Origin of the sequence: Microcystis sp. M31BS1, assembly GCF_020245285.1 — a bacterium.
GTDB lineage: Bacteria > Cyanobacteriota > Cyanobacteriia > Cyanobacteriales > Microcystaceae > Microcystis > Microcystis panniformis.
In genome coordinates, this window is record NZ_JADBVE010000108.1 from 1 (window position 1) to 41,252 (window position 41,252).

General features: G+C 42.0%; 23 protein-coding genes, 1 tRNA gene and 1 pseudogene. 3 read left to right on the forward strand and 22 right to left on the reverse strand.

Going from position 1 to position 41,252, the window contains the following annotated elements; genetic code table 11:
- Window positions 1-345: 345 nt before the first annotated feature.
- The 5 genes and pseudogenes from IM509_RS06110 to IM509_RS06130 all read right to left on the reverse strand — a co-directional run bounded on the left by IM509_RS06110 (window position 346) and on the right by IM509_RS06130 (window position 4,475).
- Complete coding sequence (locus IM509_RS06110) at window positions 346-1,299, reverse strand: RpnC/YadD family protein (RefSeq protein WP_052277760.1); 954 nt, start codon at window positions 1,297-1,299, stop codon at window positions 346-348.
- A 129-nt stretch (window positions 1,300-1,428) separates the two neighbouring features.
- Window positions 1,429-1,893, reverse strand: a pseudogene (locus tag IM509_RS06115) (DUF4351 domain-containing protein); the annotation flags it as partial.
- Between the two features lie 136 nt (window positions 1,894-2,029).
- Window positions 2,030-3,520, reverse strand: a complete 1,491-nt coding sequence (locus tag IM509_RS06120) for an MFS transporter (protein WP_072923475.1) — start codon at window positions 3,518-3,520, stop codon at window positions 2,030-2,032.
- Window positions 3,521-3,542: 22 nt separating this feature from the next.
- Window positions 3,543-4,325 carry a DNA repair protein RecO gene (gene recO, locus IM509_RS06125; protein WP_052277758.1) on the reverse strand — a complete coding sequence of 261 codons (783 nt, stop codon included), beginning with the start codon at window positions 4,323-4,325 and terminating at the stop codon, window positions 3,543-3,545.
- A 77-nt stretch (window positions 4,326-4,402) separates the two neighbouring features.
- A tRNA-Ala gene (locus IM509_RS06130) sits at window positions 4,403-4,475 on the reverse strand.
- A gap of 77 nt (window positions 4,476-4,552) precedes the next feature.
- On the opposite strand from IM509_RS06130, the gene trhO reads away from it, so the two are divergent.
- Window positions 4,553-5,365, forward strand: coding sequence for an oxygen-dependent tRNA uridine(34) hydroxylase TrhO (gene trhO / locus IM509_RS06135; protein WP_052277757.1), 813 nt, complete (start codon window positions 4,553-4,555; stop codon window positions 5,363-5,365).
- Between the two features lie 48 nt (window positions 5,366-5,413).
- Here trhO and IM509_RS06140 read toward each other — a convergent pair whose 3' ends face one another.
- The 3 genes from IM509_RS06140 to IM509_RS06150 are packed head-to-tail and all read right to left on the reverse strand — an operon-like array spanning window position 5,414 to window position 8,025.
- The gene (locus tag IM509_RS06140) at window positions 5,414-6,970 is read right to left on the reverse strand and encodes a protein kinase domain-containing protein (RefSeq protein WP_052277756.1); all 1,557 of its coding nucleotides are present in this window, start codon (window positions 6,968-6,970) and stop codon (window positions 5,414-5,416) included.
- A gap of 57 nt (window positions 6,971-7,027) precedes the next feature.
- The gene (locus tag IM509_RS06145) at window positions 7,028-7,471 is read right to left on the reverse strand and encodes a polyhedral envelope domain-containing protein (protein WP_052277755.1); all 444 of its coding nucleotides are present in this window, start codon (window positions 7,469-7,471) and stop codon (window positions 7,028-7,030) included.
- A 44-nt stretch (window positions 7,472-7,515) separates the two neighbouring features.
- Window positions 7,516-8,025 (reverse strand): coiled-coil domain-containing protein, encoded by a 510-nt coding sequence (locus IM509_RS06150; RefSeq protein ID WP_052277753.1) that lies wholly within the window; start codon window positions 8,023-8,025, stop codon window positions 7,516-7,518.
- Window positions 8,026-8,399: 374 nt separating this feature from the next.
- Between IM509_RS06150 and IM509_RS06155 the strand changes: the two genes are divergently transcribed.
- Window positions 8,400-8,927, forward strand: coding sequence for a hypothetical protein (locus IM509_RS06155; RefSeq protein WP_052277752.1), 528 nt, complete (start codon window positions 8,400-8,402; stop codon window positions 8,925-8,927).
- Window positions 8,928-8,968: 41 nt separating this feature from the next.
- Here the strand turns inward: IM509_RS06155 and IM509_RS06160 are convergent, their stop codons facing one another.
- The 13 genes from IM509_RS06160 to IM509_RS06220 all read right to left on the reverse strand — a co-directional run bounded on the left by IM509_RS06160 (window position 8,969) and on the right by IM509_RS06220 (window position 36,154).
- Entirely contained in the window at window positions 8,969-9,748 is a 780-nt protein-coding gene (locus IM509_RS06160; RefSeq protein WP_052277751.1) for a pentapeptide repeat-containing protein, read from the reverse strand.
- Window positions 9,749-10,185: 437 nt separating this feature from the next.
- The gene (locus tag IM509_RS06165; RefSeq protein ID WP_185237853.1) at window positions 10,186-13,284 is read right to left on the reverse strand and encodes an efflux RND transporter permease subunit; all 3,099 of its coding nucleotides are present in this window, start codon (window positions 13,282-13,284) and stop codon (window positions 10,186-10,188) included.
- Window positions 13,285-13,326: 42 nt separating this feature from the next.
- Window positions 13,327-14,682, reverse strand: a complete 1,356-nt coding sequence (locus tag IM509_RS06170; RefSeq protein ID WP_104397158.1) for an efflux RND transporter periplasmic adaptor subunit — start codon at window positions 14,680-14,682, stop codon at window positions 13,327-13,329.
- Window positions 14,683-14,742: 60 nt separating this feature from the next.
- Complete coding sequence (locus IM509_RS06175; protein WP_185237854.1) at window positions 14,743-16,044, reverse strand: MFS transporter; 1,302 nt, start codon at window positions 16,042-16,044, stop codon at window positions 14,743-14,745.
- Between the two features lie 48 nt (window positions 16,045-16,092).
- Window positions 16,093-17,724 (reverse strand): FAD-binding oxidoreductase, encoded by a 1,632-nt coding sequence (locus tag IM509_RS06180; protein ID WP_072923472.1) that lies wholly within the window; start codon window positions 17,722-17,724, stop codon window positions 16,093-16,095.
- An 80-nt stretch (window positions 17,725-17,804) separates the two neighbouring features.
- A complete protein-coding gene (locus IM509_RS06185) occupies window positions 17,805-18,410 on the reverse strand; it encodes an isoprenylcysteine carboxyl methyltransferase family protein (RefSeq protein WP_185237855.1) in 606 nt (201 codons plus the stop codon).
- Window positions 18,411-18,422: 12 nt separating this feature from the next.
- The gene (locus tag IM509_RS06190) at window positions 18,423-19,598 is read right to left on the reverse strand and encodes a type III polyketide synthase (protein WP_052277747.1); all 1,176 of its coding nucleotides are present in this window, start codon (window positions 19,596-19,598) and stop codon (window positions 18,423-18,425) included.
- A 47-nt stretch (window positions 19,599-19,645) separates the two neighbouring features.
- The gene (locus IM509_RS06195) at window positions 19,646-20,965 is read right to left on the reverse strand and encodes a flavin-containing monooxygenase (protein ID WP_185237856.1); all 1,320 of its coding nucleotides are present in this window, start codon (window positions 20,963-20,965) and stop codon (window positions 19,646-19,648) included.
- A gap of 28 nt (window positions 20,966-20,993) precedes the next feature.
- Window positions 20,994-24,926, reverse strand: a complete 3,933-nt coding sequence (locus IM509_RS06200) for a beta-ketoacyl synthase N-terminal-like domain-containing protein (RefSeq protein WP_287716710.1) — start codon at window positions 24,924-24,926, stop codon at window positions 20,994-20,996.
- Window positions 24,927-24,996: 70 nt separating this feature from the next.
- Window positions 24,997-30,438 (reverse strand): type I polyketide synthase, encoded by a 5,442-nt coding sequence (locus tag IM509_RS06205; protein WP_287716711.1) that lies wholly within the window; start codon window positions 30,436-30,438, stop codon window positions 24,997-24,999.
- Between the two features lie 195 nt (window positions 30,439-30,633).
- Window positions 30,634-34,443 (reverse strand): AMP-binding protein, encoded by a 3,810-nt coding sequence (locus IM509_RS06210; RefSeq protein ID WP_287716712.1) that lies wholly within the window; start codon window positions 34,441-34,443, stop codon window positions 30,634-30,636.
- 87 nt (window positions 34,444-34,530) lie between these two features.
- Window positions 34,531-35,190, reverse strand: a complete 660-nt coding sequence (locus tag IM509_RS06215) for a nitroreductase family protein (protein WP_249264800.1) — start codon at window positions 35,188-35,190, stop codon at window positions 34,531-34,533.
- Between the two features lie 34 nt (window positions 35,191-35,224).
- A complete protein-coding gene (locus IM509_RS06220) occupies window positions 35,225-36,154 on the reverse strand; it encodes a VOC family protein (protein WP_002741315.1) in 930 nt (309 codons plus the stop codon).
- Window positions 36,155-36,495: 341 nt separating this feature from the next.
- Here IM509_RS06220 and IM509_RS06225 point away from each other — a divergent pair, with 341 nt between their 5' ends.
- Complete coding sequence (locus IM509_RS06225) at window positions 36,496-37,938, forward strand: AAA-like domain-containing protein (RefSeq protein ID WP_185237860.1); 1,443 nt, start codon at window positions 36,496-36,498, stop codon at window positions 37,936-37,938.
- Here IM509_RS06225 and IM509_RS06230 read toward each other — a convergent pair.
- Window positions 37,935-40,652 (reverse strand): AAA-like domain-containing protein, encoded by a 2,718-nt coding sequence (locus IM509_RS06230; RefSeq protein ID WP_185237861.1) that lies wholly within the window; start codon window positions 40,650-40,652, stop codon window positions 37,935-37,937. The two genes, IM509_RS06225 and IM509_RS06230, sit on opposite strands and share 4 nt — an antisense overlap.
- Window positions 40,653-41,252 lie beyond the last annotated feature (600 nt).

Genomic DNA, 41,252 nt, shown 5'->3' on the forward strand with positions numbered 1-41,252 from the left:
CCCTTATATAGAAAGGCATTTAGCGATTTTTGTTAATTGTTTTTTTCTAGAGCGAACTAATCAATTAAGTCTCTTGCCAGATAAGGATTTAGTCGATTTATGCCCCCCTATCGAACCATACCAAGTAACGAAGAACCACAAGACTTACGGTAAAAGTGGACATTAAATCAATAAAAGTGGACAAAAGTGGAGCGGGTTAGCTCACTCTTAGGGTGTGTTAGCATTAGCGTAACGCACCGTATAAGTCTGTATAATACGCTACAAATTTTTTCCAACAGGCGATCATCAGAAATCCAGAAAACGGGTTTCTCAAAGAAACCCGTTTTCTTGGGCGACAAACCAGAATTATTCAGGTTTGATTAACTGATTTAAATAGCCTTGAAAATCTGAGATTGAGTCAAGAGTAATCGCTTGTCTGTGGAGATTTTTTAGAAGAGAAGTGTCTTTAACTTGGCTAATCTCATCAACCAGTTCAGAAGGCACATTCTCAAAGCGAATCTCAAGGGCATCAATGACAGATTCTCGAGCTTTTTGAATCATCCCCTTTTCCATTCCCATTCTTTCAACACTGGTAATATAAGGCATTCTTTTTTCCTCCTCGTACTGATTTAATTCCTGTTGAAACTCTTGTTCTAATTCAGTGGGTAAGCTCATCAGCCAATCGATAAACTTAAAGAGGTTGATAATATCCTCTCGTTGATAACCCTGTTCGTACAACCGTTTAGTTAATGCTAATTTCGCTTCTTTGCGCTTTTTTCGGTTTTGCCGAGTTTCTAAAGCTTGGAGATGCGCCATCACGACTGTAGCAAAAGGATTGCGGCTGGCTGCTAAAGCTGACCACTGCTGCTTGAATTCTAGCAACTTGACGACCGGAAAGCGAAAACTCACTTGACAATCAAATAACTCACGCTCAAATTGATTGGGTCGCCAAGAAGCATTATCATCACCTAAAACTGCCAAACTCGCTACTGAACGCCTGTAACGATCATAAATGCGGTAGTAATAGACAAACATCCGTTCAGCAAAGTCAATTTCTCGCTGACCCTGGATTTCTATGTGGATTAAAACCCAGGTCTCTTCTCCCGCAAGACGATAAATTTTCACCAACTTATCGACGAGACGTTTGCCTAACTCAGCATCCCGCACCACTTGTTGAAGTTCTTTGTCGAGAAATTCAAAGCCTTGATTCCAATCAATACCCGCGTGAGCTTGAGGAAAAAAGAAGGAAACAAAGTCTTCAAAGTAGATTTCTAAGACATCTTTCCAAGGAGTATCAAAATCAGTATTTGGGTTAGTCATTTCAGTTATCAGTTATCAGTTCTCTTGAACCACCGAAGCAATTTTTGTGATATACTGTACTTACAATCGCAGAAAACGGGTTTCTTAAAGAAACCCGTTTTCTCCAAAAGGCGAACGCTAATGTCAAAGCTAGGCAGTTAAAGTATTTAACCAATTGATTAAATCTTCAACCGCAGAGAAGTCGAATAAAGCTTCTCCTAATGCTTCGACATCATCAATACTTAACTCCATAATTTTAGTTTCTAATGCAGGATTAATCTCCCCTAACTTGCGTTTAAGTTGACGAAGAATCAATGTCTTTTCACGTTCGATACCGCGTTCAATACCGCGTTCAATACCTTGTTCGATACCTTGTTCGATACCTTGTTCGATACCTTGACGCATCCAACTGGTGGTAATTTGCATAACTCCCTCCTGTACGGGTTAACTAAATGTGCTAATCTCTTCTTGAAATTGTATCTCTTCGACCGGATTTAGATTGAGATAAGTATCAATAAATCCAGAAATTAATTCCATTTTCGCCGCATCTAACCTTAAAGTGATTAACAAGCGCAGACATTCCGCCTTAACCTTAGCTCGCTCTTTGTCTGCAATAGGGTGATCCAGAAAACGGGTTTCTTCAAGAAACCCGTTTTCTATTCAATCTCCTGACTCCTAACTCCTGACTCCTAACTCCTAACTCCTAACTACTGATTACTGTTTACTGATAACTGATAACTGAAAAGTTCCGCTAATCTTTAGATAAATTGCGAGAAACATACCAAGTAAAACCGCCGCCGATAACTGCCATAACTGCTAAAGCTAATAATACCGGTCGGAGTCCGAATTGAGTTTCGGCGATACCCGCGACAGCTAAGGGTAAAGAGAGGGCAATATTAACGGCATTATTTTCTAAACCAAAGACTTTACCGCGCATTTCGGGGGGTGTATCTGCCTGTAGGGTAGTTTGCATGGGAACCCCGACTAAAGCGGCAAAAATCCCTAATAAAGCCGTCATAGCGAAGGCTAAAATTAAACTCTTTGTTGCTAGGGATAAACCGATTAAAGCTGCCGCCATACCCAGGGAACCCCAGAGACTTAATCGGGTGTGGGAGAATTTTTGACCCCAATAACCCAAAGTAATGGCACTAACTGCCATTCCCGCACCACAGGAGGCTAATAAAAAGCCAAATTGAGAGGCTTTTAACCCGGGTAGTTTTTCGGCCATACTGACAGCTAATACTGATAGAGCAGCAAAAATACAGAATAAGATGACTAATTGAATTAGAGCGTTACGAACTTTATGATTTTTGTTGAGGTAACGAATGCCGTCGCGGATATCTTCCCAAACATGGGGCTGTTCTGCGGTAGGAATAATATATTTTTCGCTAGTTCGCAGGATAATTAGAATTAAACCGGCAATTATATAAAAACCACCGACAATCATCACTTTTCCTAAGTCAAATTGTCCGGCTCTAGTGCCGAAAATGCTATCAGCAAAAGCTAATAGAGGTTCACCGATGGCAAAACCGATAATTAATACCGCCATGGTGGTTAAAGTGCTGAGGGAATTAGCGGGTAGAAGATGACGACGTTTTACTACTAATGCCAGGGTAGATTGTTCGGCAGGGGCAAAAAATTGGGTTAAGGTGGAGACAAGAAAAGTAATGACTAACAACAGGAAAAAACCGAAGGGTAAGTTAAATTCTCCCTGTAACCGGTAATGCCAATTTCTTAAACCGTCAGGCAACCAACCGAGGGGAACGGCTAAAGTTTGCTCGCGCACTAACCACAATAATAGGGGAATAACGAGGACAAAAGCCCCGCGTAAAAGGTTAGAAATAACTAAAACTTGTTTTTTTAACCATCTATCAACATATACACCCGCCACCGAACCCACTAACACCGCCGGAATTGTATTAGCAATCATTATCGCCGATACCCAGCCACTAATCGACTGATCGGCTTTTTGGTAATGGGTGGCAATTAGGGATATCATCAGGACTAAATAGAATTTATCCGCTAATTGGGAAAAAATTCCCCCCGCCCAGAGAATGAGAAAGCGCGGGTTTTTTAGCACTGGGGCAAAACCCTGACTGGGATTGGATTTGGGCGCACGTTTAGGCAAGCGGTTCATGGTTTCTGCGTCGGATTGCCTCGGTGAGGAATCGGAAGAATTAAAAACAGGAGTGGAGGAGGCGCTAGACGTAGCGTCGTCAGTTTCTGAGTCAAACAGTTGCATTATGATGATTTTTGCTATCTGTTTAAAATTCTAAGGGAGATAAACCCTCAACTAATGCCGAGGAGCGAAAAGTTTTTCCCAGATGATATTGAGTATAGCTGCGCAGCAGGCGATCGAGGTTAATCCAAGCTAGTTCTGAGGTAAGGTTTTCTTCTGGGGGAAAATCTGTTTTTCCTAGGCATTGCAGTAATTGCAGTTCTTGCAACGTCAGTTTACTATCGATTTTGGGCGGGTTGATTGTTTCTGTTAGGGCAGCTAGATCTATTATTCCCCCTGCCTCGAAACTAAATCCTAGGCAATTGTTCCCAATTAAAGCTTTTCCCGTCAACAGGCAGTTATGGACTTGCGGCACTAAGCCGGCAATTATTAAGAAATGAAAAATTGCTTGACAAAGGTAGGGAAGTATGTATTCATTCTCGTCGAGGACTTCAATTCTGGCCAGATGGCTGCAGATTAACTCGTATAATTCCCTCTGGGGTTGTTCGCTCAGTGCGATCGCCAAAACCAGTTCGCAGAGGTATTGACTAACGGTGAGTTTGGCGAGATTTTGACTTAATTTGGGATAAGATTCGATAGTTTCAGCTTGAACGACCTTATCTAGGGATTTTCCTGCGACTATTAACAGATTATTGACCACAAATAGTTCACTTCTACCCCGCAGGGAAGATTTATACTTGCGCGCACCGGGAGCGATGGCTCTAATTAAACCATATTCGGCGGTCAAAATAGTTAAGAGGCGATCGGCTTCTCCGAAGGCCATTCCTTGTAGATTGATTCCAGTAGCTTGATAGGTACGAGACATCATTTAATAATTAACTAGCTAATTGTCTCCCCAAGAAGACTTGAGCTAATCACCAAGCGCAGGGGAATCAGTCAGGACTATGGAGGTTAGCGGACTCGAACCGCTGACATCCTGCTTGCAAAGCAGGCGCTCTACCAACTGAGCTAAACCCCCGATCTGGTTTTTAGGACACTTTCGTTATCATAACCTATAGTGAAAAATATTACAAGTTAATTTTTCCCTTACTTGCCATGTCTTATCTAGTCGCCACTTTTTACCAGTTTGTGGCTTTGTCAGATTATCGTCAAAAACAGCCAGAAATACAAAAATACTGCCAAGAAAGAGGAATTAAAGGAACTATTCTGCTGGCAGCCGAGGGGATTAACGCAACGATCGCAGGGAACCGTCAAGCGATCGCCGAGGTGATTAGTTGGTTAAAAACCGATACTCGTTTAGCTAATCTAGAAGTGAAAGAGTCTGTTTGTGATTATTTGCCCTTTCAACGCTTAAAAATTCGCTTAAAAAAGGAAATTGTGACTTTTGGTCAAGCCAAGGCTAATCCTCTCGAAAAAACAGGAATTCATCTCAAAACTGAAGAGTGGAACCAATTGCTGAAAGAGCCGAACGTGGTAGTTATCGATACTCGTAATAATTATGAAGTGGCGATCGGTACTTTTGCGGGAGCGCTTAACCCAGAAATCCAGCATTTTCGCCAATTTCCTGAGTATATTCAGGAAAATTTTGATAGTATTAATGATAAAAAAATAGCTCTTTTTTGTACGGGAGGAATTCGCTGTGAAAAGGCGGCAGCTTTTTTATTAAATCAAGGCTTTTCTCAAGTTTATCAGCTAGAGGGAGGTATTTTGAAATACTTAGAAGAAGTTAGTGCCGATCAGAGTCTTTGGCAAGGAGAATGTTTTGTTTTTGATCAAAGAGTAGCACTAACAGCTAATCTAGAGGTAGGACATTATGAAATGTGTCCCGCTTGCGGTCATCCCATCGATGAACAAGATAAACAGTCCCCCAATTACCGAGCAGGAATATCTTGTCCCTATTGTAGTTAATCTTATCCTATCGTCCCGCTCTCATCTCCCTACTTTTCTAGTATCTGGTTACTTTTTCTTGCGGATTTGTGTACCAGAAATCATGTCATGAAGGGCGCGTTTTTTCTTTGTCCAGGCTGCCAGTAAAAAGCCCAAATATAAGGGAGCAGTGGAGAGATATTTTAGTAAGTAGCGGCGATTTGCTCTTGCAAAAGATATGCGTCTTCCTTCCCTATCGGTGACGGATAAATCAAAAAACATTTTACCAATAGTTGCTTTAAAAAGATATTCTAATAAAACATAATATAACCATTTAATAACTATTCCTAAACCAAGAGCAGTCAGGATAGCAATATGTTCGTGAGTAAAGTTAATTTTGGCTTGAATATTATAAACAATTGCCGCTACAAATAAAGCAAACCCGATAATTGTTGTTCCAGCTGCACTTAATCCCGCTGCATAGTAAACCCACATTTCTTTGGGAATATCAAAATCAAGATTTAAGTCTTGAAAAGTTGACCATTGTTGTAAGCGAAAACAGATATAACCACCTAATAAAGCGGCGATAATAAGAACGATAAAAGAATCAATTAAAGAGGCTTTGAAACGGAGCCAAAACCCAGCATAACTGGGAGAAATTGCAGCGATTAAAGAAATAAGTGCCGGATTGGGAATAGGAATAATTTTAGGTTTTTCAGGAGAAGAATTTTTAGTTTTTTTAGTTTTTTTAGTTTGATGGGGATTGGCTTTAATATCAGTAATAATTTTTAGCAAAGTTTTGGTATTTTTCGGTCGTTCAATAGGTTTTTCTGCCATTAAATTATCGATAAAATCTGCTAATCGAGAAGGGATATTTGGTGCATATTTACGCCAGTTAAATTCATTGGTATTAATGTTATAAATTTTTGGATCACTGGGTTCTTTACCGGTTAACAAAAAGACGAAAGTTTTGCCCAAAGCATAAAAGTCTGATTGGGGGACAGAGTGACCAAGAGATTGTTCAGGAGGAGCATATCCGGGGGTATAAATTCCTGTATTTTTACCTCCTGCTAGGACGGTTTTAGTCACCTGTCGCGCTGCCCCAAAATCAATTAAAACTAATTGACCATCGGGTTTTAAGATAATATTAGAAGGTTTGATATCACGATGATAGAATTTATGTTTATGAACTTCGTGAAGAATATTGGCTAACTGAGTTAACCAATCCAAAGCGAGATTATAATCAATCGGTTTAAATCCTCTTTGTTTTTGATATTCTTCTAAGTCAATACCAGCAATTTTCTCCATAACTAAACAGTGTAAAGCAGTTTGACTCTCCCGGGGATGATAAATAAAATAGTTTTCTCCTTTGGGAATACCGGGGTGATTTAATTGTTTTAAAAGATTGGCTTCCTGTTGAAATAAATCAATAGCTTTGCTAGAATCGTAGGTAAGAACTTTTAATACTTTGGGTATTTTACGTTCATCTATCACTTCATAGGTATTACCAAATCCACCTTTGGCACTCAATAAATTTGTGACTCGATATTTACCATTTAAAAGCAAGTCGGAACCACAGGATTGACAGTAACGACTCTCCGTGATACTTTTCGGTTTGGGACAATGAGGATTAATACAAAAACTCATGGATTTTATTGGTAGATTACAAAATAAACTTGATGATTAAAATATTCACCGATATATTTAAGGTTTATTGCCAAGAAAAAAGCCGCGCAATCCCAAAGTTACCACGGCACTTAAAAAAGCCACAACCATGGGGATAATCAGGGATTTAAACCCTTTCAAGTCAGCAATATCTTTAACTAAGATTGCATAATTATCTTCAACTTTTTCTAGTCGTTTATCCATTGTTTCGACTTTCTGATCAAGAGTTTTAATATCTCCTTTGATTTCTGTGACTTCCACCTTTAAATCATTAACATCTTTTTGGAGACTGTCAAATTTTTGATCCATATCTCTTTGGAGATTGTCGATTTTCTGATCCACATCTCTTTGCAGGGTGTCAAATTTTTGATTAACATCTCTTTGGAGAAAGTCAATTTTTTGATTAACCTCTTTAATGCTATCTTTAATTTCTTTCAGGACAGATTCAAGGGAATAGGTAACGGTTTCGCTAGTTTGTGTCATAATTAAAACCCTCTTACAGATAACTATTTTATTGAAATAAAAAATTAAGGTTTGTTGCCAAGAAAAAAGCCGCGCAATCCCAAAGTTACCACGGCACTTAAAAAAGCCACAACCATGGGGATAATCAGGGATTTAAACCCTTTCAAGTCAGCAATATCTTTAACTAGGATCGCATAACTATCTTCGACTTTTTCCAGTCGTTTATCCATTGTTTCGACTTTCTGATCAAGAGTTTTAATATCTCCTTTGATTTCTGTGACTTCCACCTTTAAATCATTAACATCTTTTTGGAGACTGTCAAATTTGTGATTAACATCTTTTTGGAGACTGTCAAATTTTTGATCCATATCTCTTTGGAGATTGTCGATTTTCTGATCCACATCTCTTTGCAGGGTGTCAAATTTTTGATCCACATCTCTCTGAAAGTAATCTATTTTCTGACCCATATCTCTTTGGAGAGAGTCAATTTTCTGATTAACCTCTTTAATACTATCTTTAATTTCTTTCAGGACAGATTCAAGGGAATAGGTAACGGTTTCGCTAGTTTGTGTCATAATTAACAACCTCTGGTCGATAGGGACAAATACAATTAGGTTATACTGAAAAAGTTTTTCGTTGGTGTGGGGTGTGGGGTTTTACCCATTTTCAGGGAAAAAGTCCCGGAATTTTCCCTCTGATCACTCCAATGGCTGGTACTTTTTGATTTGAAAAAAGCCTAAAGATATTATCCAACAAAGTTTTTAGATTTATTCAGCCAGCCCTAATTATTCCCCTATTGCCTATTGCTAGGGACTAAGGACGATTTCGCTACTGGAAAATTTCCATTGTGGCCAGAGAGCGGTTATGGTAATTTAAGAAAGCGATCGGGGAACTCTCACAGGGAAGATCCCGACCCTAGCCAGGGAGTGCCTGTTTAACCGTCTGTCCTATGTACAAGTCTATTACTGTTTTAACGCTGCTGACGGGAATTATCGCCGTTGATGTGGTTTTAGCTCAATCCACTGTTAATCTTCCTATTGCAGTTCAACAGGGAGAATCCTACGAGGGATTATTGACTAGAGCATCGCAATTAGCGGAGAAAACTATCATCAGTCGTTTTAATCAACAACAGGGTCTTAATAAAATTGATTTATTAATAACGGCCGAAAAATCAGGAGCGATCGCACCTTTGCTCTCGGTGAAGGTGTCCCGTCAAGATTGGTTTGGCCATCCCAATATTCAACGCTGGGGGAATGTTTTTCCCTTTGGCAAAGATCTCCTCGGTTTTAGCTCTCCCGCACCCGTCGTCACCCCGAAAAGTCCCCCCGCTGCCGTTAATCCCACACCATCTCCAGCACCATCTCCCGGCGCTACCACTCCTCCTCCTCCCCCTGCTTTACCCTTCGAGGATGAGCCGAATAATGCTCCCCCAATCCCCATTCCTAACCAAAGATTAACCACTCCAGCTAATCGTTAATCGATAGGAAAAGGAGGGGATTTCGGCCGATATATTGACTTTTAAGTGGCAAAACGAGGCTGAAACCAGTCTAGGGGAAAAATATCATCTTCTTGGACGATTTCTGTCCAACCGGTGACGCTCTCAAAACAAGTCCCCGTCAAGTTAGCACCCCTCAAGTCCGCTCCCTGTAGATTTACCTCTTGTAACCGCGCTCCCGCTAGATTAGCACCCCCTAAATTGGCCCCGCGTAAATCACTACCCGTCAGACGTGCCTCGCTAAAATTAGCCCTTTCTAAATTAGCCCCCTGAAAGTCCACCTCTTTAACAAAAGAGCCGCTAAAATTGGCTTCCCTTGCGGAAATCTGACGACATTTAGCCCCACTTAACCGCGCTTCCTGCAAATTGGCCCAATTGAGATTGACTTTATCTAGGGTTGCCTCCAAGAGATTAACTAAGTATAAATTCGCCCCGCATAAATTCGCCCCGCATAAATTCGCTCCCCGGAGATTAGCATGGGAAAGATCCGCCCCACTTAATCGCGCGTTACGCAGGTTTGCCTGTACCATAAAGGCCCCGGTGAGATTAGCTTTGGTTAAGTCCGCTTCCACTAATTGCGCTTGACTTAATTTGGCATAGGTTAAATTCGCCCAATTTAAACTCGCTCCCCGCAGATTTGATTTAGTCAGAAAAGAGCGACTCAAATTAGTTCCGCGCAAATTGGCCGCAGCAAAATTGACAGCGATTAGAGTCACTTGTTGTAGATCTAGACTCATCAAGTCAATGGCTAAAAAATCCCGCTCTCCTTGTTCGTAGAGTCTTAGTAACTGATTAACTTTCATCTCCCTTCTTCTACTTATAAGATGGTGGTTAAGAAGTAATCAACAAAAGCACCTAAAAACTTTGTCCGATAACTAACTCAGCTTTTAGATGAGAAATTTATCAGGCTCTCTTTTGAGTTTATGTAAAGTTTTTTGTCGATTTTTTAAGAGAAGATAACGCGAACAGCAAGTTAATTTTCATCATAGTTAAGTAGCTTGGCTAAAACAGTTGCACTGGTTTTTCCAATTCTACCCCAGTCCATCGGGTAATTAGTATCTAACACTACTCTTGTTAAAAAACTTATCTATTGTTTAAACTCGATTATATTTAACCCAGCCAATTATCCCTATTTTCTCGGATCAGGGCAGTGGAGCCGAGAGGACTTTCAGGGTATTTTTACTCAAATCAATAGAGACGTTGCCCAGCAACGTCTCTACAAAAGTGGTATTTAATCAAGCTACTCAGAAACAGACAGAGGGGAAACCTTTTGGGCTTGAGCGAGATAGTACCATCCCGACGGGACAAATACCAGTGCGCTTAAGGTGGTTCCGATCACCCCGATGGAAATACAGATAGCGAGGGGTTCCCAAAAAGCGCCGCCGTAGAGGAATAATGGCACAAATCCCGTCACGGTGGTTAAGGTAGTGGTAAGAATGTGACGGGTGGAAGCAATGACCACTTCCCGGATTGCCTTGCGTTGGCGTTGAAGATGGGGGGGTAAAGCTTGTAAAGCCGCTACCACGACAATAGAATCATTAACGGAAACCCCAACTAAGCCGATAGTGCCTAAAATGGACATGAATCCCAAGGGATATTCAAATAACCAGAGGGAAAATAAGGCTAGTCCAATTGAACTAATACCGACGACAGTAACTAGGGCAGCAAGACGGAAGGAGTTAAAAGAAAGAACAAGGGTTGATAGCATTAGAATCGCCAAGACTCCCACACTAGCAATTAGATTAGCCACAGCTGTATCTCTTTCTTCTTCCTCTCCGCCAAATTCGAGCCGATACCCTGCCGGAAGGGAAAATTTGCCCGATTCTAAGTTTTGGCGAAATTCGTCTAAAACCGTTGCAGCGATCGCATCAGCTTGAACATAGGCCTTCACCGTATTAATTCGCTTGCCATTTCGTCGAGGAATCGTGGCTAATTCGGGGAGAAAATCAAATTCTGCCACGGAGGAAAGGGAAATATTCGCCCGTTCAGCAGTGGCGGAATTACCGAGAATATTTAAAGAGGCAATTTGTGGCAGTTGCTCGCGATCGCGATTAGCGACTCGGACTCGTACGGGTAATTCTTCCGTTGCTTCTAAAATCGAGCCACCCACAGAACCTTCTAAAAGGTTATCCAATTGACTTGCGATCGCCGCATTATCCAAACCAATCAGTCGAGCTTTTTCTTCATTAATTTTTAAGGCTAACTTAGCTTGAATTTCACTTAAATCAGCAACAGAATAGGTTATTTCAGGTATTTTTGCCAGTTCTTCCCGTAAGGACTCGCCAATTTTCCTTAACATCTCCAATTCTGAGCCATAAACCCTAATTTCGATCGGGGCGCCCACCGGTGGACCCTGTTCTAGGGGGCTAACTAATACCCTTGCCATCGGTAGAGCTTGACTTAATTGTTTTTGTAAGGTTTCGATCAATTGGGGTTCATCAGAAACTTGCCGAAGTTGAATCAATGCTTGGGCAAAATTAGGAGAGTCTTTGATGCCATCGGAGAGATTATAGTAGAAGGGGGGAGCATTACGCCCTAAAAACCAGTGAACTTCCCCAATTTCTCGATGATCTAGCAGTATTTTTGCAGCTTGAGCCACTTTTACCTGAGTTACTTCTAGGTTTGTGGTGGGGGCTAGTTCGATTTCTAAGGTTAACTGATCTCGTTCTGCTGGGGGAAAGAATTCTTCTGGGAGAGTGCCAGCGACAACAAAGCCAGTAATTGGGATAATCAAGCCAATAACCAGACCTAATACGGGAAAATAGAGAATTAACTTCAAAATTTGGCGATACCAACCCGTTAGGAGCGGTAAATTAATTCCCGTATCCCACCAATGGGTTTTTGTCTGGTGCGAGCGATGAGTCAGTTGATATAAACGTAAACTGAGGACAGGAATAATCGTTAGGGACAAAATTAGAGAACTAACCAAGGCTAAGATCACTGTTTGGGCGATAGTACGCACGAATTCGCCAGTGCCTCCTTGCAAAAGAGCGATCGGCATAAAAGACAAAATCGTGGTTAGGGTAGAAGCTAAGAGGGGAATCCCTAACTGTTTAACGGTTTCAGCAACAATATGTTCGTGAGCTATTCCCGTCCGTAGTCCTTTTTGCAGTTCATCGACAATCACAATAGCGTTATCGATCAAAAGTCCCAAAGCAATAACAATTCCTGTCACCGACATTTGATGTAGGGGGATTTGCCAGAGATTCATACCGGCAAAGACCATCAGGATCGATAAAGGCAAGGATACACTCACCACCAAGGCGGACTGCCATCCCATCATCACAAAAGCTGTCCCCATGACACAGAGTAACCCTAGGATCATGTTGCTGAATAATCCATCGAGTCGGTTAGCCACATAACGATTTTGGGCAAAAATTATCTTGAGGCTCACACCTTGGGGGAGAGAAGGGCGAAACAGGTCTAACTTGGCCTGGGCTGCCGCTGTCCATTCGTCTATGCGTTGCCCCGATTCCATCATAGCGGCCACCACAATAGCCGGTTTACCGTTAATAATGGTTAGTTCTGGTGGTGGTTCTTGAATTCCCTTGGTAACTAGAGCGATATCTCCTAAACGGGTAAATTGTCCATCATTACTGTAACGAATCGGAATTGCTCGAATCCGAGAGAGTGATTCTAAACTGGTATCGACCTCCAATAATAAATTATTGCGATTACTGCGAAGTTGTCCGGCGGCGACCTTGGCATCACTGGTTTGAATTTGTTGGGCAACTTCGACGGCGGTTAGGCCCAGAGAGGATAATTTCACCGGATCGATTTCGACTAAAATTTCCTCGGCCGGAACCCCGACTAACTCGACCCTTTCGGTTCCCCAAAGGGCTTCTAATTCATCGAACAGTTCTTGGCCAAGTCGGCGTAAAATAGCGTAATTAGGAGCGGTATCTAGATCCCAAAGGATGGCAGTCAATAAACTAAAGGCTTTACTATATCCTTCTTCGTATAAGGGTCTTTGGGCTTCTGGGGGTAGTTGCGGGATGACATCGGTAATCCGATCGCGAATGCGTGACCAGACGGGATCCACATCAGTCACTTCATCTTTAAGTTCAATATTGACCGTGGAACGCCCTAATTCTGAGGAGGACTCAATCAGGCTAATTTCTTTGATGCTAGAGAGAGATTGTTCAATTTTTTCGGTCACTAGGGATTCGACCCGATAAGGACTGGCACCGGGTAAATTGGTGGTAATGGTGGCACCTCGATTAATTGTTTCGGGATCTTCCATGCGCGGCAAAATTTGAAAGGAAGACAATCCCCAGACAATAATCAGAATTAAGGTAAGAATTAGTAATCTAGGTTTACGTTCAAATAAGTTATTCATTGGAGATTATTAGGGATAATAAAGCTGATTAATGACCGCTGACTACCAAATTTCCACCATTTGCCCGGGTACAATGCGGTGAACCCCTTCGACGATCACCCGATCACCGGAGGTGAGCGTCCCGCGCACCAACAAGCGATCGCCTTGAATCGCTAGAACTTCTAAATCTTGGCGTTTGACGGTAAATTGTCGAGGATTATCGGGATTAGCTTCTCCTAGAACATAGGAAGACCATAATCCTCTCGTGCCTTGTACTAAAGCTTCTGTGGGCAACCAATAGCCCGATTGTGGAACTGATTGAGATAATTCTAGGCTGACCACTTGCCCCGGAATCAGGCCCTGAGTCTGATTTAAACTTAAAATAACCGTGGCGGTACGGGTAGTCGGATCAATTTGGGGCAAGGTTGAAGTGACTTGTCCTGTTACTATTTTGTTACCAATTTTTAAACGATGTTTACTCCCAATTGGTAAGTTTTCGGACTGGTCAATGGGAACCCCTATACGCGCTTCCAGTTTATTACTTTCCACTAAACGAACGATCGGATTACTTGCAGAAACAACAGTGCCAATATTGACGTGAAGGAGGGCAATAGTGCCATCGTAGGGGGCTTGAAGTTGGCTTTTTTCAATCTCTAATTTAATATTCTTCAGTTGGGCATCAAATTGGTCAATAACGGCTTTTTGCAGAGAAATCAATTCGGGACGAGTACCAGCTTTGAGTTCATCTAATTGACTTTGGGCTTCATCAATTCTCGCTTGTTGTGCATTAACATCTGTTTGCACTTCTTCGAGTTGTTCTCTAGTAATTGCCCCTTCTTGATACAATCCTAGCCGTCTTTGGTATTTAGATTGGGCTAAAGCTAATTGTTCCCTGAGATCTCGGACTTTTGCTTGGGCTGCAGCGATACTTTCTTTCCTGGAACCAGCTTGTAATTCTTGCAGTTTAGCCGTGGCTTGCGATCGCTGGGCGATGAGTTCTTGTTTTTGTGCTTCTAAATTGCGTGTATCTAGAGTAGCAATTAAAGTACCTCGGCGTACCTCTTGACCCTCTTGAACCAATAAACTAATTAATTGTCCCGAACGCTCAAATCCTAGTTCACTTGTCCGTTTAGCCACAATATTACCGGTATAACGGCGCGGTTCTTGGTGATGGGTGACAGGACTTAAAGTTAAGGTTCGCACCGGTAAGGCTGCCGTCTTGCTCTTATCAATTGCTAACGAAGCGGTTTCTTCTGAGGTGGTGGATTCAGAGGTGTCTTCTAAGAGGACATTACGCAGGGTAGGATAGGCAAAAACCGAGGTGGCCGCTAGGATACCAGTAATAATTAATCGCCAAGGCAATCGCAGTTTTTTGATGGCAGTTTCTTGCTGTTTAGTGACAGGATTGGGGGAAGTCATAATCTAGTTCCAAATGAGTAGGGTTTTGTCAAGAGTAATAACAGATTAGCGAGGAAAGAACTATTTTTTGATGGCATAAGGCCGTAGGACAAAAGCCGCTGCTAGGGATAATATACCGGCGGACAAAAAGGCAATTTGTACCCCCCAGGGGTTATCAGGAGTTTTCCCGAAAGAAAGGATTAATCCTGTTAGAAAAGACCCCGCACCTTGGCTAAATTGAATTAGGAGACCCCTAGTTCCAAAAAATATTGCTTCTCGTCCCATTCCCTGTTGCTCCGCATCTTGATCGATAATGTCCGATAACATGGCATTCGGCAGACTAAAAAAGCTGGCTAGGGCTAAATTAGCGATGATCGAAAGGATTAACCAGGGAATCAAAGAATCTTGCCACCAAAAGCGACCACAGGCCATGGCAATCATACCCAGGCCAACCCAGATTAAAGAACCTTGAAAAACCAGTTTTTTGCCATATTTTTGCGCTAAGGGTAGAACTAGGGTAAATCCAGCCAAGGCACTACCGACGATAATAGTATTAATCACGGCGGCAAAACTTACCTCTCGTTTGAGGAGAGCAATTACTAAAAAAGTCGGAATCACCGAGATAATACTAATCACCATCCACGCCAAGATCATGGTGATCATATAGATACAAAAAGTCCGATTGGTAAAAGCCGCCGTTAAGGTGGTTTTAAAGTTAGGATATTTCCCCTTAGAAGGACTATATTCTTCTTTTTCTAGCAAGGGCATAGCTAGAGTAATTAGCCCAATAAGACTAATAGCAATACCCATTCCCTGAAAGCCATAGCTATCAGTTAACCAAGGGGCAATAATCCCACCAATGGTGGCACCAACTAAACCAAAAATTCCGATTTGAGTTGATAATTTAACCCTTCCTTCTGGGCTTTTAGCGAGAGTGGGCAACCAGGCTAAATAGGGAACATGATAGGATGCCATACCCACATAAAACACCCAAAGCATGGTGACTAAATAAATGAAGTAAGTGGTTTGATTTAAGTTATTAGGGGGATTAAACAACAGGATAAAACCACCAATTAAAGGGACTAAACTGGCTAGTATAAATGGTCTTCTTTTGCCCCAAGGACTCCAAAAGCGATCGGAAAAATAACCGATCACTGGCTGCACAAAAGCTCCAGCAATACGGCTAATCATTATCGCTATTCCCACTAAAGCAGAGGGCAATAAAATGGATAAGTTATAGTCATTGGGAATGCCCGGGTCGTAGCGATAAATTAGCATGGTTAGAAGGGCATTATTAACGATAAAGTTACCAAACCAACCAGTGATATACGGAAGATAATCTATTCGGAGATGTTGCCATTTGCTAGAAGTGCTAGAAGTCATTAGAATTGGGGGAGAGATGGGCAGTTAGCAGTAGATTGTTAGGCTTATTTAAAGAAATTCGTAGCGACCGGGTGAGAGAATGTGATTGGGATCCAAGCTGTCTTTAATTTTCTGGATTAAGCAACTATAATCGTCTTGGGCTGCGGGTAAACTATTCATAGAGTGGGTACTAAGACGGTAGGGATAATAACCTTGATTGATCAATTCTGCCAACATTTCATCGTGACAATTTAAGGCTTTTTGGTCTTCGCCTTCTAGCAATCGATCATAAAAAATGGCAGCATTGATGTTAATATTGCGCTCGGTAACACAGTTAATGCCGATATTGGGTTCATAACCATATTTTTGAGCGATGCTGCTGATAATATTGAGAGCATTTCTGAGATGATTTCCCAGAAAAGGAACAGCGGGAACACACCAAATCATGCCACAGGCATCCAGGTCTAAATTCAACCTATCGGTGGGGGGCGTTTTTTTGCGCCAATAGGCCATCTTCAGCACTTTTTCGGTAATCATTCCTCGTTGGGGATTTTTGTGATAAATTAAATCCACCTTATCCTTAATTTCCACCCCTGTAAATACTTTAAAAATGGGACTCATTTTACTGGCCATTTTAAACTTATTTTCATCAAAAAACATAAGTTTATTGACAATTCCTTTCAAGGCTTTTTCAATTAGTTTTCTTTCAACTTTTCCCTGTTCTGGTGAAGCCGAATATAAAGCGCCTTCTCCTATCCAAACACCGCCACCCCATTGATGACTTAATTGTTCTAATAAATCGGGGGGTAAAGGAGTTTTTTCTTGGCATTCCTGCCAGGGATATTGTTGTTGAATAGACAACATTCGGTAGTTATTATTGATGTGGAAGGTGGTTTTAATTACCCCTGCCATTTTCAGTTGACGTAGTTTGTCGATCAATAACTCTAATTTATTTTCTTGATCGATGCTATAGAAAAAAGCCTGAAAATATTCAGGATAGGGGGTTAACCAAAAAGTCATTTTGGTGACGATTCCCAGGTTAGATTGGGTAAAAATTCCATCAAAATAAGGACCGACTCCCCAACGATTGACCGCCCCTATTTGGGAGTTTTCAAAGCGATTAAATCCCGTATGAACACATTCACCGGTGGGCAAAACTACTTCCATTCCACAGACATGATTAAAGCGATCGCCCAAAGGTCCTTTGGCTTCACCTCGTTCGAGAATATTGCCAATAATACTAGAATCAGGAGTCGAACCAGTGACACTCATTAATAATTTATTGCCATTTTTCTGCAAAAAATCGTAGAGTTGTCGCTGAGTAACACCCGCTTCAATAGTTACATAAGCTAGGGTTTCATTATAATCCAAAATCTGATTTAATCGACTCAAATCAATTAAAACCGAACCAGTGCGGCTAGGAACTCGCGAACCATAACCCCAATTTTTACCCGTACTAATAGGATAGACAGGGGTTTGATAGCGATTAGCAATTTTTAGAGATTCTTGGACTTCTTGACGATTACCTGGGCGAATAATTGCCGGGATTTTAGCATGGGTTTCGTAGGTAGCGGTCTCGGCTTCTAGGCGTTTTTTGTTATCGGTGCTGACATATTCGGAGCCTAATAAATTTTCCCATTCTTGTAGAGCGTTAGTTAAATTGTCGCTAATAATATTTTCGGAAACAATTAGAGAGTCCATAGTATTTTTTTTCTCCTTGAAATTCAGGTATGAGGGGTAATTAAAGGGCCGTAGGGAACCGGCCCTGCTATCCGTGGCAATTAACTTTTAAGCGGTTGCTGTTTGCGAGAGAAAATTGCGCTAAAACTAGGAATAAAACGGGGAGTATTGGCGAAAACTGCTTTATAATTGGTGTCTTGACTCAAAGCTTCTTCTTCAGCCGGAATGCGTTGGATTAATAACCAAGCATTCAGGAGACTAAAGACTATAGATGTCAGATAAGCGGTATGAAACAAGGGAACCACCGCTAATTCCGTGATCATGGCCCACCAGTTAGGATGACGGATATATTGATAAATGCCATTGTCGATCACGGGTGTCTGAGGAACCGTGACCACCTGATGAATCCAGCGATCGCCCAAGGCTTCAATGGAGGCATAGCGGAGCTTTTGAGCTAAAAAAGTAGTAATTAGGGAAAATAAAGCCAATGCTGGAATAAAAGGTCGATCGAGCAGATAAACTTCCCCGATCATGCAAAGCATCCAGCTAGATTGGAAAATCTTGACGAATCCCACATAATTAGAACTATGCAGTTTGCCACCTTCCGCTAAGACTTTGGCCATATTCTGTTTACTCAGACGAGTAACGCGCACTCGTTGGACAATAATGTAACTAATCAGGGCAATGAAAACTATTTGGCTTAACATCCTTAAATATCCTTAGAATTGAACTAAAATGGCTTCTTGAGCAAATCCAGGCCCCATGGAAATTATTAATCCGTAGGAACCCGTGGGAGGATGGGGACGGGAGAGGGTTTCATCGAGAATGCAGAGGATAGTAGCAGAGGCAATATTGCCAATTTCTGCCAAAATATCCCAACTAACCTGTAAAACATCCGGTTCTAACTGAAATTCTTCAACTATTGCATCGAGAATCTTTGGACCCCCCGGATGCACCATCCAACAGACAATTTCCTCGAGGGAAACTCCTGTTTTTTCCAGTAAAGATGTCACCGCTTTTCTCACCCCACCCTTGACGTAATCAGAGACTTCTGGGCGAAGAATTTGGCGAAAACCGTAGTCTGTTAAAGGTAATGCCATTAAATGCTCTGTGTGGGGCATTAACAGCGATTGAGTGCCGATAATCTTCAGTTTTGCTTTACCTTGCTTGACTAAGGGATGTTCATCTCCCGCTAAGAGAACCGTGCCGACTCCATCGCCAAATAAAGCCGCTACCACAAGGGTCATAATGATATTGCTATATTGAGACGGATCTTCGGGTAATTGTCCCAATAATCCCGTTAAATCGCCATGAATTGACCCTTGCCAAAGGCCAGAGGAGGGATCGGTGGTAAACAAAATCGCTGCTTCGGTGGGATGTCCTTGCAGATAATCGTTTACTCTGGCTAATCCTTGGGCGCCTCCCAAACAGCCGACACCCGATAACGCTTGCCGCTTGATATCGAGGGAAAAATCTAGACGATTGAGGAGTAAACTTTCTAGGGAAGGAACGGAAGGAAGAACAGTAACGGAGGTAACTAGGGAGATTTCTTTGGGAGAAAGAGCGGCTTTTTTGAGCAAATTAGTTACTGTCGATGTTACTAAATCCATAGTTAGATCGACCATTTGACGAACGGTTTGGGCGAGTCCGGGAGGATTATCGGCATCGAATTCATCTAGGGGAATAGTGAAGTATCGCCCTTGAATTTTGACATTACTGAAAAAACGATGAATTTGTTCTAAATCAAAAAAGGTTTGTTCCTGGAAGTCGAGTTGATTTTCTCGGCAATAATCTTGAAGAAGATTAGCACAATGATTTCTGATATTGACTTCTAGAACTTCTTGGGGATAGTAATGTTCTGGAAAACCAGTAGCTGTCTCAATAATGTAGGGCATTGGAGTTAAGATAGAGGGATTTCAGGGGGTTAATTATGGTGGGAGATTTAAGCCAGTAATCGGCGAGCTAATCCTTGGGCTTGGCGTATATAACCCAATTTGTCAATCACTAAGGAGTGAGTACCGCTATGGTGTTTATTGTCGGCGCTTAAATTGGAACTAATTTGACGTTTTAGCTTTTCAAATTTATAGACAAACCGGGATTTTTTATCCTGAGCTTGTAGATAAGCGGCCACTAAATTACTTTGTTCTTCAAATACTCGCCAGTGGGTGCCAGTGGGATGAACCATTCCGATGACAAACAGGTTATTTTCCTCTGGGTGAAAAACATTCATATAGAGGTTAGGCTGGGTGGTTCCTTCTTGCCAATTTAAATCAGATTTGTCAATAAAAGAAAATTCAATTTTGTAACCAGTGGCGTAGATAATCAGATCAATTTCTTCTGTACTGCCATCGGCAAAAATAACTTTCTTTCCGTCTAATTGTTGAATATTAGGCTTATGGGTGACATCTCCATGCACATAATAACGATAGATTTGTTGGTCACTGTTGGGAATAATTAGACCGTTACTTTTACAGTCTGTAGGAATATTGAGTTTTTTGAGATTAACTCCTTGTAAGAATAGAGCTATTGGTGATAATAAAGCCATCATTTTCATGTGTTCTTGGGCTGGAATTAGATTCATGATTGGCGTGTTAATCATCACCCATTCTGGGGGCAAACCGAACAAAAATTTCGGCATACAGAGAAAGCCACGACGGGTACTATGGAAAGTTTTACTGCCATTGATAGCCGCTTCGACGACTAAATCCATGGCTGATTGTCCCGCTCCAACTACTAGGACTTTTTTAGCATTTAGTTGAGCGGGATTATCATAATCTTTTGAATGGATAATTTCCCCGTCAAAATGCCCAGAAAATTGAGGAATATTCGGTTTACTATGATAACCACTAGCGATTAAAACTCCTCGGTATCGTCTGGTTTCTTGGTTGCTAAGGGTGACATCCCAAAAGTTACCCACCTTTTTTACTTTCTCCACGCTGAGATTAAATTCCATGAAATCATAGAGATTGAAATGAGCGGCATAATTGCGAAGATATTCATAGACTAACCGATGATTGGGATAATCTGGGTAATCTTTTGGCATGGGAAAATCGGAAAAAGGTTGTGTGGTTTTATGACCAATCAGATGTGTATTTTTATACATTGGACTATCGGGACGATCATAAATCCAAATACCCCCAACATCCTGGGCAGATTCGATAACATTAAAGGGAATTTTGGCTTTGCTTAAGGCTCTAGCCGCCGCTAATCCTGCGGCACCAGCCCCAATAATACAGTATTGCTCTTTGTAATCTAAAGTCATGATTTTTCTCCCTTGAATAGTTGGTTGATTAGGCAGTCATTTGTTCAGGAAACTCTCGTAAACTTTGGCCAATTATTTTCATAATTTTCTCCGTATGTTGATTGATAAAGAAATGTCCTCCCGGTAAGGTATGCAGGACAAAATCTTGATTGGTTTGCAGTTGCCATTGTTGTAATTGATCGGCAGAAACCTTGGCATCGTTGTGGCCTCCAAAAACGGTAATAGGACAATTTAAGGGTTGACCTTGTTGATAAGAATAGGTCTCTAGGAGTTTGAAATCTGCTCGTAAAATTGGCAAAAAAGCCGCCATTAAATCGGGATTTTTGAGGAGAGTTTCTGGGGTTCCTTGAAAATGACCTAAAGCTGTTAAAAATTGCTCATCTCCCAGACGATGAATGGGTAAATCAGGATTGACAATTTGAGGCGCTCGAAATCCAGACATAAATAAATGTTGGGGTAGATTTTGCCGAGTTTTAGCCAATTCTCTGGTTAATTCAAAACTGATTAAAGAACCCATGCTATGACCAAAAAAAGCATAAGGTTGGTCTAAATAGGGAGTCAGAATCGGAATGAGACGATTAATCAGGGATTTTAGCGATGTAATCGCAGTTTCCTGAAGACGCGTTTCGCGTCCGGGTAGTTGAATCGCCCACAATTCCACTTGCTTGGGGCAGTAATTCAGCCAATTTTGGAATAGGGAGGCACCCCCACCGGCGTAGGGAAAACAAAATAGACGAATGTGGGCGTTAGGATTAGCTTGTTTGCGAATTAGCCAAAGTTTCGGATCATTAGAGATATTTTCGGCTTTAGTCGTCTTGATTGGTTTTTTCTGTTTTGAGGGGAGAGGAGTTTTGTGGCTAGTTGCAGGTTGGGAATTTTGGGTGATTAAGTTGAATATTTGCGGTAAAAACTGCTCAATACTCAATCCCGCTAGGTATTCCACGGGAACAATAATTTTTAAATCCTCCTCTAGTTGACGTCGTAATTGACTGGACATGAGAGAATCTAAGCCTAAACTAGAGAGCGGTTGCTTGGTATGTAGCTTGACCACGGATAAACCAGTAATCTGTTCTAAAACACCGATAATGTAGGTTTCTAGTTGTTTAAGCTGTTTCTCTGCGGGTGTGGCCAACAAAGAGTCAAGGGTAATTAGATGACCAGAAGATGATGCAGTGGTGGTTTTGACAACTTCTGGCGGTTGCGGCGGTGTTTCTAGGAGATATTTCGACAATTTAGGCAATAATTGCGCTTCTTCTGGGGTCAAGTCGCCTGTTTTTAGCCAATAACTACTTCTTTCAAAGGTGTAGGTCGGTAAGATACAGGGTTTACTGTCTTGATTGGCCGTTATCTCTTGCCAATTCAGGGCGAATCCCCGCAGATAAAGCTGACTGACACTCTCGAGGATCTGTTGTCGGTCAGAGGTTTGACGACGCAAACTGGGCAACCAAAGACAAGAATAATTTTTATCCAGTAGGCTGCCCATGCCCGATAAAACGGGATGGGAGCCGCATTCGACAAATAGCTCATAACCGTTGTCCAGTAAGGTTTTTATCCCATCGGCAAAGCGAACAGAAGACCGGAGATGACGACACCAATAATCGGGAGTAGTGACCTCAAAATTGACTAACTTGCCATTAAGGTTAGAAATTAAGGCTCGTTGGGGGGGATGATAGGTGATAGTTTCAGCAATTTGTCGGAACTCGTCTAAAATCTCCTCCATCAGAGGGGAATGAAAGGCTTGAGAGACATTTAACCGGGTAATTTTCAGATTTTTGACCTGAAGCTGTTTTACCAGGGTTTCTATGGTCTCTGCAGCACCGGACAGGACAATATTATCCTGACCATTAATAGCGGCAATAGCGACCTGAGATTGATAGGGGGCAATTAAGGGAATAATTTCAGCTTCACTAGCCGAGATAACGACCATTGAACCACTTTTTCCCACAGAATCCATCAATTTAGCCCGATAGAAGACTAATTTTAAGGCATCTTCTAAACTAAAGACTCCAGCAACACAGGCGGCCACATATTCCCCTAAACTATGACCCATAACCCCATGGGGGGCAATTCCCCAGGATTCCCAGAGTTTAAAAAGGGCGTATTCGAGAGCAAATAGGGCAGGTTGGCTGTAAAAAGTTTGATTGAGATGATTTTCTTGGTCAATAATCTCCGTTAGGCAATAGTCGCCATATTGACGGAGAATCTGATCACAGCGATCGAGTGTTTGACGAAATAGAGGATAGGATTGGTATAGTTCCCTTCCCATACCGGGGTATTGAGAACCCTGTCCTGGAAATAGAAAGGCAATTTTTGCCCGATTTTTGCCACTAAATTCACTTTTTTGGCGAAAAGAACTCGGTTCACCCTGAACAAAAGCGGTTAATTTTTCTTGAAGTTGGCAGTGACTAGAGACAACACAGGTGAAACGATGGGGTAATTGGGAGCGACTGCGATTGCTAGTAGCACAAATGGAGCTTAAAGCAATATTTTTCGCATTTTCTAGGTAATTTGCGTATTTTTGGGCTAGTTTGATTAAAGCCGATTCGGTCTTGGCTGAGAGGGTGAACAGATAGGGCGATGAATCAGGTGCCGCAGTCGTTTGAGGTTCGTAAGGGTATTCTTCGAGAATAATATGGGCATTAGTGCCATTTAAGCCAAAAGAACTAACTCCAGCTAAACGAGCAGAATTTTCACTAACCCATTCACGGTTTTTAGTCGGAACTTTCAGCGGCTGATTTTCCCAGTCTAGATGGGGTGTCGGTTGCTGGAAGTGGAGATGGGGGGCAATTTGTCGATGTTGCAAGCATAAAATCACTTTCATCAGTCCGGCAATACCAGCGGCCGCTTCTAGATGGCCGATATTGGTTTTGACGGAACCAACCCAAACCGGTTGGGGATTTTTAGCAAAAACTGTCGATAATGCACCTAATTCAATGGGATCGCCCAAAGAAGTGCCAGTTCCATGGGCTTCAATATAGCTAATATCCTCTGGCTTGACCTGAGCATTTTTTAAAGCTTGACGAATCAATTGTTCTTGACTAAGTTGATTGGGAACTGTTAAACCGCTACTCGTACCGCCATGGTTAACGGCCGAACCTTTAATTAGTCCTAAAATCAAGTTATTATCCCGAATAGCCGCAGATAAAGACTTTAAAACTATAATACCGCCGCCTTCTCCCCGCACATAGCCATTTGCTGTTCTATCAAAGGTTTTACAACGACCGTCAGGAGACAACATCTGGGCGCGGGATTCCATGATAGTAACGAAGGGGGTTAACATTAGGTTGACTCCCCCGGCTAGGGCAACTTCACACTCGTTATTGCGTAAACTTTGGCAAGCTAAATGAACAGCGACTAAAGAGGAGGCACAAGCAGTATCAACCGTTAAAGTTGGGCCATGAAATCCAAAAAGATAGGATAAACGTCCCGAAGCTACACTTTTAGCATTTCCCGTTCCCGTATAGGCATCAATCAGAGCGGGATGATGGCTAAAATGGGAGTAATCTTGAGTCATCATGCCGATAAATACCCCTGTTTGACTTCCTCGCCGATTTAAGGGTGATATTCCCGCATTTTCCAGAGCTTCCCAGGCTAGTTCCAGCAGTAATCGCTGTTGCGGATCCATTTGTGCCACCTCCCGGGGAGAAAGACCAAAAAAATCAGCGTCAAATTGATCTATCGGTTGATTTAAGAAGCCACCGTGACGGGTATAGACTTTTCCCCTTGCATCGGGCTTAGGATCGTAATAATTGTCAATATTCCAGCGTTGCGGCGGAATTTCGCTGATGGCATCGGTTCCTGATTGCAATAATTCCCAAAAAGTTTCCGGTGAATTAGCTCCCTGGGGAAAGCGACAGGACATACCAATAATTGCAATTGGTTCATTCTTAGCTTTTTCTAGGGTATGTAGCTTAGTTTTTAAGACCTTAATTTGATTTAAGGCATCTTTTATTAAGCTCATTTGATCAGTTTTGGCAGGTATTTGTGTCATGGTAAACAGGTTATTTAGATAGGGTTTGAGGTCTGCTTTTCTAGCTTAAGGAATTTAATTCCTGTAGGAGTAAATCGGACAATTCTTCTAGGGATAAATCTTCTTCGTTGAGGGGATCAATATTGCTATCTTGATTTGCTCCTATTGCTAAGGGTTTTAAACTAAAGTCAAGGTCAATAACTTCAGCTACTAGATAATCGACCAAACTGGTCACTGTTGGGTATTTAAAAGTGATAGTTGCCGCCAGAGATTTACCTAAATCCTTGGCTAAACGATTGCGTAATTCCACCGTCATTAAAGAACCCATTCCCAACTCAAAAAAACCTTGGTCAACTTGGGTAAATTCTCTAGCCGGAATAGCGAGAATTTCCGCTACAATCCCTTGAACATGAGCAGTCAAAGCCGCAAAACGCTCCTCAATTGGTACTGTAATTAAGACATCAATAAAATTATTGTCTGGGGTTAATTTTGAGGCTGAAAAACTCTGGAAATCTCGTAATAAAGGCGGAATTTTTTGATTCTCGAAACTGTTAAAAAAGCTATTCCAATTGAGAGAAGCGACAGTTACCTGTGTCCGAGAAGTCGTCAGCAATGTTTCGAGGAGATGCAAACATTTTTGGGGATCAAGAGGGGTAAAACCCTGTTTAATTAGCCTTTTTTTCGCTTTTTCGCCTAAATTTTCGGCCATACTACCCTCTGCCCAGGGTCCCCAATTAATAGTCAGGGCCGGTAGTCCTTGCGCTTGACGATAATGAGCTAGACTATCTAAAAAGGCATTAGCACTAGCATAATTACTCTGTCCAGAAGACCCTAACACCGAGGCCATCGAGGAAAAACTAATAAACCAGTCTAAATCAACTTCTTGACTGAGGAGATGCAAATTCCAAGCGCCGAGTATTTTGGGGGAAAAGACGCGCTCAAATTTCTCCCAAGTCTGTTTGGATAAGCTGGCATCCTCTAACACCCCGGCCGTGTGAATAATTCCTTTTAAGGGGGGTAACTGTTGCTCGATTATCTCAAAAGCCCGACGCATTTGGCCAAAGTCGCTAACGTCGGCGGCAAAAACTTCTACATTGGTTCCCTCTTGTCGCCATTGGTCTATAATTGGTTGGGTTTCTGGAGTTATTCCCCGGCGACTCAGTAAGACGAGGGATTTTGCTCCTTTTTTCCTTAACCAATTAGCCACTTGCTGCCCTAAGGCCCCTAGACCACCAGTAATAAGATAGGTGGCATTTTCGGCAATTTCTCGGTTTTTTAGCGACGATTTCGGGATAAACCGCCCTAAACGAGCCACATAGCTCTGGCCTTGCCGCCAAACGATTTGATTTTCCTCCTCCGAACTTTGTAAAGATTGGAACACCTCTAGGGCTAAGATGTGGCTATCCTGAAATTTATCTCCATCTAGACACAGACAGCGCAATTCTGGGTGTTCTAGGGCAATAGTCCGTCCTAATCCCCAGAGGGAACTTTGGGCAAGGGCAATCACTGTGGGTTGAGAAGGAATGTATTGAGCCGATTGGGTGACAATATAGAGGCGAGGAGAGTAATTAACCTCTATTTTGCCTAGTTCTTGCACTATTTCCAGCAAAGTTCCACAAATTCGCTCCTGAGTGACGGCTAGGTTTTGATTATTTTCTAAAGCTTGGTCGTCATCGATTCCCCAGAGATAAATTAGACCTTGATAGGGTTTTTTGAGGAAATATTGCCAAGTCTGGCGATTGTTTTCGGTGATAAGTTGGCATCTATGCCCTTGTTGCACCAATTTTTCGGCTAATTGTTGCCCTACTCCCTTTTTGTCAGCAAAAATTAACCAATCTCCTGTTTCTATCCAATCCATTCCCGTCAAGTCCGTGGCTTGCCAAGTAATTTCGTATAAACTATCCTTGAGGTCGTTGGTCTGGGAAAAGAGGGTTTCTGGCCGGACCTGTTGAAAAGTTAATCCGTCAATTTGGCTAATTAATTGACCCGATTCGCTGAAAATAGTCAAATCAGCGATTAAGATGCCGTTTTGCAAATTGCTATGGCTGAAGCGACCATGACAGTATATAGAGGTGTCCTTAACTCCCGAAAAGGTCAATCGGTCAATATTAGTGGGAAGATAGGTGCTATTCCCTGCGGGAAATAGTGCCGACATAGCGTGAAAGCAACCATCAAGTAAGACAGGATGTAGCTGGTAATCCACCGCTTGCGAGAGTAGATGGGAAGAAAGTTGAATTTTTGCGACAATTTCGGACTGATTGCGGTAAAGTTCCTGGATAACTCGAAAACTTTCCCCATAGTTCACTCCTTTACTTAAACAGTCCTGATAATGCTGTGCAATTTCGATTTTTTGGTGACAACGGTTCCGGATATCTGTCCAATTGCAGCTGGGTAAGTCCTGGTTTTCATTGGTTAAATTACCGGATAGATGCAGTAGGGAAACTTCCTCTTCCCCAAGACTGAGAATCTGAAATTGTCCCCCCGCTAGTAAGCTTAACTGTACCTTTTTACTCTGGTTGTCTGAGAAAATTAAGGGTCGATTCAGACTCAATTGACCAATAGTAAACTGCTGATTGGGATATTGTTGACCAGCTGCCACTATAATCATCTCTAGATAGGCTGCGGCTGGGAAAACTACCTGGCCAAAAACTTGATGTTCTTGCAGATAGCTGGGATAGCAGGGAGAAAGAGAGGATTGATAGTGAACATCCTTTGACCCCAATAGATGCAGCGGTTGCTGTAGGAGAGGGTGGAAAGCTGCTACTGTCGGGGTTTTTAGCTGAGAATCAATGTAATCTAACCAATAGCGTTTTCTTTGGAAGGGATAGGTAGGTAAGGTGATTTTTTCGCGTAAATAATCCAGGTCGAATCCATTCCAGTCAATTTTGACCCCTTTTACATAAAGGGTTGCTAAACTTTGGAGTAGGGTTTCCCAATTCGACTGTTTTGGGGATAAACTAGCTAACCAGAGACCTTGGTCGGGGAGATTTTGCTGACCTAGGCTAATTAAGGTGGTTTTGGCGCCAATTTCTAGGAATATTTCCGTATTTAACTCTCCTAATCTTTCTATACCCCGGGCAAACTCTACGGGAGACAGTAGATGATTAACCCAATATTGGGAAGTTGCTATCTCTGCATCGATAACATCCCCAGTCAGGTTAGAAATAAGGGGGAGACGCGGGGAATTATAGGTGATAGTTTCGGCAATCTTGGCAAATTCCCCCACCATACCCGTCATTAAGGGAGAATGGAAAGCATGGGAAACCGCTAAAGTCTGACTTTCAATGCCTCTCTGATTAAAGTTAGCGATTAAATGGTTAATAGCCTCAGTTTCACCAGAAATGACCGTATTTTCTCGACTATTGACCGCAGCAATGGTACAGATGCCCCTAATCTTCCTGAGATGATTGGTCACGCTGTCGGAATCGGTAAAAATTGCCGCCATTATGCCGTTTTTCGGTAATGTCTGCATTAAGCGTCCCCGATGGGCAATTAACTTCAAACCGTCTTCTAAGCTAAAGACTCCCGCTAAACAAGCGGCCACATATTCCCCTAAACTATGACCGATGAGAGCATCGGGTTTCACTCCCCAAGATAACCAGAGTTGGGCGAGGGCATATTCCAGAGAAAATAGGGTAATTTGACTGTAAAAAGTCTGATTAATCAACTGACTGGTTTTTTCGTCCCCATATAACACTTGCAGTAAGGATTTCACCCCATGGCTCCGTAAAATTTCGTCACATTTCTCTAAAGTTTGGCGAAAAGTCGGTTGCGTTTCGTAGAGTTCCCTAGCCATTCCGGGATATTGTGAACCCTCTCCCGTACACATAAAAGCCAGTTTAGGGGCTTTTTTCGAGGTTAAAAGACTTTTTTGACCTGAAAAGCGATTTTCACCCCTAATAAAGTCTTTTAAAGCTTGCTCAAGCTGTTTTTGAGCCACAAAGGGAATAGCTAAACGATGCTCAAAATGCGATCGCCCAGTATTAGCGGTATAGGCCACATTTGCCATGACCGTCTGGGAATTTTGACCGAAAAAATCGTAGTAGCGTTGAGCTAATTCGCGTAAGGCCGGCTCACTTTTCGCCGAAAGGGTAATTAAATGACAAGGACGTTCTAAATGAGGTTTTTCGTCACCAAGCCGCTCAAAATTGCTTTCCTCAACGATTAAATGGACGTTAGTGCCACTCATCCCGAAAGCGCTCACTCCAGCCCGTCGGACTCCTTCTCTGACCAACCAGGGGGTAAGAGTGGTGGGGATTTTGACTGGCAGTTTTTCCCAGGGAATATAGGGATTAGGGTTCTTAAAATGAAGATTAGGGGTGATTTGCTGATTTTGTAGCTGTAAAACTGTCTTAATTAACGCCGCAATCCCCGCAGCTCCTTCCAGATGCCCCATATTAGTTTTCCCGGTTCCCAAAATCAGGGGATTATCTTGGCTATGACCCCGGCCATAAATTTTCCCTAAGGATAAAACCTCGATGGGATCTCCTAAAGATGAACCTGTACCGTGAACTTCGACGTATTGCAGATCTTTAGGTTGAATTTTCGCTCTTTCGAGGGCTTGTCTGAGTAAAGCTTCCTGTGCCTGACCATTGGGGGCGGTTAAGCCATTACTTTTTCCATCGTGATTGACAGCCGAACCGCGAATTTGGGCGAAAATAAGATTGCCATCTCGGAGAGCATCACTGAGACGTTTTAAGACCACGACACCGCAACCTTCGCCCCGACCATAACCATCGGCCGAAGCATCAAAGGTTTTACTGCGACCCTGGGGAGAAACGGCTTTTAATTTACAATTACTAATCGCAGTGGCCGGGGTTAACATCAGATTCACACCCCCCGCTAAAGCGAGATTACATTCTTGGCCGCGCAGACTTTGACAGGCCAAATGTACTGCCAAGAGGGAGGAGGAACAGGCCGTATCAATTTGCAGAGTCGGACCGTGAAACCCAAATAGATAAGAGATTCTGCCGACGGCAATAGCGCGACTGTTTCCTAAACTGTTGTAAGCATCAATGTGATTGACTACGCCTTGATGAAAACACAATTGGGCATAATCATCGCGACAAATGCCCATAAATACGCCAGTTTGACTATTAATCAAACTTTCTGGCGCAATAGCCGCATTTTCTAGGGATTCCCAACAGACTTCTAACAGTAACCGTTGTTGCGGATCCATGGCGGCGGCTTCCCGAGGTGAGATGCCGAAGAAAGCTGGGTCAAATTCGTCAACTTTGTCTAAAAATGCCCCTTCCCGACTATACATTTTCCCCGGAACATCGGCATCTTGGTGATAATAGTCGTCAATATTCCAACGTTCTAGGGGAATTTCTGTTACTGCATCGATGCCATTAACCAATAACTGCCAATAACTTGCGGAATCATTGACTCCTGCGGGAAAACGACAGCCCATCCCCACAATAGCGATGGGTTCGGTTTGCGCTTTGACCATTGCATCGAGGTGTTTGTATTGTTCTAAAAAAGCTTGTTTTTGTTGATTCATATTCCTAACAACTCTTGTCTTGTTATGTCACGTCACTTTCATCTCAGGTTATGCTCGGGAAAAAGTCACGGATAAGCGGGAAAAACCTTGATACTGTCGGGATGGGAAAATTTAGTAGCATAGTCACAATTGTCCCCGTGACTCCGAGGTGGGGGATAGGACAAGGGAAATTAGCTATCCTATCCCCACCAGCGATTAACTAAAGAAAGCAGAGATTTCTTCTTCGGATATTTGGGGTAAAACTGCTAAAATTTCGCTTTTTTCTCGATTATTTGTCGATTCAGCCGCAGTATTGCTTTGATTAATCTGGTTAGCTAAATATTCTGCCAAACTATCAATAGTGGGATAATTCCAAACAATGGTGGCTTCGACGGGGATTCCCGACCAATCGGCAAGATCTTGGGCTAATTCCACGGCAAAAATTGAATCTAAGCCAAAATCAGCAAAAGACTGGCTGGTTTGGATAGTGGCTGGATTGACCTTTAATTTCTGGTGTAACCAATTACCTAACCACGTTTCCACCTTTTCGGGAGTTTGTTGGCTAAGAAGGGACTTTTTCGGACTAGAGGGTATATTTACTCGGTCTTGCCGCGTTTGAATAGCAATTTCGACCAGAGAAGTTTCAGCTTGAGGATGAGTCTGTTTAGCTTCTGGTTCCAACGTCAATAACTCGTCGAGTTGATAATCGGAACCCTCTAGACGTTGTTCGATATCATCAATAGATTGAGTATAATCGAGGATACGATCGCGGATAGTTGCCACCGAAGAAGCAAAGTTTTCTTCGGGTGTTCCCCGGAGAGCTTTCTGCACACATAAATCAAACTGCAATTGACTCCAAGCTAGGGCATGACTGTACTTTTCCCCGGGGTGAATTTGGGCCATTTTCGCCGTTGTTGCTACTAAAGCGGCGTAACAACCCAATTCTCCGATTAAAGAATAGGCCCAAGCTAAGGCGGCAGAACGATCACCCCAGAGATTAGACTGGAGACAACGCTGATTAATAGATTGGGCAGTGGTGTGGAGTTGCAGGGCAATCTCGGGTGCTTCCAGAACTTTTGTCAGAAATTCGCCTAATTTGTCCGTATGGGTGATACTTTTGCCCAAAAAGATTTTCAAACTTTCGTTAGGACCTTCGCCAATTCGTAAAACTCTGGCATCCCGGAGAATTTGCGGGGCAAGATTAGTTTCCATGTAACCTCTACCCCCGAGCATCTGAACGAGACTATCGGCCGCTTCCCAGAGGTAATCAGCCCCCGTAATCTTGGCAATAACGGCCATTTCCCTGGGAACGGCAACTTTTTGGTCTAAGGCGGTGGTGATACACTTTAAGAGACTGGACAAGGCCACCGTAGCCCCAGTTAAATGGTCAAAACGGGCTAAAGTAATCGGACTTTCTAGCAATTTACCGGTAGCGATCGAACGACGACTGGCATAACGTAACATTAATTGTAGACAGCGTTTCATGCCGCCAACTCCCATCATGCCAATACCTAAACGGGCATAAAGTAAAGCATCGTCGGCGGGTTCAGTGCCATTGCCCAATTCTCCCAGCAATTGCTCTTTAGTGACTAAAACATCCTCAAAATAGATGGCATTTTGCATAATTCCCCGTAATCCCATAGTTAGGGATTCAGGTCGCAAACGCAGACCGGGGGTACCTTGACGGACAAGAAAACCTGTCAAACCGTTATTCCCCGGTTCTTCCGAATCAAGCAAACGGACAAAAACATTAATCATTCCGGCCCAAGCAGAACCATTCCAATGCTTAAGGCCGCGAATTCGCCATTTATCTCGGCCATCCGGCACGGCAACGGTACTAATTGCCCCGATATTCGCTCCTGCTTCCGGTTCCGTCATGCCAAAGGAGGATAATTGTCTTCCTGTAGCTAAAAGAGGTAATAACTCTTGCTTGAGGGAAATAGTCCCGTAGTTGAGCAGCGGACGGATACCTAAGCTGTTATTGAGACTGACCATCGTCGCCAGAGTTAAATCAATGGCGGCTAATTGTTCCATCACCTGCAAAAAATTGCGATTATTAAGGGCTATTCCCCCGTATTCTTCAGGAATCTGCATTCCCATCAGTCCTTGATTGCCAAAATCCATGACAATATAGGGCGGCACACAACGACGGTCATCAATCAGATGGGAATTAATGCGAGTTTTGGCGTAATCTCGCAACCAAGTCAAGATTTGCTCGGTTTTTTCTTGACTAGCGGTTGTGGGGTCAGCTTGGTGACTGCTGAGGGGGGGGGTTAGCGTCGGCATAGGGGATGAAATTAGTGGAAGTTGCTGGTTTAAATACTGTTGACGGCAAGCGTGGCGTTGAATTTTGCCGCTAGAAGTTTTGGACAGAGATGCGGGTTTGATAAAAGCGATATCATAAACTTGCAATTCGTGTTCTTGAAAAACCGCTCGACGAACTGCTTCTAGGGCTTTTTGCTGGTTAAAACGGCGAATTGCCGTTCTTTCTACCTCTTGAACTAGGACTAACTTTTCTTCTGCCTCGATTTCTACGGTAAAGGCGGCAGTTCCACTGGGGCAAAAGTCGGGATAGCATTGTTCTACGGTCTGTTCGATATCCTGGGGATAGTAGTTACCACCGCGAATAATCATCAGGTCTTTCAAGCGTCCGGTGATGTATAGTTGACCCTGATGAATAAAACCTAAATCCCCTGTACGCAAATAAAAACCCTGTCCAGTATCGGCGATAACTGCTTGAAAAGTTTTTTCTGTAGCTTCGGGATGTTGCCAATAGCCCTGGGCAACGGTTTTGCCTTTCACCCAAATTTCTCCCACCTGCTGGGAGGGACAGCGTTGACAGGTTTCAGGATTAACAATGGCAATTTCTGTGTCGATTTCTGTTTGTCCACAACTGACTAAGGATTGAGAATTTGGGCTTTTTTCCGTAAAAACGATTTGATGACGGTTTAACGCGGCTTTTTCAACCCAGCAGATTTGAGGAACTTGATTTTTCCTGACAGCAGCAACTTTTAAGGTGGCCTCGGCTAAACCATAACCCGGACAAAAAGCGGCAAACTCAAAACCACAGGGGGCAAATTTACGAGCAAATTCGCTTAAAATTTCTATTCTGACGGTTTCTGCGCCATTTATAGCCACTTTCCAACTGCTTAAGTCTAAATCCGTCAGCTGCTCCTCTTTAATCTTGTCAAGACAACGTTTATAGGCAAAATTAGGGGCGGCAGTGTGGGTGGCTCTGTATTTGCTGATGGCATTTAACCAACCGAAAGGACGTTGTAAAAAGGAAACCGGAGACATGAGATAACAGGGAAATCCTCGATAAAAAGGCAGTAAAATACCATAAATTAGCCCCATATCATGAAAAGTTGGCAACCATGTCACCATAACGCTCTTTTCATCCTGTTCCCCGTCTAAATCTAATATTCCAGAAGCAATATCTCGGAGGTTATTCAAAAGATTCTCGTGATTGACCATCACTCCTTTGGGAGTCCCCGTGGAACCAGAGGTGTATTGTAAAAAGGCTAAGGTCTCTGGTTTTATCTGAGTGGGGTGGTCTTCGGCTAAACTTTTGCCGATTAAGCTATCCGTAGCTAGAAAGGGAATGTCTCTGTCTAGTTGCCTTTTTAATTGGTCTAATTCCGATTGTGTGCTTAAAAGTAAGCTTGCTTGCGAATTGTTAAGAATAGAAGTTAAGCGAGCCATCTTTTGGTTTTTCTTGGGCAAATTAACTGGAATTGCCACTACTCCTGCTAATAAACAGCCGAAAAACCCAGTAATAAACTCTAATCCCGAAGGGTATGCTAATAAAACTCGTTCCCCCGGTAATAGGATGGATTGGAGACTATTGGCAATCGCTTGCGCTTCTAGAAATAATTCCCCGTAGGTAAGGCGTTTTTCTTCGGTTTCGCCATCGACTAAAAAGGTATAAGCAGTTTTTTGGGGTTGATATTGGGCGCGATAACGAATAATATCGACTAAACTGCTTATTTCTGACAAATTAAGCTTAGTATCTAAACAAAGAGCCATTTTTTTACTCCTTAAATGGAATCGAATACAAAGATTTAATCCTCTCGCACCGGGACAAGTTTCTGGTGACGGGGGGCGACGGTCACTCTAGGGGTGATTTGGGCTTAAATTAAAGGTTTCTCCGTAAATTTCGCCATAGCAGAGCTTCTGAGTCCCAAAACGTCCCCCATACTCGCTCAAGGGTTCATCAGCGTATCCCAAGGCTAAGAGACAACAGACATCGACCGTATCGGGAATTTGGAAATACTCGCGCAAGGGTTCAGCCACAAATCCTTCTAGGGGACAACTATCCACCCCCAAGCTTTGCGCCGCTATCATGAGATAAGTAACCGCAATCATAACTTGTCGGTTGCTCCAAGCTTCTGGAGACTGATAACAGGGTTTAAATTGGAAAAAAGGCGGAATGGCCATGTGCATGAACTTGGCCCGTTTTTCGGAAATCGTCCCCTCTTGTTTTCCTAACTCAATTACTTGATTAATGTAACCACGATGGTTAACTTGGCGATCGCCACAACAGATTAAAACCACGGGTGCATCGACCAATTTATCTTGTTCAAAGCCGAATTCTCGCAATTTTGCCTTATTTTCTGGTTCTCTAACCACTATAAATCGCCATGGTTGCAAATTATAACTAGAGGGAGCTTGGAATCCTAAACGAAAAATTTCGGCTAAAATTTCTTCGGGAATGGCATCGGTGCGAAATTTACGAGTAGAGCGTCTTTTTTGAAATATTTCAGCAATATTCATCATCTAAACCCTTTTATGAGACGTTTTCAACGGTTTAACCTAAAAAACTTTCGGGAATCGCCGGTCCCCATTGATAGAGAATATCTAACCCACCCGCATGAAGTTCTGGCTCGGTGGTTTGCTCGAAAAGATCCCCATCGGTAAAATGTTCAATGAGGCTACCGAAAGGATCTTGCCAATAGTCAAACACTTGACTTCCCAACAAATGGCGACCAATACCCCACACAGGAGTCCATCCTTTTTCTCGTAACCAATCGTGGCCGATTTTAATAGAGTCAAAATCTTGCACCTCGAAGGCAGTATGATGGACTTTGGGGTGAGAACCTTGCAACATGGCGATGGTGTGATGATCAACCCATTCCTCTCCCCGTTGACAACGAAGAAAACCCCCGACTCGTAAACTGGGATGGCCGTAATAAATTAAATCTGTTGCTTTTAAGCCAAAAGTCTGCTGATACCAGTGATAGCTTTCCTCAAAGTCTTTGACATCAATAGCTAGATGACCTAGACGTAAAATAGGTGCGGGTTCTTTTTTCGGCCTTTGGGTGCGACCTAAACGGGTTTTGCGACTAGCGTGATTCCATTCTAGGGGTTCAGGAATCGGCAAAGGTTCCACTTCCTCGATACCATAGACCAATTCTAGGTTAAAACCGTTGGGGTCAATAATTTTGATGCGCTGACCACCGCCGGGGGTGAACAGGGTTTCCACGGTCGAAGCGGAGGCTAAAGTGGCTAGTTCATGTAAGACGGATTCTGATGTCGCTTCTAGGGCAAAACTGACAAATTTAGCTTCTTTTCCCCATTCTACGACATAGACAAACTGTTTTTTGCCTCTAGCTCGCATATACAAGGCTGTATCGGTTTTAACTGCGGTAATCAGGCCAAAATCCCTCAAAAAACGTTCGCACAGGTCTAAATCCGGATGTTGATAGGTAACGTAGGCAATATCAGCAATTTTAGTCATAGTCGGTCATCCAGTAGAGTTGTCTAATTCGGCACAAAATAGCCAGACAGATATCGGTCAAAGTGCTGCCATAGCAAGGGGAAAAAGACTATTTAAGAAAATCTGAACTTTGTTGTGGTTGATTATGGCATTGTGGGTACACCCACAGTCAAAGGCTAATTTTTCTTGCCCTCAATTGCTATCCCAGACTGGAGTGTGAGTAACTTGGGGGTGGAGAAAAACCTTGGGGAACTTCGGGGTTTTGCGGAAAATTTTTTTGAGAGATGTGGTCAAGGTTGTCTAGAGTACCTCGTTAAATTGGACTTATTGAGAAAATATTCACACTAATTGAGAATAAACAAATGTCTAGAAAAGTTACTTATGGGGATATTCCCAGGCAAAGAACCAAATATCTACTTAATGCTCTGTTAAAGTTTGCTAACTACGAGGTGGATAATTGTGAAAATCTGGCTATTAAATTTAGCTGGATTAATGAGAAAAAATTGAAAATTCAAGCCGAACTTAAGGCTTTAGAAATGCTGACAGAAAAATGTGGTCAAAAGCTGGATTCATGGCAAATTCGGGATGCTTTGACGGAATATCTTAACGAAAAGTTTTTAGGTATTTTGGAAGATCATCGTCTCAATAATCAAGGAAAAATTCGTACTTTTCAAATTACTTTTTGGCAACGGGGTCATGATATTTTAACTAACCTAAGGAGCTTTGATCAAGAGTGGGCAAACAAAAGTAAACATCAATCTCCCGCAATTGCTGCTATTCTCTCCTCTTTAGATGAGGAAAAACAACAGGATTATCAGACATATATTAAGGATTATGTGAAACGTCCACCTCTGGAGGAAAATTGTCTCAAAGTTCTTCAGCAAGAACAATCGTTGCTAAGAATTCGCGCACCTCATAATAGTGGCAAAACCCGTTTAGTTAATTGGTTAGTCCATCATCTCAAACAAGATAATTATCAACCAGTTATCATTGATTGTGAGGAGGAAAAAGCTACTATTGCCCTTAGTTGTGAAGACTTGCTGCTGTCGATTTGTCGTACCATTACCCAAGAATTAAAGATTAACGAATCTCTTCTCGATAAATTTTGGTCTCGTCCCGGAACTCCTGCCCACAAAACTCGACGATATTTAGAGGAATATGTTCTCCAACCCAGTGCTAATCCTCTGGTTTTTGTCTTTGAAAAATTTGATACAGTTTTGGAAACTGAAACAATCGGTAATGAAATTTGTGGTATTCTCAGAAGTTGGCATGAAAGACGTTCCCAACCTTGGCGGAAACTACGCTTAATTATTATTCATTCAACGGAATTTTATAGCAACTACGATTTTTATGCCTCTCCCTTAATTGGTGTAGGTTATGTGGCTAGTTTATCGGATTTTAATGCGGAACAAGTTCTCACTTTCGCTCAAGTTAATGGCATTAATTGGACGTTATCAGATGTTCACAAGGTCATGAACTTAGTGGGAGGTAATCCTTATTTAATTAAGTTAATCTTGGTAAAATTGCAGGAAGGGAATTCTCTAGAAAAGGTTCTAGATGATGCCTTGCAGGGACGAGAGCCATTTCAAAGTCATTTTTTCCTACTGATGAGATATCTGAAAAGTAATGCTAACCTACGGAATATTTTTAGGCAAATTCTTCAGAAAAAAGCTCTGACTCCGGCTCAAATGAAAGGAGAATCTGTCCAATTTTTGGACCGATTGGGACTGATCCACAAAAGTTATGATACCCTAGAGGTTCGTTGCAATTTGTATCAAGTATATTTTGACGACTTGCTTGATTAGTCTCGTTGAGATTCCAATTGAAACTGAATTGAGTTTTCAAGTTTTGCTTCTAACTTACTCTTAACCCTGACAGTAATTGGTTCTCGATTAGATTCGGATTCATTATCTACAAACCTGAGAGAATTGCCTGAGGTCAAACTGGCCGAAAGATTGAGGTTTTCTAAATATTCTTGTATCAACTCTGAAGAAATTTTATTCTGGGATTGCAAGGCTCTAATAGCAGCTATAAATGATTGGGCTGCATCATAACTGGTAGCGGTTCGCCAACTAATATCTTCTTTCCATAAAGCTTGAGCATCTCTGACAAAATTTTGGGACTTAATTAGATGGGAAAACCAAGGCACAGCCAAAACTAAATTATTAATAAATTTACCGCTATCAACCAACATTTCATGTTCATACATGGAATGACTCCCTAAAAGAACTAGCTTATTTTTCAGTTCTGGAGGGGTGCTGGTATTCAACTGTTCAAGAGTATGGGATAATTCTACTACCACAGAAGCTGATTCCAAACTGGGAAATAAGACAATTCCTCTAACTTGATCTTGGGAAAATGCTTTTAAAACTTCTGCGTCAATATCTAGGGAAGATGATAAATCAATTACTTTAGTGATTTTACCGCCTTTTTTTTGGAAAGCTTGATGAAACTCTTGAGTAAGTTCCTGGCTATCAATCTGGTTAGAATTATTAAAAATAATTACCTTATCTAGATCATGTTGGCTGGCATAATTAGCTAAAGTTTCACCAATTTTTTCATTGGTGATAACGGTTCTAAAAAAGTATTCACTCTCAATTACATCCGAGGAACTTGTCGAAGAAATTAAAGTAATTTTGGCTCTTTCATAGATAGGTAAAGCTGCTAAGGTGGCTTCACTAGAATAATGTCCAATTACTCCAATAACTTTGGGGTCTTTAACGATTTCCTTGGCGACTATCTTGGCAACTTTTTCATCATTATTATCATTGGCAATAACGATGTTTAAAAATAAATTATTCGCACTGGTCGGTAATTGGCTATTAAATAAATATTGTGCTTGAGCAATCCCTTTAAGGATTTCTTGGGAAATTTCATTTTTTTTGCCACTGGGAATAACCACCGCCAAAGTCACATAATTATTACTTAAATAAGCGATAGCATTATTATAATAAATCAAGGTTTCTGCATCTTCAGGATGAGCAAAATAGGCTTTTTTGAATAACTGTTTAGCTTCCAAATAATTAGCATTTTTAAAAGCTAAAATACCCCGATCTTTATAAAAATTTTCCTGTTCAATAAATAGCTTTTTTTCGCCTTGGCTAAATAGTTTAGGCTCGTTAATATAGGGAATTTTATAAAAGTAAGGTAACAGCCATGACTGGTAGAATCCTAACCCAAGTAACCCTGTAACAATGCTAGTAAATATTCCCGCTGCTAACATAAATAAACGAGATTGTTTTTGACGAGTAATGCTTTCAGAGGCTGCTAAAAAACGATAATCGATACTATCTAATTCTTTATCTTCTTGCCATTTTTTAGATTCCTCTAACTTTTTACCTGTCAGTAAACAATTTGTATCGGTAAAATTTGAGTCTTCCCACTTAGCAATTTCCGATTGATAAGGACGACTAGCTGCTAATACATTATATAACCATTTTTGATTAAAAATTGCCTGATAAATAGCATTAGCCACTCTAAGATAGCCCTGATTATCGACGATAACTAATCCAGATAGTAATAATTCATCATGTTCTGGTGTGTTACTAGCTTTCACCAATTTACCTTTTAAAAGGTTGGCATAAACCCTTAGTAAATATCCTTGATCAGGATGATAAATCAGTCGCTCTCTTATACTTGATAAAAAAGCAGGTTCATCTTTTTTTTCCCAGTTATCAATAATGTGTTTATAAACAAAATCTCGCATCCAAGCTGATAAGAGAGACTGAGGTATTGTAACTTTAAACTTGGCCATTAAATAGCACAATTTTTGAGTTAGAAAAGGTTGACCATTAGTCCATCTAAAAATTTCTTGTAGAATTTCTTGAGGGGAAACACCCAACCCTTCTAGTCCTTTCATCAAGGGTTGACAGTTATCTTCTAACGACAGTCCATTTAATTCAATTGCTTTACCAATATTGAAAGGAGTTCTTTGACTATCCTGAATTAATTGATTGGGGGTAGCCGTGCCAATTAAAACAAATGAAATACGATTAAAATCTGCATTAATAACTCGCTTTTCATGACAAGACCTAATGTAAGCAAAAAAGTCATCAGTAGTAAAGGGCAGTTTTCTAACCACATCAATTTCATCAATAAAAATAACAATGTTGTTTGAAATTTTTATCAATAAAATTTCTTTAATAAACTGTCTAAGTAACCCAACATTAGAAACAGATTGACTGGCAATCCAAGATTCTAAATCCGTCATGTTTAGTTTTAATTGTTCGGCAATTTCAATAATTAAGGAATGATACCAGCTAGATTGATCTACTGATGTCCCCAATTCATTTAAGTCTATACGGGAACAGGCTACTCCTTGGACTTCAATTTGAGTTTGGATGCGTACCGTCAAACTCGACTTGCCCATTTTGCGAGAATTGAAAATATAACAATACTGACTGTTCATCAGAGCTTGGTACAGTTCCAGATCAGCCCTTCTATCCACATAGCTTGGATCGGAAGGAGATAAGGTACTAGAAAACTTATAAACATTCTCGGCGGTTGCGTTTTCTTGCATATTTCGGTATTTTATTGACCAGATAACCAAAACTTGGGTAAGTAATACCAGTTTGAACTACACTAACCCCGGTGATAAATCCAGAAAAAACCGCGCTCACTCATAGCCGATTATTGGTAAGCTAGTTCTACTCTGAATGAAATTGGCATATTTTCTTAGGGTAAACTCATCGGAAATTTTGGGTCTGAAACCCCGCCGTTCTAGGTTGGCTTTACGTTAGAATTAAAAGGCCAGTCTCGAAAACCAAGTGGACGGCGCAGCACCGTTCGGCTGAGCTCACGGCCGAAGCCTTGAAAACTCGGCTTAGGGGGTTCCGACCAGAAAAGCTTGGCCGGGTAAAAAGTCGCGCGCAACAAGTACAAGAAGCTAAGTACCTAGGCAAAATTATTTACACATGACGATCATTGCCCCGTAAGGGTTTTAGCTCGATCGGGCAGGTAATTAATTTTGCATGACTACTTATAGGCGGTCAACGTACCGTGGGACACACGGAATCGGGCTTCTGAAATGGGGCGAAAGTCTGTGGACTCTGTGTAAGACAGTACATGGTTTTTTAACTGTGGTATGCGACGGTGGTGGAAGCAGAAACTTAAATCGTGA

Coding starts and splice junctions, on each gene's coding strand:
- IM509_RS06155 (WP_052277752.1), top strand. CDS start 8,400: ATGTACAAGTCTATTACTGTTTTAACGCTGCTGACGGGAATTATCGCC.
- IM509_RS06185 (WP_185237855.1), bottom strand. CDS start 18,410: ATGTTAAGCCAAATAGTTTTCATTGCCCTGATTAGTTACATTATTGTC.
- IM509_RS06150 (WP_052277753.1), bottom strand. CDS start 8,025: ATGACACAAACTAGCGAAACCGTTACCTATTCCCTTGAATCTGTCCTG.
- IM509_RS06110 (WP_052277760.1), bottom strand. CDS start 1,299: ATGACTAACCCAAATACTGATTTTGATACTCCTTGGAAAGATGTCTTA.
- IM509_RS06180 (WP_072923472.1), bottom strand. CDS start 17,724: ATGGACTCTCTAATTGTTTCCGAAAATATTATTAGCGACAATTTAACT.
- IM509_RS06195 (WP_185237856.1), bottom strand. CDS start 20,965: ATGACTTTAGATTACAAAGAGCAATACTGTATTATTGGGGCTGGTGCC.
- IM509_RS06170 (WP_104397158.1), bottom strand. CDS start 14,682: ATGACTTCCCCCAATCCTGTCACTAAACAGCAAGAAACTGCCATCAAA.
- recO (WP_052277758.1), bottom strand. CDS start 4,325: ATGATGTCTCGTACCTATCAAGCTACTGGAATCAATCTACAAGGAATG.
- IM509_RS06120 (WP_072923475.1), bottom strand. CDS start 3,520: ATGCAACTGTTTGACTCAGAAACTGACGACGCTACGTCTAGCGCCTCC.
- IM509_RS06220 (WP_002741315.1), bottom strand. CDS start 36,154: ATGACTAAAATTGCTGATATTGCCTACGTTACCTATCAACATCCGGAT.
- IM509_RS06165 (WP_185237853.1), bottom strand. CDS start 13,284: ATGAATAACTTATTTGAACGTAAACCTAGATTACTAATTCTTACCTTA.
- IM509_RS06175 (WP_185237854.1), bottom strand. CDS start 16,044: ATGACTTCTAGCACTTCTAGCAAATGGCAACATCTCCGAATAGATTAT.
- IM509_RS06140 (WP_052277756.1), bottom strand. CDS start 6,970: ATGAGTTTTTGTATTAATCCTCATTGTCCCAAACCGAAAAGTATCACG.
- IM509_RS06225 (WP_185237860.1), top strand. CDS start 36,496: ATGTCTAGAAAAGTTACTTATGGGGATATTCCCAGGCAAAGAACCAAA.
- IM509_RS06200 (WP_287716710.1), bottom strand. CDS start 24,926: ATGAGCTTAATAAAAGATGCCTTAAATCAAATTAAGGTCTTAAAAACT.
- IM509_RS06145 (WP_052277755.1), bottom strand. CDS start 7,471: ATGACACAAACTAGCGAAACCGTTACCTATTCCCTTGAATCTGTCCTG.
- IM509_RS06230 (WP_185237861.1), bottom strand. CDS start 40,652: ATGCAAGAAAACGCAACCGCCGAGAATGTTTATAAGTTTTCTAGTACC.
- IM509_RS06160 (WP_052277751.1), bottom strand. CDS start 9,748: ATGAAAGTTAATCAGTTACTAAGACTCTACGAACAAGGAGAGCGGGAT.
- IM509_RS06210 (WP_287716712.1), bottom strand. CDS start 34,443: ATGGCTCTTTGTTTAGATACTAAGCTTAATTTGTCAGAAATAAGCAGT.
- trhO (WP_052277757.1), top strand. CDS start 4,553: ATGTCTTATCTAGTCGCCACTTTTTACCAGTTTGTGGCTTTGTCAGAT.
- IM509_RS06190 (WP_052277747.1), bottom strand. CDS start 19,598: ATGCCCTACATTATTGAGACAGCTACTGGTTTTCCAGAACATTACTAT.
- IM509_RS06215 (WP_249264800.1), bottom strand. CDS start 35,190: ATGAATATTGCTGAAATATTTCAAAAAAGACGCTCTACTCGTAAATTT.
- IM509_RS06205 (WP_287716711.1), bottom strand. CDS start 30,438: ATGAATCAACAAAAACAAGCTTTTTTAGAACAATACAAACACCTCGAT.